Origin of the sequence: Frankia sp. ACN1ag (assembly GCF_001414035.1) — a bacterium.
Lineage (GTDB): Bacteria > Actinomycetota > Actinomycetes > Frankiales > Frankiaceae > Frankia > Frankia torreyi.
In genome coordinates this window covers 1-57,671 of the sequence record NZ_LJPA01000005.1, presented here as the reverse complement: position 1 = coordinate 57,671, position 57,671 = coordinate 1, and the positions used below count along the sequence as shown (strand labels likewise).

Annotated in this window: 44 protein-coding genes and 8 pseudogenes (1 of these 52 running past the window's edge); 16 read left to right on the top strand and 36 right to left on the bottom strand. The window is 73.5% G+C overall.

The window, feature by feature from the left end:
• A protein-coding gene (gene hemG / locus UK82_RS05610; protein WP_044883665.1) for a protoporphyrinogen oxidase crosses the window boundary here: on the bottom strand, positions 1 to 599 show its 5' portion. It extends 853 nt beyond the left edge of the window; 599 of the gene's 1,452 nt are visible here — the first part of the coding sequence; the start codon lies at positions 597 to 599; the stop codon falls past the left edge of the window.
• Between the two features lie 163 nt (positions 600 to 762).
• The gene (gene hemE, locus UK82_RS05605; RefSeq protein ID WP_396230467.1) at positions 763 to 1,758 is read right to left on the bottom strand and encodes a uroporphyrinogen decarboxylase; all 996 of its coding nucleotides are present in this window, start codon (positions 1,756 to 1,758) and stop codon (positions 763 to 765) included.
• A gap of 697 nt (positions 1,759 to 2,455) precedes the next feature.
• Here hemE and UK82_RS05600 point away from each other — a divergent pair.
• Positions 2,456 to 2,842: a DUF3817 domain-containing protein gene (locus UK82_RS05600; protein ID WP_044883539.1), complete on the top strand. Its 387-nt coding sequence runs from the start codon at positions 2,456 to 2,458 to the stop codon at positions 2,840 to 2,842.
• A 22-nt stretch (positions 2,843 to 2,864) separates the two neighbouring features.
• On the opposite strand, the gene UK82_RS41345 is transcribed toward UK82_RS05600, so the two are convergent.
• On the bottom strand, positions 2,865 to 2,999 hold the full coding sequence (locus UK82_RS41345) for a hypothetical protein (RefSeq protein WP_255354248.1): 135 nt from the start codon (positions 2,997 to 2,999) through the stop codon (positions 2,865 to 2,867).
• A gap of 224 nt (positions 3,000 to 3,223) precedes the next feature.
• Between UK82_RS41345 and UK82_RS35985 the strand changes: the two genes are divergently transcribed.
• The 6 genes and pseudogenes from UK82_RS35985 to UK82_RS05575 all read left to right on the top strand — a co-directional run bounded on the left by UK82_RS35985 (position 3,224) and on the right by UK82_RS05575 (position 9,878).
• Positions 3,224 to 3,514: a hypothetical protein gene (locus tag UK82_RS35985; RefSeq protein WP_044883538.1), complete on the top strand. Its 291-nt coding sequence runs from the start codon at positions 3,224 to 3,226 to the stop codon at positions 3,512 to 3,514.
• 242 nt (positions 3,515 to 3,756) lie between these two features.
• The gene (locus UK82_RS05590) at positions 3,757 to 4,416 is read left to right on the top strand and encodes a DUF3000 domain-containing protein (RefSeq protein ID WP_044883537.1); all 660 of its coding nucleotides are present in this window, start codon (positions 3,757 to 3,759) and stop codon (positions 4,414 to 4,416) included.
• Positions 4,417 to 4,645: 229 nt separating this feature from the next.
• The gene (locus tag UK82_RS05585) at positions 4,646 to 6,238 is read left to right on the top strand and encodes a ribonuclease D (protein WP_055406543.1); all 1,593 of its coding nucleotides are present in this window, start codon (positions 4,646 to 4,648) and stop codon (positions 6,236 to 6,238) included.
• A gap of 192 nt (positions 6,239 to 6,430) precedes the next feature.
• A pseudogene (locus UK82_RS35980) lies at positions 6,431 to 7,040 on the top strand (acetyl-CoA C-acyltransferase); the annotation flags it as partial.
• A gap of 1 nt (position 7,041) precedes the next feature.
• Positions 7,042 to 7,594: pseudogene (locus tag UK82_RS35975) on the top strand (acetyl-CoA C-acyltransferase); the annotation flags it as partial.
• Positions 7,595 to 7,691: 97 nt separating this feature from the next.
• Positions 7,692 to 9,878 carry a 3-hydroxyacyl-CoA dehydrogenase NAD-binding domain-containing protein gene (locus UK82_RS05575; protein WP_044883534.1) on the top strand — a complete coding sequence of 729 codons (2,187 nt, stop codon included), beginning with the start codon at positions 7,692 to 7,694 and terminating at the stop codon, positions 9,876 to 9,878.
• Positions 9,879 to 9,887: 9 nt separating this feature from the next.
• Here UK82_RS05575 and UK82_RS05570 read toward each other — a convergent pair whose 3' ends face one another.
• Genes UK82_RS05570 through UK82_RS05565 form a run of 3 tightly spaced genes read right to left on the bottom strand, consistent with a single transcriptional unit; the run spans position 9,888 to position 12,805 of the window.
• Complete coding sequence (locus UK82_RS05570) at positions 9,888 to 11,150, bottom strand: type II toxin-antitoxin system HipA family toxin (RefSeq protein ID WP_055406541.1); 1,263 nt, start codon at positions 11,148 to 11,150, stop codon at positions 9,888 to 9,890.
• A gap of 4 nt (positions 11,151 to 11,154) precedes the next feature.
• The gene (locus UK82_RS32420) at positions 11,155 to 11,355 is read right to left on the bottom strand and encodes a hypothetical protein (RefSeq protein WP_152989806.1); all 201 of its coding nucleotides are present in this window, start codon (positions 11,353 to 11,355) and stop codon (positions 11,155 to 11,157) included.
• Position 11,356: 1 nt separating this feature from the next.
• The gene (locus UK82_RS05565) at positions 11,357 to 12,805 is read right to left on the bottom strand and encodes a DUF262 domain-containing protein (protein WP_236705578.1); all 1,449 of its coding nucleotides are present in this window, start codon (positions 12,803 to 12,805) and stop codon (positions 11,357 to 11,359) included.
• Between the two features lie 281 nt (positions 12,806 to 13,086).
• On the opposite strand from UK82_RS05565, the gene UK82_RS05560 reads away from it, so the two are divergent.
• The 3 genes and pseudogenes from UK82_RS05560 to UK82_RS05555 form a co-directional block, all read left to right on the top strand.
• Complete coding sequence (locus UK82_RS05560; protein ID WP_313949787.1) at positions 13,087 to 13,710, top strand: TetR/AcrR family transcriptional regulator; 624 nt, start codon at positions 13,087 to 13,089, stop codon at positions 13,708 to 13,710.
• A 124-nt stretch (positions 13,711 to 13,834) separates the two neighbouring features.
• Positions 13,835 to 13,934, top strand: a pseudogene (locus UK82_RS35970) (hypothetical protein); the annotation flags it as partial.
• 1 nt (position 13,935) lies between these two features.
• Positions 13,936 to 15,403: DHA2 family efflux MFS transporter permease subunit (locus UK82_RS05555; RefSeq protein WP_236705550.1), on the top strand; the 1,468-nt coding region annotated here is incomplete at its 5' end.
• Here UK82_RS05555 and UK82_RS05550 read toward each other — a convergent pair.
• The 5 genes from UK82_RS05550 to UK82_RS05530 form a co-directional block, all read right to left on the bottom strand.
• Complete coding sequence (locus UK82_RS05550; protein ID WP_152989804.1) at positions 15,326 to 16,138, bottom strand: hypothetical protein; 813 nt, start codon at positions 16,136 to 16,138, stop codon at positions 15,326 to 15,328. The genes UK82_RS05555 and UK82_RS05550 overlap by 78 nt on opposite strands.
• A gap of 551 nt (positions 16,139 to 16,689) precedes the next feature.
• The gene (locus tag UK82_RS05545) at positions 16,690 to 17,757 is read right to left on the bottom strand and encodes a lysylphosphatidylglycerol synthase transmembrane domain-containing protein (RefSeq protein WP_055406537.1); all 1,068 of its coding nucleotides are present in this window, start codon (positions 17,755 to 17,757) and stop codon (positions 16,690 to 16,692) included.
• Positions 17,758 to 17,903: 146 nt separating this feature from the next.
• Positions 17,904 to 19,874 (bottom strand): 1-deoxy-D-xylulose-5-phosphate synthase, encoded by a 1,971-nt coding sequence (gene dxs, locus UK82_RS05540; RefSeq protein ID WP_044887497.1) that lies wholly within the window; start codon positions 19,872 to 19,874, stop codon positions 17,904 to 17,906.
• A 157-nt stretch (positions 19,875 to 20,031) separates the two neighbouring features.
• The gene (locus UK82_RS05535) at positions 20,032 to 21,708 is read right to left on the bottom strand and encodes a TRAM domain-containing protein (RefSeq protein ID WP_083507070.1); all 1,677 of its coding nucleotides are present in this window, start codon (positions 21,706 to 21,708) and stop codon (positions 20,032 to 20,034) included.
• The gene (locus tag UK82_RS05530; protein WP_044887496.1) at positions 21,705 to 23,804 is read right to left on the bottom strand and encodes an APC family permease; all 2,100 of its coding nucleotides are present in this window, start codon (positions 23,802 to 23,804) and stop codon (positions 21,705 to 21,707) included. Before UK82_RS05530 ends, UK82_RS05535 begins: the two co-directional genes overlap by 4 nt.
• Positions 23,805 to 23,923: 119 nt before the next feature.
• Here UK82_RS05530 and UK82_RS05525 point away from each other — a divergent pair, with 119 nt between their 5' ends.
• Together UK82_RS05525 and UK82_RS05520 are read left to right on the top strand one after the other, a co-directional pair.
• The gene (locus UK82_RS05525; RefSeq protein WP_082122193.1) at positions 23,924 to 24,631 is read left to right on the top strand and encodes a TrkA family potassium uptake protein; all 708 of its coding nucleotides are present in this window, start codon (positions 23,924 to 23,926) and stop codon (positions 24,629 to 24,631) included.
• A 2-nt stretch (positions 24,632 to 24,633) separates the two neighbouring features.
• Positions 24,634 to 25,329 (top strand): TrkA family potassium uptake protein, encoded by a 696-nt coding sequence (locus UK82_RS05520; RefSeq protein ID WP_044887507.1) that lies wholly within the window; start codon positions 24,634 to 24,636, stop codon positions 25,327 to 25,329.
• Between the two features lie 21 nt (positions 25,330 to 25,350).
• On the opposite strand, the gene UK82_RS05515 is transcribed toward UK82_RS05520, so the two are convergent.
• The 4 genes from UK82_RS05515 to dut form a co-directional block, all read right to left on the bottom strand.
• Entirely contained in the window at positions 25,351 to 26,088 is a 738-nt protein-coding gene (locus UK82_RS05515; protein ID WP_044887495.1) for a DUF3159 domain-containing protein, read from the bottom strand.
• A 46-nt stretch (positions 26,089 to 26,134) separates the two neighbouring features.
• The gene (locus tag UK82_RS05510; RefSeq protein WP_044887494.1) at positions 26,135 to 26,521 is read right to left on the bottom strand and encodes an OB-fold nucleic acid binding domain-containing protein; all 387 of its coding nucleotides are present in this window, start codon (positions 26,519 to 26,521) and stop codon (positions 26,135 to 26,137) included.
• Between the two features lie 163 nt (positions 26,522 to 26,684).
• A complete protein-coding gene (locus UK82_RS05505; RefSeq protein WP_044887506.1) occupies positions 26,685 to 27,398 on the bottom strand; it encodes a DUF3710 domain-containing protein in 714 nt (237 codons plus the stop codon).
• Positions 27,379 to 28,044: a dUTP diphosphatase gene (dut, locus tag UK82_RS05500; RefSeq protein WP_044887493.1), complete on the bottom strand. Its 666-nt coding sequence runs from the start codon at positions 28,042 to 28,044 to the stop codon at positions 27,379 to 27,381. The genes UK82_RS05505 and dut overlap by 20 nt, the downstream gene beginning before the upstream one ends.
• 295 nt (positions 28,045 to 28,339) lie before the next feature.
• Here dut and UK82_RS05495 point away from each other — a divergent pair, with 295 nt between their 5' ends.
• Both UK82_RS05495 and UK82_RS41820 read left to right on the top strand, forming a co-directional pair.
• Entirely contained in the window at positions 28,340 to 28,648 is a 309-nt protein-coding gene (locus UK82_RS05495; RefSeq protein ID WP_044887492.1) for a DUF4235 domain-containing protein, read from the top strand.
• Positions 28,649 to 28,720: 72 nt separating this feature from the next.
• The gene (locus tag UK82_RS41820; RefSeq protein ID WP_055406536.1) at positions 28,721 to 29,239 is read left to right on the top strand and encodes a gamma carbonic anhydrase family protein; all 519 of its coding nucleotides are present in this window, start codon (positions 28,721 to 28,723) and stop codon (positions 29,237 to 29,239) included.
• On the opposite strand, the gene UK82_RS05485 is transcribed toward UK82_RS41820, so the two are convergent.
• On the bottom strand, positions 29,222 to 30,352 hold the full coding sequence (locus UK82_RS05485) for a sigma-70 family RNA polymerase sigma factor (protein ID WP_083507069.1): 1,131 nt from the start codon (positions 30,350 to 30,352) through the stop codon (positions 29,222 to 29,224). The two genes, UK82_RS41820 and UK82_RS05485, sit on opposite strands and share 18 nt — an antisense overlap.
• Before the next feature lie 411 nt (positions 30,353 to 30,763).
• Here UK82_RS05485 and UK82_RS05480 point away from each other — a divergent pair, with 411 nt between their 5' ends.
• Positions 30,764 to 32,146, top strand: a complete 1,383-nt coding sequence (locus UK82_RS05480; protein ID WP_044887490.1) for a NarK/NasA family nitrate transporter — start codon at positions 30,764 to 30,766, stop codon at positions 32,144 to 32,146.
• A 28-nt stretch (positions 32,147 to 32,174) separates the two neighbouring features.
• Here the strand turns inward: UK82_RS05480 and valS are convergent, their stop codons facing one another.
• Positions 32,175 to 34,829 carry a valine--tRNA ligase gene (valS, locus tag UK82_RS05475; RefSeq protein ID WP_055406535.1) on the bottom strand — a complete coding sequence of 885 codons (2,655 nt, stop codon included), beginning with the start codon at positions 34,827 to 34,829 and terminating at the stop codon, positions 32,175 to 32,177.
• A 190-nt stretch (positions 34,830 to 35,019) separates the two neighbouring features.
• Between valS and UK82_RS05470 the strand changes: the two genes are divergently transcribed.
• A complete protein-coding gene (locus UK82_RS05470) occupies positions 35,020 to 35,826 on the top strand; it encodes an inositol monophosphatase family protein (protein ID WP_044887488.1) in 807 nt (268 codons plus the stop codon).
• A 63-nt stretch (positions 35,827 to 35,889) separates the two neighbouring features.
• Here UK82_RS05470 and UK82_RS42350 read toward each other — a convergent pair.
• From UK82_RS42350 to UK82_RS35920, 19 genes and pseudogenes are all read right to left on the bottom strand, one after another.
• A pseudogene (locus tag UK82_RS42350) lies at positions 35,890 to 35,971 on the bottom strand (hypothetical protein); the annotation flags it as partial.
• A gap of 1 nt (position 35,972) precedes the next feature.
• Positions 35,973 to 38,419: pseudogene (locus UK82_RS42345) on the bottom strand (LuxR C-terminal-related transcriptional regulator); the annotation flags it as partial.
• Between the two features lies 1 nt (position 38,420).
• Positions 38,421 to 38,528: pseudogene (locus tag UK82_RS42340) on the bottom strand (hypothetical protein); the annotation flags it as partial.
• Position 38,529: 1 nt separating this feature from the next.
• Positions 38,530 to 38,838: AAA family ATPase (locus tag UK82_RS35950; RefSeq protein ID WP_236705549.1), on the bottom strand; the 309-nt coding region annotated here is incomplete at its 3' end.
• An 809-nt stretch (positions 38,839 to 39,647) separates the two neighbouring features.
• Positions 39,648 to 40,055, bottom strand: a complete 408-nt coding sequence (locus UK82_RS05460) for a hypothetical protein (protein WP_044887486.1) — start codon at positions 40,053 to 40,055, stop codon at positions 39,648 to 39,650.
• Positions 40,056 to 40,172: 117 nt separating this feature from the next.
• Positions 40,173 to 41,396 (bottom strand): non-hydrolyzing UDP-N-acetylglucosamine 2-epimerase, encoded by a 1,224-nt coding sequence (gene wecB, locus UK82_RS05455; protein WP_044887485.1) that lies wholly within the window; start codon positions 41,394 to 41,396, stop codon positions 40,173 to 40,175.
• A gap of 330 nt (positions 41,397 to 41,726) precedes the next feature.
• The gene (locus tag UK82_RS05450) at positions 41,727 to 41,906 is read right to left on the bottom strand and encodes a hypothetical protein (RefSeq protein WP_044887484.1); all 180 of its coding nucleotides are present in this window, start codon (positions 41,904 to 41,906) and stop codon (positions 41,727 to 41,729) included.
• 32 nt (positions 41,907 to 41,938) lie between these two features.
• Positions 41,939 to 42,145: a hypothetical protein gene (locus UK82_RS05445; protein ID WP_055406533.1), complete on the bottom strand. Its 207-nt coding sequence runs from the start codon at positions 42,143 to 42,145 to the stop codon at positions 41,939 to 41,941.
• Between the two features lie 213 nt (positions 42,146 to 42,358).
• Positions 42,359 to 42,590: pseudogene (locus UK82_RS35945) on the bottom strand (hypothetical protein); the annotation flags it as partial.
• Between the two features lies 1 nt (position 42,591).
• A pseudogene (gene acnA, locus UK82_RS35940) lies at positions 42,592 to 44,292 on the bottom strand (aconitate hydratase AcnA); the annotation flags it as partial.
• 1 nt (position 44,293) lies between these two features.
• Positions 44,294 to 45,142, bottom strand: an 849-nt coding sequence (locus tag UK82_RS35935) for an aconitase family protein (protein ID WP_236705547.1), incomplete at its 3' end; no start/stop codon positions are given.
• 308 nt (positions 45,143 to 45,450) lie between these two features.
• Positions 45,451 to 47,379, bottom strand: coding sequence for a glycosyltransferase (locus UK82_RS05435; RefSeq protein ID WP_055406623.1), 1,929 nt, complete (start codon positions 47,377 to 47,379; stop codon positions 45,451 to 45,453).
• Positions 47,376 to 48,314: a bifunctional 2-polyprenyl-6-hydroxyphenol methylase/3-demethylubiquinol 3-O-methyltransferase UbiG gene (locus UK82_RS05430; protein WP_055406531.1), complete on the bottom strand. Its 939-nt coding sequence runs from the start codon at positions 48,312 to 48,314 to the stop codon at positions 47,376 to 47,378. The genes UK82_RS05435 and UK82_RS05430 overlap by 4 nt, the downstream gene beginning before the upstream one ends.
• Entirely contained in the window at positions 48,314 to 51,298 is a 2,985-nt protein-coding gene (gene wzy, locus UK82_RS41815; RefSeq protein WP_161849093.1) for an O-antigen polysaccharide polymerase Wzy, read from the bottom strand. Before wzy ends, UK82_RS05430 begins: the two co-directional genes overlap by 1 nt.
• A 171-nt stretch (positions 51,299 to 51,469) precedes the next feature.
• On the bottom strand, positions 51,470 to 52,768 hold the full coding sequence (locus UK82_RS05420; protein WP_055406529.1) for a glycosyltransferase: 1,299 nt from the start codon (positions 52,766 to 52,768) through the stop codon (positions 51,470 to 51,472).
• The gene (locus UK82_RS05415) at positions 52,765 to 54,198 is read right to left on the bottom strand and encodes a glycosyltransferase (protein WP_055406528.1); all 1,434 of its coding nucleotides are present in this window, start codon (positions 54,196 to 54,198) and stop codon (positions 52,765 to 52,767) included. The genes UK82_RS05420 and UK82_RS05415 overlap by 4 nt, the downstream gene beginning before the upstream one ends.
• Before the next feature lie 274 nt (positions 54,199 to 54,472).
• Positions 54,473 to 55,834 carry a nucleotide sugar dehydrogenase gene (locus UK82_RS05410; RefSeq protein ID WP_055406527.1) on the bottom strand — a complete coding sequence of 454 codons (1,362 nt, stop codon included), beginning with the start codon at positions 55,832 to 55,834 and terminating at the stop codon, positions 54,473 to 54,475.
• Between the two features lie 81 nt (positions 55,835 to 55,915).
• Positions 55,916 to 57,026 (bottom strand): non-hydrolyzing UDP-N-acetylglucosamine 2-epimerase (gene wecB / locus UK82_RS05405; RefSeq protein ID WP_236705546.1); only part of this gene is annotated, 1,111 nt, incomplete at its 3' end.
• Between the two features lie 86 nt (positions 57,027 to 57,112).
• On the bottom strand, positions 57,113 to 57,671 hold a 559-nt coding region (locus UK82_RS35920), incomplete at its 5' end, for a GDP-mannose 4,6-dehydratase (RefSeq protein WP_236705545.1).

Below are 57,671 nucleotides of genomic sequence, written 5' to 3'. Positions count from 1 at the left end.
GCCCGCACCCGGTGGGCGCCGAGCAGCAGCGACCGGTCCTCGGTCAGGATCGGGACGAGCTGCGGCACGGTGGCCCGCAGCGACAGCGCGTCGGCCCGCCCGGCGTACACCCCGCCGAGCAGCGGGTCGACCAGCAGGTCGACGACCTCGCGCCCGACCCGGGCGCCGACGAAGCCACCCACGGTCGGGTCGTCGGGGAAGCGGGTGCGCGGCAGGGCCAGGTCGGCGGCGGCCCGCAGCAGCCCCCAGGGGGACAGCACCCCGGAGCGGACCAGGCCGAACGCGTCGGTCGGCACGCCGAGCATGGTGTTCGGCGGGATCGGCCGCAGCCGGCCCCGGATCCACAGCGACGCCGAGGTCGTCGCCGGATGCACGATGTCGTGGCCGAGGCCGATCTGCCTGGCCAGCCGCAGCCCGTCGGGGACGCGGGCGAGGAACGACTCGGCGCCCTCCTCGACGTCCATCCCCTCGATCGGGGTCGTGCGCAGCTTGCCGCCGACGCGCTCTCCCGCCTCCAGGACGGTCACCTCGGCGTGGCCGGACAGGGCATGGGCCGCGGCAAGCCCGGCGACTCCCCCACCGACGATGACAACCCGCACGTTCCTGCCGCCCTTCACGATGAGTGGTGCCGTCCAACCAGGATTCACCATCGCGTCGCGCCCGCCCGGAGGTGGGCCGCGCCCCGGCGGCGGATCACGCTGTGGTGGTGGACCGGGCCCCGATGGTGGTGGATCGGTAACCGGCCGTCGGTCGCCGGCCGGTTCACCCGGCGTGGACGAGGTCGACGATGTGCGCGAGCACTCCCGGATCGGTCTCCGGCAGGACGCCGTGGCCGAGGTTGAACACGTGCCCCTCCGCCTTGGCACCGCGGGCGAGGACGTCGCCGACCTTGGCGGCGAGCACGGGCTCGGGCGCGAACACCGCCGCCGGGTCGAGGTTGCCCTGCACGGCCCGGCCCGGCCCGATCCGGCGCGCAGCCTCGTCGAGGGGAACCCGCCAGTCGACCCCGACGACGTCGGCGCCCGCCTGGCCCATGGCGGTGAGCAGCTCGCCGGTGTTGACACCGAAGTGGATGCGCGGCACCTCCTCGGCGAAGGCGTCCAGCACCCGCGCGCTGTGCGGCGCGACGTAGCGCCGGTAGTCGTCCTCGCTGAGCGCACCGGCCCAGGAGTCGAACAGCTGCACCGCGTCGACGCCGGCGTCGACCTGGACCCGCAGGAAGGCCGTGGTGATGGTGGCCAGCCGGTCGAGCAGGTCGTGCCAGAGCTTCGGCTCCCCGTACATCATCGCCTTGGTGCGCAGGTGGTTGCGACTCGGGCCGCCCTCGACGAGGTAGCTGGCCAGAGTGAACGGCGCGCCCGCGAACCCGATCAGCGGGGTGCCGCCGAGCTCGCCGAGCAGGCTGCGGACCGCCTGGGTGACGTAGGGGACGTCGTCCGGTTCCAGCGCGCGCAGCGCCGCGAGCCCGGCGGCGTCGCGCACCGGCTCCGCGACGACCGGCCCCACCCCGGCGACGATGTCGATGTTCAGACCGATCGCCACCAGCGGCACGACGATGTCGGAGAAGAAGATCGCCGCATCCGGCCGGAAGCGGCGCACCGGCTGCAGGGTGATCTCGGTGATCATCGCGGGGTCGCGGCACGAGTCGAGCATCGGGACGTCGGCGCGCAGAGCCCGATACTCGGGCAGGACGCGACCGGCCTGGCGCATGAACCAGACGGGGGTGGTCTCGGGCTGGTCCCGCCGGCAGGCCCGCAGGAACGGGGCGGTGGTGGCGAGGCCGGGCCGGCGAGCGGCGGCGGAACGGGCGGCGGCGGCACCGGCACGGAAGGCGGCGTCGGCGGGNGGGAGGCCGGTCGACGCGGCGGGCCGGCCGGGACGATGGAGGGTGTCGCCGTCCCGCGAGGGCGCGACCCGCGCCGAGGCGACCGCGACGCCGCTCGGCGCGGTCTGGACGCTGGCCGACCCGGACCCGGGGCCGGCGTCGATGTGGACGACAGACATGCCTCGATCGTTGCATGCCCGCCGCACCTGTGCCGGTGCGACCGGGGTCACTCCGATCGGCACGGGCGGGTGATGACCGGCGTCGGCGTGGTCACGGTCCGGGCTGATCAGGTCCTCCGGCGTCAGCTATCTTCTACTTTCAGTAGAAGAAGTTGCTGGTCCAGCCGGTGCCCGCCGGTCCGGACCAGCCCGACCGGCCGGGCCGACCGGGCCGACCGCAGGCCGCTGGGATGTGACGAAATCCGCTGTCCGCCCAGGTGAGCGGCCGGCGTGTCCGGGCGGCACACCGGTCCGGCCGGGCGGTCCGGCCGGGCTGTACGAACCTCCGACCGCCACACGAACCTCCGACCGCCACACGAACCTCCGACCGCCACACGAGCCTCCGACGGCCACCGCGAACCTCCGACGGCCACCACCGACGTCCGACAGCCACGACGATTGAGGACTTGAGATGATCGATCAGGCCCCGCACGGCGGATCCCGCGTCCTGACCGCGGCCCGCGCCGTCTCGTTCGCCGAGGCGACGTCGTTCCTCCTGCTGCTCATCGCCACGGGGATCAAGTACGGCGCCGACCATCCCCAGGGAGTGAAGATCCTCGGCCCGATCCACGGCACACTCTTCCTCGCCTACTGCGCGCTCATCGGCTACCTGGCCTTCGCCGGGCGCTGGCCCCGCCGGCGCACCGTGCTGGCCCTGATCGCCTCCGTGCTGCCGGTGGCCCCGTTCTTCGTGGAGCGGCACTGGTTGCGGGGCGACGCCGGCGCTCCGGGCCACGAGACCACGCCGGCCGGTCCGGGCACGCGGCCGGTCTCCCAGGCCGCCGCCCGCCGGAACTGACGCCCCGCTCAACGCCCCAGACTCACCTCGCGCGCACCCGCACCGCCGCGCGCACCCGCACCGCCGCGCGCACCCGCACCTCCGCGTGCACCCGCACCCCGCCGCACCTGCGCTCCGCACCCAAGCGGGGCGAGTCCCGCGACAGGGGATCTCCCACCCACACCGCATCGAGACGGGCGCACGCGACACGCCGGAGAGAATGCGCGGTCATCTGTCCGTCCCATGGCACCGTCAGTCCGGTCGGAATGAGGGCAGAGGGTGCGCGTCGTCCGCGTTCCCCCTCGGCCGGCAGTCGCGGGGGCGCAGGATCCGTGGTGCAGGCGCCCATCGCACCCGAGGGGACGCAACACGCAGCAGCCGTGCGCGGGGAGTGGTGTTCGAGTGGAACTGGTCCGGGTGGGCTCCGACGATCACATCGTTCTGACCTGCGCAGAATGCGGCGAGGAGCGGCCGTTCGAGCAGCCGCCGTGCGCCGACGGGCACGGGGCGGACTGTCCGGAGTGGGCCTGCACCGAGTGCGGTGCGGCGGTGCTCGTGGGGCCGGTCCAGCCCGGGGGGGAGGTCCCCCCGGTGGCCAGGTCGGCGGCGCACCCGCGAGCGGGCCGGGAGACCGGCGCCGGGGCGCGGGACCATCGCGGCCGCGAACGCGCCGCCGCCCGGATCCCGGCGTGAGCCTGCACAATCCCGCCGCGCGTCCCGATTACGGCGCCGCTGCGGGCCGTCCCCCCGGAAGCTACGGCGAGCCAGCCGCGACGGAGGCGGCCCCCGGGCCCCGGGAGGTTCCGGTCCTGCGGGACACGGCACACCGTTCCAGCCATCGCCTCATCGGCGCCCGTCCGCACGCAACGGGGTCGAAGCCATACGCTCCGGCGTCCACCCAGCGCGATCAAGGTCGACGCCCTAACGTTGCCGTCATGGGGGCGGCGCAGTCGTACGAGGCCAGCCCGCCGATCTTCCTCGCCAGCACCGACGCCCTGCGCGACGGAATGGCGCGGCTGCGCCCGGAGATCAGCATGCACGAGGTCGCGGCCCCGACCCGGCTCGCGCCCTACGCCTTCGCGCTCGCCGGCGGCCTGACCGGCGACGCCGCCGACCTCGCCGCCGGCCGACTGATCGTCCTGATGGATCCGGAAGGACAGCCGGCCTGGCAGGGCAGCGCCCGCATCGTCTGCTACGCCCGGGCGAGCGTCGACCCGGAGATCGCCACCGATCCCCTGCTGGCCGACGTGGCCTGGTCGTGGTTGCGAGAGTCTCTCGACGCGCACGGCGCGCAGGTCCGTGCGCTCGGCGGCGCGGTGACGACGACCTCGTCGCGGCGATTCGGTCTGCTGCGGGCGGAAGGGGACAGCTTCGATGTCGAACTGCGCTGCTCCTGGTCGCCCGACTGGGCCGAGACCGCGCTCGGTGCCGACATGGGCGCCGCGAGCCCGACCGGCCCGGAGCCGACGCGACCCGCCTGGAGTCCCGACGGGGCGGCGGCCCACGTGCTGGCCTTCGGTGACCTCCTGGCCGCCATGGCCGGCCTACCACCGGCACTGTCCGGCGTCGTGTCGCTGCCCCAGCGCCGGAGCTGAATCCGCCGGCCGCGGCCCCGCCGTGGGACCACATCCAGGGGATTTGCGGTACCCCGTTCGGATCGGGAGCCGGCCACCTTACCCGGCGATGGTGTCACGATGCGTATAATCAGCGTGATTCGCTGAACAGCGCGGCTGCCTCCGCGAGGATTCAGACGTACGATCGCCGATCGTGACGTCGACGGTTCCTGAACCAACACAGCAGGTCAGCGGGGGTGTAAGCGCAAAGGTGGAGGGAGAGCCCAGCACCAGCGCCCGTGAGCCCATCCCGCTGCTCGCTCCTGTGGACGGCGTCCCACCCGTCATCGTCGACGCCGCAGCGCTCACCGCCGCAGCCGAACGGCTCGCGGCCGGGACGGGCCCGGTCGCCTTCGATGCCGAGCGGGCGTCCGGGTACCGCTACAGCCAGCGCGCCTACCTGGTCCAGATCCGCCGCCGGGGGGCCGGTTCACTGCTGATCGACCCGGTCCCGCTGGGTGACCTCACCGTCATCCAGGAGGCGGTGGGCGACGCCGAATGGGTGTTGCACGCCGCCAGCCAGGATCTGCCCTGTCTGGCCGAGCTCGGGCTGCGGCCGGCCCTGCTGTTCGACACCGAGCTCGCCGGCCGGCTGCTGGGCTACGAGCGAGTCGGCCTCGGCATGATGGTCGAGCGGGTGCTCGGATACGGCTTGGAGAAGGGCCACTCGGCGGCGGACTGGTCGACCCGGCCGCTACCCGAGCCCTGGCTGCGCTACGCGGCGCTCGACGTCGAGCTGCTGGTCGAGCTGCGCGACGCGCTCGAGGCCGAACTCATCGAGCAGAACAAGATCGAGTTCGCCCGGCAGGAGTTCGCCGCGATCGTCGCGGCGCCGCCCCGGGAACCCCGCGCCGAACCGTGGCGGCGGACCAGCGGCATCCACCGGGCGCGGTCCCGCCGCCAGCTCGCGGCGGTGCGGGCCATGTGGACCGCCCGGGACCGGATGGCCCGGACCCGCGACGTCGCCCCCGGCCGGGTCCTGCCCGACAGCGCCATCATGGACGCGGTCCTCAACGCCCCCGCCGACACCGCGGCGCTGATCCGCCTGCCCATCTTCTCGGGTCCACGGATCCGGCGGACCGCGAGTACCTGGTTGGATGCGCTGCGCAGCGCCGCGGCGCTGCCCGACGACGAACTGCCGGCGCCGGCCGGCCCCAGCGGCGACGGCCTGCCCCCGCCGAACCGGTGGGCCGAGCGCGATCCGGTGGCCGCCGCCCGGCTGGCCCGGGTGCGGGCGAAGCTGTCCGCTCTCGCCGCCACGCACACCATGCCGGTGGAGAACCTGCTGGAACCCGCGCTGTCCCGACGGATCGCCTGGTCCCCGCCCGATCCGCTGACCGAGTCGGCGGTGGAGGAGACGCTGCGCGCCAGCGGCGCCCGCGCCTGGCAGCGGGAGCTGACCCGGGCGGCCCTGAGCTCCGCGCTCGTCGACCCGGAACCCGACCCCGCCGACGACGCCGACGACGCCACCCCGCCCGCGCCCGAGCGCGCCGGCGGACGGCGGGCGGGCCGCGGCGGCGGGGCCGGCGGGGCCGGCGGGGCGGATCGCACCCGCTCCCGCGGTGGGCGCGCCGGCGCCGGCCGGTCGGTGCGCGGGGCGGCCGGGCGGGCCACCGCCGGTTCTCCGGTCGGCGCGACGTCGTCGGACGGCGGTGGCGCCTCCTCGGTCGGCGCGGCTCCGGCCGGCGGCGGCTCCACCGACCCGGCCGCGTCGGGCGGCAGCGCGGCAAAGCCGTCCGCAGCGTCGGGCCCGGCCTCCGGCCCGACGAGTGGGGCCCCGACCGCCCCCGCCCACGACCGGTAACCAGCTCAGCGCGACACCAAGGGCAGACGGGACGAGTGTCCTACCGGCCGGTAACCGCTGCCGTAGGCTAGCCGGTGCCGGCGATGTCCGCGCCGGTGCTGACCGCCCGCGCGGTCCCGTCGGGTCGGCGCGGGCAGTCGGTGTCCCACGGCGAGGTGCCGGCGGCCGCGAGCCGCCGGTGGGGAGGCCACCGTGTTCGGTTCAGCCCGCGGTTCGGTCCGCGACGTGGTCTTCGTCGACGGCGTGCGCACGCCGTTCGGCAAGGCCAAGGGCGTGTACGCCGAGACCCGGGCCGACGACCTGATCGTCCGGGTGATCCGGGAGCTGCTGCGCCGCAACCCGTCCCTGCCGCCCGAGCGCATCGACGAGGTGGCGGTCGCGGCCACCACCCAGATCGGCGACCAGGGCCTGACGATCGGCCGGATCGCGGGCGTGCTGGCGGGACTGCCGGAATCGGTGCCCGGCTACGCCGTCGACCGGATGTGCGCCGGAGCCGTGACCGCGGTGACCACGACGGCGTCGTCGATCGCCGTGGGCGCCTACGACGTCGCCGTCGCCGGCGGGGTGGAGCACATGGGCCGCCATCCGATGGGCGAGGGCGCCGACCTCAACCCGCGGTTCGTCGCCGAGCGGCTGGTCGACCCGTCCGCGCTGGTCATGGGTTCGACGGCGGAGAACGTGCACGACCGGTTCCCGGCGATCACCCGGGAGCGGGCGGACGCCTACGCCCTGGCCTCCCAGGAGAAGGTCGCCAAGGCCTACGCGAACGGCCAGATCCAGCCCGACCTGGTCCCGATGGCCGNCCGCCACGCCGACAGCGGCTGGGAGCTGGTCACCGCCGACGAGCCGCCGCGCCCGACGACGACCCTCGACGGGCTGGCGGGACTGCGCACCCCGTTCCGGCCGCACGGCCGGGTCACGGCGGGCAACTCCGCCGGGATCAACGACGGCGCCACCGGGTGCCTGCTCGCGGCCGCGGAGGTGGCCGCCGAGCTGGGCCTGCCGGCGCGGATGACGCTGGTTGGCTACGGGTTCGCCGGGGTCGCGCCGCAGGTGATGGGCATCGGCCCCATCCCGTCGACGGAGAAGGCGCTCGCCCGTACCGGCCTGACGATCGACGACATCGGGTTGTTCGAGCTGAACGAGGCGTTCGCCGTGCAGGTCCTGGCCTTCCTCGACCATTTCGGCATCGCCGACGACGATCCCCGGGTCAACCAGTACGGCGGGGCGATCGCGCTGGGCCATCCGCTGGCCTCCAGCGGGGTGCGGCTGATGACCCAGCTCGCCCGGCAGTTCGCCGAACATCCCGAGGTGCGCTACGGCATGACGGCGATGTGCGTGGGCCTCGGCATGGGGNCCACCACGATCTGGGAGAACCCCCACCACAGCGCCGCGACCACGGCGACGAGCTGACCGGGCCCCGCGCGAGAACCCAGTCCCAGGAGAGGGCGGCATGACGATCGACGAGGTGACCCTGGACTACCCGGACGAGGTCGTCACGGCCGCGCACGTCCGGTACGTGACGCTGCCCGGGGTGGCCGGCCCGGTCGCCCTCGTCACCCTCGACAACGGCCACGATCACACCCGGCCGAGCACCTTCGGCCCGGCCGGGCTGCGCCGGCTGCTCGCCGCCGTCGACGAGATCGAGGCGCACGACCCCCCGGTCGCCGCGATCGCCGTGACCGGCAAGCCGTTCATCTTCAGCGTCGGGGCGGACCTGGGCTTCCGGTCGTCGATCACCGAGGCGGACCGGCTGCGCCCGTCGCTGGACGCGCTCGGCCGGCTCGGGCACGACGCCTTCGCCCGGCTCGGCTCCGGTCGCCTCGGCGGGCGCAACCTCGAGTCCGGGCGCAAGGTACCCACCTTCGCGCTGGTCAACGGGGCGGCGCTGGGCGGCGGCCTGGAGCTGGCGCTGCACTGCGACTACCGGGCGCTGTCCACCGGGATTCCCGCGCTCGCCTTCCCGGAGGTGTTCCTCGGCCTGGTGCCGGCCTGGGGCGGCACCCAGTTGCTGCCGAACCTGATCGGCGCCGACCGGGCGGTGTCCGTCATCGTCGACAACGCGCTCAGCCAGAACCGCACCCTGCGTGGGTCCACCGCGTTCGAGCTGGGCATCGGGGACGTGCTGCTGGCGCCGGCCGACTTCCTGGAGGAGGCGCTGGCCTGGGTGGGCCGGGTGCTGCGCGGGGAGATCGACCCGGTTGCCGAGCGTCGCCCGGTGCAGCGGGGCGACGCCTGGGCCGAGGCCGTCGCCCGCGGCCGGGCGCTCGCCGACGCCAGGCTGCACGGCGCCGCGCCGGCCGCCTACCGGGCCCTCGATCTGATCGCGCTCGCCGAGACCGCCGATCGCGACAGTGGCTTCGCCGCCGAGACGCAGGCGCTGGCCGATCTGTCGGTCAGCGGCGAACTCGCCGCCGGGCTGTATGCCTTCGACCTGGTCCAGAAGCGGGCGAAGCGGCCGGCCGGCGGCCCGGATCCGGCGCTGGCCCGCCCGGTCACCAAGGTCGGGGTCGTCGGTGCCGGGCTGATGGCCGCCCAGCTCGCGCTCGTGTTCGCGCACCGGCTGGAGGTGCCGGTGGTGCTCACCGACATCGACGCCGACCGCCTCGACGCCGGGGTCGCGAACGTCCACCGGGAGATCGACAACCTGCTGCTGCGCCACCGGATCTCCCCCGACCAGGCCAACCGCTACAAGGCGAACGTGACCGGCTCGCGCACCGTGGACGCCTTCGCCGATGCCGACCTGGTCATCGAGGCGGTCTTCGAGGACCTGGCGGTCAAGCAGGCGGTGTTCGCCGAGCTGGAGGCCGTCGTGGCGCCCACCACGGTGCTGCTGACGAACACCTCGGCGCTGTCGGTCACCGAGATGGCGGCGCGGCTGGAGCATCCCGAACGGGTCGCCGGCCTGCACTTCTTCAACCCGGTGTCCGTGCTGCCGCTCGTCGAGGTGGTCCGCGCCGCCCGCACCGACGACGCGACGGTCGCCACGACCCTGGCGGTCGCCCGGACCCTGAAGAAGGACGCCGTGCTCGTCGCGGACGCGCCGGCGTTCGTCGTGAACCGGCTGCTTACCCGCTTCCTCGGCGAGGTGCTCGGCGCCGCGGAGCAGGGCACGCCGATCGAACAGGTCGACCACGCCCTGGATCCCCTGGGGCTGCCGATGTCGCCGCTCGTCCTGCTGTCGCTGGTCGGCCCGGCGGTGGCGCTGCACGTCGCGCAGAACCTGCACGCCACCTTCCCGGACCGGTTCCGGGCGCCGACGAGCCTCGCCCGGCTGGTCGAGGCGGGCCGGGGCTCGGTCTACACCACCGGCCCGGACGGCGCCCAGATCGTCGACCCCGAGGCCGCCGCGGCGCTGCGTTCGGCCACAGGGGCGCCGCGTTCGGCCACGGGGGCGCAGCCGCCCACGGCCGCCGAGGTGCGCGAGGCCGCCCTGCGGGCGCTCGCCGAGGAGATCCACCTCATGCTCGCGGAGAAGGTCGTCGCCGAGGCCGCCGACATCGACCTGTGCATGATCCTCGGCGCCGGCTGGCCGTTCCACCTCGGCGGGATCACCCCCTACCTGGACCGCACCGGCATCAGCGAGGCCGTCACCGGCGAACGCTTCGCCCCACCCGGCATCGCCACCCCGCCCCGCTGACTCCAGCGGCTACCGCGCCGAGGTCAGCGCCGTTCGCATCCGGCTGATCCATTCCCCGATGTCAGCGCCGAGCCCGGTACTGCGGGCGAAGGCGCCCCGGTGGCGCTCCCACGCCGCCGGGAGCTTCTCGCATACCTCGGACGCGACTGCGCGCAGATCCGCCCCGGTCACCCCGAAACGGCGATCGAGCCGCGCTTCGAGCCGCGCGAAAGAGGAGAGTCGGACAGAGTCGAACCGCTTGCTGCCCCCAAGTTTGAGACCGAGATCGTCGAGGTGCCCGCCCTGCCTGCCATACACGACGGTCGAGACCAGATCGTAGGCCGGTGAGAGAGTCGGTCGGCGTTCGTCGAGGTAGATCAGCGACCAGTTTTTCAGGTGCGCGTCCCCGTTACCGATCAGCACGTTCAAGGCCAGCCGGCGACCAAATTCTTGCAGTGCCAGCAGATCGCGGCCGCGGTAGGCCAGCGCCGCCACCGTCTCGAACGTCCCCTCGTACTTCGCGTCCGGATACTTGTCTCGGACCTGGGCGAAGTCCTCAATGTGAATCGCTGTCCGATTCCCTTCGCCGCGCCGGTCGAAACGACGGACCGCGTACGCCCATTCCTCGGAGTTCAGCCACATCCGGGACGGCAGGCCTTGAAGCTCGTCCCGGTGGACGAGCCGGACCTCGGGTACGTCGAGCCCCACCTCGGCCGCGAGCGACATCATCACGAACTCGTTCAGCGGGACCTCGCCGAACCGCTGATCAGGAAACTTGACCAACCAGTCACCGTGCTCACCCAGGGCGGGAGCGGTAAGACGATCACCAGCGGCCAGCATCGAGAACTTCAGCGCAACCCCAGCCAGCGAGAATCGCCACGGCGACGCTGTGGCCTCGGAAGAGGCTCCGATCGATCTGTCCAGGCGCTCAGCAGGCCACTCCAAGGCCTCCGCGGCGACCTCCATCGGGAGAACCTGGACGGCGCCGGGGAGATCATGCCCGACCTGGGCGAGCAGTTCCATCTCCCGGTCGAGCGCGACATCCCGGTCCGCCGCGATCCACTCGCGTAGCGGCCCCTCAGGCAGCAGGTTCGAGAACCACCGTGGTAGGCGCAGTGCAGCCGAATACCGACCGCGAAGATCCTCCTCGAATCGCAGACCGAGGACGGGACGGGACTCGTCGTTCAGATACTCCTCGGTGAAGGTGAACATCGTGTGGTCCCCGCGCTGCCGCAGAACCCCGACGTGCCGTCCGTGCAGCAGTACCGCATAGTGATGCTCAGGCGGAGTCACCGCACTACTCGCCCGACTCAGTCAACTCGTCCATATCGAAAGAGTCAAGCGGCGCGGTGTCCTCAAACTTCCACTCCGTCATTCGATTAAGAAATACATCAAGATTATTCTCTATGATTTCCTGCCGAGCGCGCAGAAAATCGTCGCGCTGGCCAAGGTCGAGAAGGGAGACGACGTTTGCGTCAAGACAGTAGGAAGTGAGCACGTCAGCCCAGTCCTGACCGTTCAGGTAAACGGATGGACGGGTCACCGCCTCTAGGAAGCTTTCGAGGGACTCCGTCGGGCTCGGAATGAAGAGCCGGGCCGCAGCCCATAGCTGCTGGACGTTCCGGGCTCCGCGCGGGAAAAGACGGTGCACCGCGAGCGCCGCCGTCGACTGTTCGACGAGCAGCTCCGAAAGATCGTTTTTTTGTACCGTTTACCAGTAAAAGCGGAGATCTGGGCTGTAGCCACCACCAGGAGCATAGAATGATCTTCCCGACCGCCTCGTTCGTGCGGAATCGCACGGCGCTCGGAATCTCCCTCACCGATCGATCCATCGACTTGACAAGTTCCTGCACCGACGTTTCTTCATGACCCGGCCGGACCAGAGCACAGAGAATGCGGCTCACCTGGGTGAAGCTGCCCTTGAACACCGTTGGACCACCCACAGCCGCACGCCAGTAGAAACGGCGGAGCAGGATCCGATTCCGTTCGGTAGGTTCGGGAAAGTGCGCAAAGAATCGAACAAGTACGACGAGCAGGGCCTTGTATGTCAGCAGGGAGAGATGCGGCACACCGGCGTCCCGCTGCAGAAATGCGACAGCTCGCACAAGCGCCGCCTCGCTCTCGGCATAAGCCGATTCCTGCGACTCGCCGGGGAAATCCGATGTAACCCGCCGGTCACCATCAGCAAACTCGCCACGTATATCACGCATAGGATCAGGGCCACGCCTGGCGCGTATCGAGTGCAGTACCGTGTTTGCATCAATTAGGCCGAACCCGGTCTGCGCGTCAACGCGCTCAGCGATCCGCGACAGCGAGAGGCGTTGGGCCGAGCCCTCTTCTGGACCGGCAAACAGAGCGGAGAATATCTCGGCCCGACTCAACCTTTTGCCGAAGTTGTTCATTCGGTCAAAGATGTCGGTAAGGACTTCCTCGTCGTCCTGGCGGACCAGGTAGGCTGGGATCTTGTACTGGCGAAGCATCGTTGCAATACGTTGCGCCACAGGAAAATACTCTCGGGCACCCCGACCCGAATCAGAGAACCAGCCAATCAGCTCTACGAGATCAAACAAAATCGGTAGGGGTATGTAATAATCGTCCATCACCCTGGGGCGATCAACAAATTTCTGAGCCTTGAGGTCGTAGTGCACAGAGAACGGGCTGTGCCTGTTCCCCTCGGGATGCAGCGCGTTGGCAATACTCGTGATGCGCTGCTGACCATCGACGACCCAGAAGGTGTTTTCACCTTCTGGGGCTGCAATCCGCAACTCCCCCAGCGTGACAGACTCGACACCAGAATGCCGAACCCAAAGCAGCAAGCTGCCGATTGGATATCCCTTGATGATGCTGTCGAAAAGCCGGACGACATCCTGGCTTCCCCAGCGGAAGTCACGCTGGAAATGAGGGACCCGGACCCGACCCTGCCAGGCCTGGGCGACGAGATCCTCCAACTCGTACGTCGTAGCACTGGGTTGGGTGCCGAGTCCGTNGGTCGACATGGCAACCATCCTTCACGTTACGAGCGAACGGCCGCCCCGCGCCCGACACTGCCCTACGAGGACTCGTCTCGACCCAACGACGCAGCGAGTGATGATCACCTTACTGGCCTGCCGAGACGCCGAGGCCCGGGCCGATGCTGTGGGCCAACGACGAGTGGCTCATGCTAGACAAAGTAGTGAGTGGCCACTACCTTGCCAGTGTGAGGACACGGACTGAGGGTGGCAGTGGGCGGATGAGCGCCGAGCAGCGGCGGGCGAGCGTGCTCGCCGCGGCCGTCGTGGAGTTCGCCCACGGCGGGCTGACCGGCACCTCGACGGAGTCGATCGCGGCGCGGGCCGGCATCTCCCAGCCGTACCTGTTCCGGCTGTACCCGACGAAGAAGGCGCTGTTCCTCGCCGTCATCGAGGACACCTTTCGCCGGACCGCCACCCACTTCGAGCGGGCCGCCGGCGAGCTGACCGGCGAGGCCGCGCTGGACGCCATGAAGGAGTCCTACCAGGAACTGCTGGCGGACCCGACGTATCTGCTGAACCAGTTGCAGGCCTACTCCGGCTGCTACGACCCGGACGTCCAGGTCGCGACCCGCACCGGCTTCCACCGGCTGTGGGACGACGTCGTCCGCATCACCGGCCTGCCGACCGACGAGATCCGGCTGTTCTTCGCCTACGGCATGCTGTTCAACATCATCGCGGCGATGGACCTCGCCGTCCTCGACGAACAGTGGGCGCAGATGATCTGCATGGTGGCACCGCCGGGCTCGACCGCCGCCAGCGCCCTGAGACCCGACGCGCCGGGCCCCGACCTTCCGGGCCCCGACCTTCCGGGGCCCGGCGCCCTGGAGCCCCACCCCACCTGATCCGGATCGACCGCGGCACGCCGGCTCCCGGCGGGCCATAGCCCGGCGCGCAGGTCCAAGGTAGTGACTGGTTACTACCTGACAAAGATAGTGAGTGCTCACAAGAAACGGAAGGAGAACCGCCATGCCCCGACGCCCCAGCACCGCTTGGACCCTCGTCGTGACGTCGCTGGCCGCGTTCATGGTGTCCCTGGACAACCTGGTGGTCACCACGGCGCTCCCGCNGATCCGCGAGGATCTCGATGCTGGTCTGGAAGGCCTGGAATGGACGGTGAACGCCTACACCCTGCCGTTTGCCGTCCTGCTGCTCACCGGGGCGGCCCTGGGTGACCGACTCGGGCGCCGGCGGGTGTTCCTCGCCGGTCTCGCCGTGTTCACCCTGGGCAGCGCGGGTGCCGCGCTCGCCCCGTCGATCGGCGTCCTCATCACCGCCCGCGCCGTACAGGGTGTCGGCGCCGCCTTCGTGCTGCCGCTGACCCTCACGCTGCTCGCCGCGGCCGTGCCCGAGGAGCGCCGGGGCGCCGCCCTCGGCATCTGGGGGGCGATGACGGGGCTGGCCGTGGCGGTCGGCCCGCTCATCGGCGGCGCGGTCACCGAGGGCGCGAGCTGGCAGTGGATCTTCTGGGTCAACGTGCCGATCGGCCTCGTCGCGCTGCCCGTCGGGCTGCGCGCGCTCGCCGAGTCGCGGGTCCGCTCGTCCCGGCTCGACCTCACGGGCGCCGCGCTGATCAGCGCCGGGCTGTCGGGCGTCACCTTCGGCCTCGTCCGCGGGGAGGGGCACGGCTGGACGAGCACCCCGGTGCTCGGCGCGCTGGTACTCGGCGGCCTCGGCATCGCCGCGTTCGTCGCCTGGGAGCTTCGGGTCGCCCGCCGGGGCGGGACGCCGATGCTGCCGATGGGGTTGTTCCGCGTCCGCGGCTTCGCGGCCGTGAACGCCACCGCGCTGCTGTTCTCGATGGGTATGTTCGGCTCGATCTTCCTGCTGGCCCAGGCGCTGCAGAACGTCTACGGCTACTCGCCGCTGCAGGCCGGCGTGCGGACCCTGCCGTGGACGGCGATGCCGCTGCTCATCGCGCCGCTCGCCGGGCCGGTGTCGGACCGCATCGGTGGCCGGCCGCTGCTGGTCGGCGGGCTGGCGCTCAACGCCGCCGGACTCGCCTGGATCGCGCTGGTGCTCAACTCGGCACTGATCGGGCCGTTCATCCTCTCCGGTGTCGGCATGGCACTGTTCTTCGTGCCGATCGCGACCGTCGCGCTCGGGGTCGTGCCCGCCCGGATGCAGGGCATCGCGTCGGGCACCAACAACGCCCTGCGCGAGCTCGGTGGAGTGCTCGGCATCGCGGTGCTGTCGTCGGTCTTCACCGCCCGCGGCGGCTATGACACGCCGGCGGCGTTCGTCGACGGGACGCGGCCCGCGCTGTGGCTGGGCGTGATCGCCGTCGCCCTCGCCCTGCTCTGCGCCCTGTCCATCCCCAGGCGTGGCGGCCTCGCCGCCGGGACCGCCGACGAGGCGTCCGAGGACGCAGGGCCGGCCGAGACGGCGCAGCCGGCCGCGGGAGTAGGCAGCGGCGCGGCGATCGGTGCCACCGACCTCCCCGCGTCGGCGGACGGCGGATCAGGCGGCGCGGGCCGGCGGGTTCCCGTCGCCCAGGCCACCGCGGCCGGAGCCACCACCCGAGTCACCACCGCCTGAACCATCGCCGCCCGAACCGCCACCCAGGCCACCGCTCGAGCCACCGCTCCCAGGGATGTCCGGCAACCCACCGAACGGTCCCGGCGGCTGCCCGTCCGCGGTGCCGCCGCCGGCACCGGCGGTGAAGGGCGCGCCCGGGGTGAGCAGACAGTAGCCGCCGGACTCCCTGCCCACCTGGTAGGACTCCCGGCTGGCCGGGTCGTCACCGCGCCGGATGTCGACCTGAACCTCCCGGATCGTCTGGGCGGCGGCGGGATGGCGGGTCTGCACGCCCCGCACGGCGAACGACGCGATGCCCCCGCTGATCCCGTCGAGCGCCCGCATGAGGATCGTGTACTCGACGGCCGACCGGTTGCCCCGGACCGAGCTGCACAGCCGGTCGTAGGCGGCGTCGTAGTGGCCGGCGCGGACGTCGCCGAGATAGGACCGCACGGCCTCGGCGGGGCCGTTGTCGGACCGGGTGAGCAGAACGATGCCGGTGCCGCCCGCGCCGACGGCCACGGCGAGCACGAGGACGAGCGGGATCAGCCAGCGGGCCGGCCCGCGGCGCGGCGGTGCCCCCGGTGGCCTGGCCGGTGGCCCGGCCGGCCCGCCCGGCCAGACCGGGCCGCCCCAGCCGTGGGGCGGGGACGCGGGCCCGCCGGGTCCGGGCCCGCCGGGTCCGAACCCGCTGGGTGGTCCGGCGGGAGCCACCATGTTCGGTGGCCCGCCCACGCCGACGGGGATCGGCCGCATGGGCGGTCCGACGCCGGCGGGACCGACGGGGACCGGGCCCACCGGAGCGGGACCTGTGGGGGCTGGGCCATGGGGCACCGCGCCAGGAGGGGCCGCGCCCACGGGGGCGGAGGGGGGCGAGGACCAGGCGGTCCCGGTGCCGCGTTCGGTGCCCGACCGCCGCGGTGCCGGCTGCGGGCGGGGGATCTGCGCAGCCAGGAGCGGGTGTGGGCCGGCAGGCCGATCCGCGGGCGCCGGGCTCCAGCCCGGTCCGGATGCGGTCGCGGCGAAGGGAGCGGCGGGCGGCGCGGGCGGGGCCCAGGGGCCCAGGGGCCCGGTCGTGTCCGCCGGGTCAGCGTCCTCGGCGCCCGGCTCCCGCCGACCGGACGGGTTCTCGCTGCCCTGGCCGTTCATACGTCTCCCTCGTGGCCGGTCGAACCGTCGGTTCTCGATCCGGTCGCCCCGCCGCCCATCACATCATCCTGCCCGTATGGGCAGCGTGGGCGGGGGCGAGGAGATCCCACGGGGGCGGACGGGGCACCGGCGGCTCGACGCAGGCGCCGCCTGCTCGGCTAGCGGCGCGTCGCCGGGTCCGGCAGAGGGTCGGCGGCACGCTCCCCCGGCGGCGCCCCGGGCCCGGGCCCGGCATCCGGACCAGGTTCCGGGGACGTGGCGGGAATCGGCGCGCCCCGCCCGCGCAGGGCCACGCCGACGCCGGCCCACACCAGGTCGGCCACGGTGGCCAACAGCCGGGCAACCAGGGCGACGAGCGTGGCGGGACCGCCCGCGACGGCGGGCGCGAGCGCGAGCACGAGCACCGCCTCGCGGACCCCCGCGCCGGCCGGAACCACCAGCACCAGGAAGCCGGCGGTCCAGGCCAGGGCGTAGGCGCCGACCGAGAGCAGCAGCAGCCGCCCTCCGCCGACCTCGGGATCGAGATCGCGCACGAGCAGCCAGGTCGCCAGGCCGTACCAGCAGAAGCTGACCAGCAGCCAGCCGGCGCCGGCGGCGATGGGGCGCAGCGTCAGCGGCTCGTCGAGCGGCGCGCGGCGCAGCAGCCGGAATCCCAGCGCCAGCAGCCGGGACAGCACCGACGGGTAGAGCACGACGGCGAACACCGGGACGGCGGCCAGCGCCCACCAGTAGCGCGCGAGCGCGTCGGCGGAGACGAACGGGAGGGTGACCGCGGCGGCGAGACCCCCGCTGGGAACGGCGAGGGCCAGCACGACCAGGCTCGCCGAGGCCGCCTTCGGCCGGGAGATGCCGTAGTCGCGGGAAAGCTCCATCTGAGCGAGGACCGGCCACACGCTGCCCGGGATGTACTTCCCGATCTGACCCACGAAGAAGATCCGTACCGCCGCCCGCAGCGGCAGTTCGGCGCCGAGCCCGGCCAGCAACGCCCGCCAGGACAGCACCGTCGTCCCGACGGCGAGGACGGTCGCGACCCCCGAGGCGACGACGCTGCCGACGGTGAGCAGGCGGAACGAGTCCCGCACGTCGTTCCACTGGCTGACCAGGGCCACCGCCAGCAGGCCGAGGGCCACCAGCAGCGCGCCGCGCACGAGCCACCAGCGCGGGCCGCGCCCGGACCGGCGCGCGGAGACGGCCGCCGGCTCGGCCGACGCGGTGTGCTGACCCACCGGGCCAGCCTAGGCCGGGATCCCGGCCGTCGGTGCGCCGACCCCCGGGACCGGCCCCGTCGGGCGGCGCGCAGACGGCGGCGCCCCACCGCCGGGGGTGCCGGTGGTGGGGCGCCGAATCCGCGAGACGCGGTGGGCAGCGACGATCAGTGCTGGTCGGCGACCTGCTCGCCGGTACGCTGCGCGCCCGGGGAGGCCTGGTCGGCGTCCGCGGCCGGGTCGCCCTCCAGCGCGGGCTGACGCTTCGCGATGGCCTCGACGACCTTGCGGGCGAGGTCCTGGGGGGCGAGGCCGACCTCGGCGATGATCTCGTCGCGCTTGGCGTGGTCGAGGAAGCGCTGGGCGATGCCGAAGTCACGCAGTGGGACGTCGACGTCGGCGTCGCGCAGGAGCTGGGCCAGCGACGACCCGACCCCGCCGACCCGGCCGTTGTCCTCGACGGTGACGACCAGGTCGTGGTCCCGGGCCAGGTCCACCAGCACGGTGGGCAGCGGCTTGACCCACCGGGGGTCGACGACGGTGATGCCGATGCCCTGGCTGGCGACCAGCCGCGCCACCTCCAGGCAGGTGGCGGCCATCGCGCCCACCGAGACGAGCAGCACCTCGCGGCGCTGGGCCACCGCCGGCGAGCGGAACAGCACGTCCACCCCGCCGATGGTGTCGATCGCCGGCACGTCCGCGGCCACCTTGCCCTTGGGGAAGCGGACCACGGTCGGCTTGTCGGTGGTCTCGACGGCCTCCCGCAGCTCGGCGCGCAGGGTCGGCGCGTCCCGGGGGGCGGCGATCGCGAGGCCGGGGACGACCTGCAGGAACGACATGTCCCACATGCCGTTGTGCGACGCGCCGTCCTCACCGGTCACCCCGGCCCGGTCGAGCACGAACGTCACCGGCTGGTTGTGCAGGGCGACGTCCATCAGGACCTGGTCGAAGGCACGGTTGAGGAACGTCGCGTACAGACACACGACCGGCTTGAGCCCGCCCATGGCGAGCCCGGCGGCCGAGGTGACGGCGTGCTGCTCGGCGATGCCGACGTCGAACACCCGGTCCGGGTACGCCTTGGCGAACGGGCCGAGGCCGACCGGCTGGAGCATCGCGGCCGTCAGGGTGACCACGTCGGGCCGCTCGGCGCCGAGCTGAACGATCTCCTCGGAGAAGATGTTCGTCCAGCTCGTGGTCTTCGACGTGGACACCGGCTTGCCGGTGACCGGGTCGATGACGCCGACGCCGTGGAAGTTGTCGGCGTCGTCCTGCTCGGCCGGCGGGTAGCCGAAGCCCTTGCGGGTGACGCAGTGGACGATGACCGGCCCGCCGAAGTCGCGGGCGCGGCGCAGGGCGGACTCGACCGCGACGACGTCATGACCGTCGACCGGGCCGACGTACTTCAGCCCGAGGTCCTCGAACATCCCCTGCGGCTGGACGACGTCCTTGATGCCCTTCTTGATGCCGTGCAGCGCGTCGAACAGCGGCGCGCCGACCAGCGGCGTGCGGCCGAGGACCTGCTTGACGACGTCGAGGACCTGCTCGTACTCGGGGGCCAAGCGCAGGGCGGCCAGATGGTCGGCGAGGCCGCCGATCGTCGGCGCGTAGGACCGGCCGTTGTCGTTGACGACGACGACGACGGGGCGGTCATCCGCCGCGATGTTGTTCAGGGCCTCCCAGCACATGCCGCCGGTCAGCGCGCCGTCACCGACGACCGCGACGACGGCCCGGTCCTCCCCGCGCAGCGCGTAGGCGCGCGAGAGCCCGTCGGCGTAGGACAGGGCGGTCGAGGCGTGCGAGTTCTCGATGATGTCGTGCTCGGACTCGGCCCGGCTGGGGTAGCCCGAAAGGCCGCCCCGCTGGCGCAGCCCGTCGAAATCACCCGACCGACCGGTGAGAATCTTGTGGACATACGACTGGTGGCCGGTGTCCCAGAGGATGCGGTCAAACGGCGAATCAAACACTCGGTGTATCGCCAGCGTCAGCTCGACGGCACCGAGATTGGGTCCGAGGTGGCCTCCGGTACGCGCGACGGCGTGAATGAGGAAATCACGGATCTCGGCCGCCAGGGTGCCGAGCTCCTCATGGTCGAGGCGCTTGACGTCCTGGGGACAGCTGATCGTGGACAGAAGCGACACGGCGTGAACTCCCTCTCCCGAAAGGGGATCGGTCCGGGTCCGGCAAAGTCTACGCAGCTCCCCTGCGCGCTCGCAGACGGGCTGACGACATGTGAGTTCCTCGTGGATGAGGAGGCAATAGACCTGCTCGGGGTAAAATGCACCCCCGACTCGCACACTATTGGTCGGGATGCGGGTACGCAGACGTACCGCGCGCCCCGGCGTGGCGCGCGGACGACACGCCGGGGCGACCGGGCGGCGGCGGAGCCGAGCGATCGGTCCCGGTGGCGGCGATGCGTCCCACCTGCCGTACGGTTTCGGTTACAGCGGGTTCGGTGACGCGCGGCTTCAGCAGGGCCACGCATTCGACGTGCGCGGTCATCGGAAACAGGTCGAACGCACGCAGCGAGACCAGCTCGTAACCAAGCTCGGATGCGGCGGCCAGGTCCCGGCCCAAGGCCACCGGGTCGCATGCGACGTACGCGACGGCACGCGGGTGGTGGGCGAGCAGCGCGGCCATCACGGCGGGCCCCGCCCCCGTGCGCGGCGGGTCCAGCACGGCGATGTCCACGCGGCCGGCCGTCGGTCCGCTGCCGATCACCCCGCGCACCGTCGCCGGGGTGACCCGCACCGAGCGCAGCGAGACCTCGGGCAGGTCGGCGAGGCTGCGGGCGGCGGCGGCGACCGCCGCGGCGTCGGACTCCATCGCGACGACGCGGCCGCCGGGGCCGACGTCGACGGCGAGGAACGCGGCGAACAGGCCCGCCCCCGAATACAGGTCGAGCGCGGTCTCGCCAGGACCGGGCCGCAACGCGTCGCGCACGGCGGCGACCAGCACCCGCGGGGCCCCCGGGTGGACCTGCCAGAACACGTCCGGCCCGAGCTGGAACCGCCGCTGCTCCACCGTCTCGACGACCTCGCCCGGCGCCGGCGCCGCCCCGGCCGGATGTACCGCGACGGCCACCTGACCGGTGGAGGGACTCGCGGCGACCTCGACCGCGTCGGCGCCGGGGAACCGGCGCCCGGCCAGCGCCGCGGCCACGAGCGGGTGGGCGATGCGGCAGTCCGGGGTGGCGACCACCTCGTGGGAACGGCTGGCCCGCAGTCCGATCTCGCCCTGCGCGGTGACGGCGAAGCGCATCCGGGTCCGCCAGCCCAGGCCGTCGTCCGCACCGCTCCCCGCCTGGTCACTCCCCCCCTGGTCGCTCCCCGCCTGGTCACTCCCGCCGTCAACGGACACCGTCTCGACGATCACTCGCACGGGCCCGCGTCGGGTACTGGCCTCCCCCGGTCGGTCCGCAGGCACAGCGGCCGCACGAGGCGCGGCGGGCGGGACGGGTGCGGCGGGCGAGCCGGGTGCGGCGGGCGAGCCGGGTGCGGCGGGCGAGCCGGGTGCGGGGTGGGCCTCGGGGTCTGCCTCGGCGTCCAGGCCGCCGAACCGGCGCAGGGCCTCCGCGATCACCTCGGCCTTGCCCCGGCGCTGCGCCGCGAGGTCGGCATGCTGCCAGTCGCAGCCCCCGCAGGCGCCGGGACCGGCATGCGGGCAGGGAGCCGCCACCCGCTGCGGAGCAGGGGTGAGGACGTCGACGGCGTCGGCGCGCCAGTAGCGGTCGTGGGAGTCGTCGGTGACCCGGGCCCGGACCCGCTCCCCGGGCAGCGCGTGCCGCACGAACACGACCCGCCCGCCCGCGCGCGCCACGCAGAACCCGCCGTGGGCCACCTGCCCCACCACCAGCTCGATGATCGACCCCACCGCGGTCGCAGCCTCGGCGACGCCCCTCGTCGAGCCGGCGGACTTCCCCGCCGAGCCGGCGGCGGGGGCGGCGACGGCCGGCCGGCGGCGAGCGGGGCTCACTCCCGCTCCGCCGGCGGCGACCCGACATCGGCGGGGCCGACCGCGCCGGTGGAGCCCGCCGCGCCCGTCGACCCGCGGGTCGGCTCCAGGGTGGGCGGGCCGCCAACGGGTCCAGGCAGGGCGGCCCGGCCGCGGCGCACGGCGCCCGCGCCGGTCCGCTCCACCCGCCGCTCCGCGCCGCTGGACGAGGCGAGCTGCCACGGCACGCTGGTGACCATCACACCGGGCTGGAACAGCAGCCGGGCCTTGAGCCGCAGCGCGCTCTGGTTGTGCAGCAGGTGCTCCCACCAGTGACCGACGACGTACTCCGGGACGTAGACGGCCACGACGTCGCGGGGGCTTTCCCGCCGGATCCGAGCGACGTAGTCCAGCACCGGCCGGGTGACCTCCCGGTAGGGGGAGGCGAGCACCACCAGATCGATGCTGATGCCGCGTTCCGCCCACGCGTCGCGCAGCCGGTCGGCGTCGGCCTGGTCCACGGCGACGGTGAGCGCGACGAGGCTGTGCGGCCGGGACGCCTTGGCGTAGGCCAGCGCCCGCAGCGTCGGTGCGTGGATCTTGCTGACGAGGACCACGGCCCGGATCCTCGAGGGCAGGGTCGGGGGGCCCGGCTCCGGGGTGAGCTCGACGGCGACCCGGTCGTAGTGGCCCCGGATCCCCCGCATGCCGAGAAAGATGATCGGGATGGCCAGGCAGACGATCCAGGCGCCGTGGGTGAACTTCGTGACGAGCACGAGAACCAGCACGGTGCCGGTGAGGCAGGCGCCGATGAAGTTGATCGTCTGGGAACGGCGGATCCGTCGGCGGCCGGCGGGGTCGGGTGCCGACGGGCCGGTCGAGCGCAGGATGCGCGCCCAGTGCCGCACCATCCCCGTCTGGCTCAGGGTGAACGAGATGAACACCCCGAGGATGTAGAGCTGGATCAGGGCGGTGACCTGCGCGTGGTACGTGACGATCAGCACGACCGCGAAGCCGGCCAGCAGGACGATCCCGTTGGAATAGGCCAGCCGGTCGCCGCGGGTGTGGAGCTGGCGAGGCAGGTAGCCGTCACGCGCGAGGATCGAGCCCAGCACCGGGAAGCCGTTGAAGGCGGTGTTCGCGGCGAGCATGAGGATGAGCGTGGTGACCGTGGCGATGTAGACGAAGCCGGGCGAGCCGTCGCCGAAGACGGCGGCGGCGACCTGGGCGATGACCGTCGGCTGCTCGCCGCTGGCCCCGACGAGGTCCTTGGTGTGCTCGGCGACGTGCACGTCCGAGATCAGGGCCAGGGCGGTGACGCCGGCGAACATGGCGACCGCGATGACGCCCATGAGCAGCAGGGTGGTCGCGGCGTTGCGGCTCTTGGGCTTCCGGAACGCGGGCACGCCGTTGCTGATCGCCTCGACCCCGGTCAGCGCCGTGCAGCCCGAGGCGAACGCCCGCAGCACCAGGAACGCCAGGGCGAACCCGGCGTAGTCGTGCTCGGCGACCACGTGGTAGCCCGCGCTCTCGGCCCGCGGGGTGTGGCCGAAGGCCGTCTTGATCAGGCCGGTTACGATCATCACGGCGATGCCGGCCACGAAGCCGTAGGTCGGGATGGCGAAGGCGGTCCCGGACTCGCGCACGCCCCGCAGGTTCATCATCGTCAGCACGATGACGATGACGACGGCGATGATGACCTTGTGCGGAGCCAGCCCGGTGACCGCCGATGTCAGGTTCGCGACACCCGCCGACACCGACACGGCGACCGTCAGGACGTAGTCGACGAGCAGGGCGCTGCCGACGAGCAGGCCGGCGCGGGGGCCGAGGTTGGTCGAGACGACCTCGTAGTCGCCGCCGCCGCTCGGGTAGGCGTGCACGTTCTGCCGATAGGAGGCGACCACCGTCAGCATGAGCACGATGACGGCGCCGGCCAGCCAGGGCGAGAGGTGGTAGAAGGCCAACCCGCCCAGCGACAGGACGAGCAGGATCTCCTCTGTTGCGTAGGAGACCGACGACAGGGCGTCACTCGCGAAAACGGGCAACGCGACGCGTTTGGAGAGCAATGTCTCCCCGAGCCGGTCGCTCCCGATCGGTCGACCGACGAAACCGCGCTTCAGGCGGTCCGTGAGCGCCACGCGGCGATGCTACCGATGTCGGCTACCGCTACACGCAACTGTGATGTGGCGCACACAAACCCGTGCCGGTCGGGGTCACGCGCCCGGGGGTGGCGGATCTCCGTATACAGAGCACTCCGGTGACGATCCGCGCCGCGCGGGCCGGATCCGACTACGCTCCCCTCGTGCATGTCGTGATCCTCGGTTGTGGCCGGGTCGGCTCCGCCCTCGCCCGCGGTGTCGAGCGGCTCGGCCACTCGGTAGCGATCATCGACCAGAACGCGGCCGCGTTCGGCCGGCTGGACGCGACCTTCGCCGGCCAGCGCGTCACCGGGATGGGCTTCGACCGCGACACCCTCGTCGAGGCGGGCATCGAGCGGGCCGCCGCGTTCGCCGCCGTGTCCAGCGGGGACAACTCGAACATCATCGCTGCCCGGGTCGCCCGGGAGATGTTCGGGGTCGAGCGGGTCGTGGCGCGGATCTACGACCCCCGCCGCGCCGAGGTCTACGAGCGGCTCGGCATCCCCACCGTCGCGACCGTGCGCTGGACCCGCGACCAGATCCTCGGCCGGCTGCTCCCGGATGCCGTCACCGCGCAGTGGTCCGATCCGTCCGGTTCGGTGCTGCTGACCGCGATCCCGCCCGGGGCCGCCTGGGTGGGCCGCAAGCTGCGCGAGCTGGAGGAGGCTGCGGGGGTACGGGTCGTCTGCGTCACCCGGTTCGGCGAGGGCGTGCTGCCCGACGCCCGCACCCTCGTTCAGGACGGCGACGTGCTGCACGTGGCCGTGACGAAGGCCCGTGCCACCGAGGCCGACACGGTGCTGCGCACTGGTCCGGAGGAGAAGTGACGGTGAACGTGCGCCGGGTGGTGATCGCGGGTGCGGGCAAGGTGGGCCGCTCCATCGCCGCCGAACTGCTGGAGAACGGCTCCGAGGTGCTCATCATCGAGCGGGACCCGCAGAAGATCCGCACCGACGCGCTGCCCGACGCCAGGTGGCTGCTCGCCGACGCCTGCGAGCTGTCCCAGCTCGACGCCGCGGGGCTGAACGAATGCACCGTCCTCGTGGCGGCGACCGGGGACGACAAGGTCAACCTGGTTGTGTCGCTGCTGGCGAAGACCGAGTTCGGTGTGCCGCGGGTGGTCGCCCGGGTCAACCATCCCAAGAACGAGTGGCTGTTCACCGAGTCGTGGGGGGTCGACGTCGCCGTCTCCGCCCCGCGGCTGCTCACCGCGCTGGTCGAGGAGGCCGTCAGCGTCGGCGACCTGGTGCGGCTCATGCGTTTCCGGCAGAGCGACGCCTCCCTCGTCGAGCTCACCCTCGCCGAGGACGCGCCCGTGGTCGGTCGGCGCATCGGCGAGATCACCCTGCCGCCGGACACCGCCCTCGTGGTGATCCTGCGCAACGGGCGGGCGGTCATCCCGTCCCCGGACGCGACGTTGGAGCACGGCGACGAGGTGCTCGCGGTCGCGACCAGCTCGGAGGCCGAGGAGCAGCTCGCCGCCCTGCTCGGCCCGGTGCCCGAGCAGACTCTCACCGGAGGCTGATCCGTCCGGACGACCCCGGGCTCAACGCGGCGGGCGGAGCGGATCGACGACCGGCGCCTCGGGGGACGGCGGGTCGGCCCGCACCACCTCGCCCTCGACCACCTCGCCCTCGACCACGGCCGCGCCCGACGCGGCGGGCGGCTCGGGCGGCAGCGGGGCGAGCCGGCGCACGATGGCGAAGCTGGCGAGGACGGCGAGGCCGAACAGCGGCAGGCCGAGCGCGATGTTCGCCGCCGCCAACCAGCCGGACTCGTCGGCGAGGTAGAGCACGCCCTGCACGCCGAAGCGCAGGGCGAACACGGCGCCCCAGACCAGGGTCGCCCACACCGCGGCCCGCCGCTGGCGGGGATCGTCCTTCCAGCCCACGTAGCGGGCGTCCAGGCCGGCCATGAGATAGCCGGCGATCGGCCGGCGCAGCACCACGGACAGCAGCGCCACGACGACGCCGAGGGCGTTCTTCGCGATGCCGGGGAGGAAGAACCCCTTCGCGTCGCCGGTGCGCGAGGCGACGAACGCGGCGACCGCGACGGCGAACAGGCCGGAGAACGTCTGCTGCGTCGGCTCGCGCCGCACGATGCGCAGGACGAGCAGGCCAAGCGCGGCGGCGATGGCGACGGCGATGCCGGCGGTCAGCCCGGCCTCGGCGTTCACCGTCACGAACGCCACGGTCGGGATGGAGCTGTCGATGATTCCCCGGGGCCCGCCGATGGCCTCGGACATCGTCATCGGCGGCGCGTCGGGGGTGGGCAGTCGTGGCATCGTCGGTGGGGATCCTGTCGGTGAGGGGCCGGTTCCCCGCCCGAACCTAGGCGCTCGCGGAGGGGACCGGCAGGAGTTCGTACCGCGGGTTGAAGATGCTCGGGCGACCCTCCTGCACAGTGACGCGACCGGACGCCTTCACCGAGGCACCGGCCCGCAGGCCCGGGATGTCCCGGCGGCCCAGGAACACCAGCGTCACGGTGCCGCTGCCGTCGTAGATGTCGACCTCCAGGGTCGGCGCGCCGGCCCGCGCGCGCACCGTCACCGCCTGGATGGTACCCGCGACGCAGGTCTCGTCCCGGTCACGACAACCGCTCATCGGAACGGCGCCCGCCGCCGCGGAGGCGGCCTGGAGATCCTCGGCGTCGAGCTCGTTCGTTCCCGCCGTCAGCCTGTGGAGCTTGCGCCCCCACCAACCGTGTGGCTCGCCCACGGCTCCTCCGTTCCCGCGCGAGCAACCCTGCCCGAACACGTCTGATGCAACGAATGACCGAGGCTCAGTGTGCCCGCGGCAAGCCGCACGATCGAGCGATCCACGTGCGGATACGTACCGTGTGCGGTACAGGGCGGCGCGTTGCGAACCGCTGCGCCCCGGGTCAGCGGAGCTCGGCGGTGCGGACGCCGGGCGCCGGCATCTCGGGCCGCCCGCTCGTCGCCGCGGTCGCCGAGCCGCCGGGGCCGTCAGGATGGTCGGCGACCTCCCGGGGCAGGGTCAGCGGCAGGGGATCCCGCACCGGCATCGCGCCGTCCCCGCGGGACACCACAAGCTGACGCAGCGTCTCGTCGAGCAGCGGGGCGGCCCCCGGCTCGCCCCCGGCCACGCCGGTCACCACAGCACGCAGGAACCAGCGCGGGCCGTCGACGCCCATCATCCGGCCGGGAACGGTCTCGCCCGGGCGGCCGGTGGGCAGCAGCATCCGCAGCTCGGGCCCGAACGCGCCGTTCGTCTCGCGACCGCCGGCCGCCTCGATCGTCGTCAGGATCTCGGCGCGCACCTCGTCCCACAGGCCGCGGCTCTTGGGCGCGGCGAAGACCGACAGCTCCATCGCGCTGCGCCCGTCGGTGACGAGCACCGTCAACGGCTGGCCGGTCGCCTCCTCCACCTGGAACTGCACCTGCACGCCCGGCAGCGCCGGGATCCGCAACGAACCGAGGTCGAGCCGGTGAAGATCGTCCTCCGGCACCTCGGTGACGTCGTAGGGACCGTCCAACACCACCGATGCCGCCTTGGCGACCGGCGCGCGCCGCTCGGGCGCCTGGGGCCGGGACGCCTCGTGCTGATCGGATTCCCTACGCCCGCGGCCGAACACCACCGGACTCCCTTCCCGCCCCCCCGGGCGTCCCCGCGCCGACCCCGGCGCCGGGACCCTCCGTCGAGCCGAAGCCACCCGTCGAACCGAACCCACCGCTGCCGCGCACCGAGGCGGGCAGCTCGTCCACGTCGCGGAAGACGGCATGCTCCACACGCTGCACCACGAGCTGGGCGATCCGGTCGCCCCTACGCAACGTGATCGGATCGGATCGATCGGTATTGATGAGAACTACTTTGATTTCACCACGGTAACCGGCGTCGACCGTGCCGGGCGCGTTGACCACCGTCACGCCGTGCCGGGCGGCCAGGCCACTGCGCGGATGCACGAACGCCGCGTAGCCCACCGGCAGCGCGATCGCCAGGCCCGTGCCGACGACGGCGCGCTCGCCCGGCGCGAGGGTCACATCCTGCGTGGTCACCAGATCCGCGCCCGCGTCGGACGGCTGGGCGTACGCCGGCGGCACCGACTCGCGGTCCAGCCGCCGCACGAGGACCTCTACCCGACCCGCCGCCGCGGCCCCGGTGTCCGACGCCACAGCCCCGGCCACCGTTTCGGGCGCGGCCGGTCCGGGCGGTGCCGCGGGAGCCTCTGGGGCAACGGAAGCCACGGGGGCAGCGGGGATCGTCTGATCGGGGGCGGTCATGGGTCTGCTCTCCTGCCTGGACGGGCCGAACGGGGAGGTGGATGGTCGCCGCCGACGGCCGTCGCCGGCGCCCGCTGCGCCGCGCCGGATGTCCGCGATCCGCGAGATGAACCTTAGGCCATCCCCAGCGCGGCACCGGCGGTGCGCCCCGCGTGGCGGCGGGACCGCCCGGCCGTGATCGGATAGGGACCACCGGCGGCCCACCCAGGCCAGCTGGGGGTAAGCGGTGCCACCGGGGTAGGGACAACACACGGGCGGGCCAATGCGGCCCGCGGCGCAGAACGAGAGGTGCGGGGTGGCGAAAGCGGCATCGAAGCTGGGATGGAAGGTCGTCGGCGGGGCGGCGACGGCGCTCGCGGGCACGGCGGCCAGCCGCGGGGTCACGGCCGTGTACCGCAAGGTGCGCAAGTCCGACCCGCCGGTCAACCCGGCCGACCCGGACACCGCCTGGGCGGAGGCGATCGCCTGGGCGGCGATCTCCGGGCTGGCGATCGGGCTCGGCCGGCTCGCGGCGGAGCGGACGGTTGCCCGCGGCTGGGCCAGGGCGACGGGCTCCCCGCCGCCCGGCATGGTCCGTCCGGAGGTCTCCACCTCGACGGACTGATCCGCACACCCGGCGGTCTCGGCGGGGCACGATGGAGGCCACAGTCGCGCACGACGACCCGCGGGAGGCCGGATGGCCGTGTACGCCCTGGGAGACGCCGTCCCCGTCATCGACCCGACGGCCTACGTCCACCCGGACGCCACCGTCATCGGCACGGTGACGATCGGCCCCGAGTCGACCGTGTGGCCGGGGGCGGTGCTGCGCGGCGACTACGGGTCGATCGTGATCGGCGCCCGCACCTCCGTCCAGGACGGCACGGTGATCCACGCGACCGAAGAGCTGGCGACCGTCGTCGGCGACGACTGCACGATCGGGCACCTCGCGCACCTGGAGGGCTGCGTGGTCGAGGACGGCTCGCTGATCGGGTCCGGCTCGGTGGTCCTGCACCGAGTCCGGGTCGGGCGCGGCGGGCTGGTCGGGGCCGGGGCCGTCGTCGTGGGCGGCACGGTCGTGCCGCCGGGCGGGCGGGCGCTCGGGATCCCGGCCAAGGTGCTGCCCGGCGGCGCGGACCAGGCAGATCTCGCCGCCGGCGCCGCCGTCTACGTGGCGAACGGCAAGCGCTACCGCGAGCAGCTACGCCGGATCGACTGAACCCGCCCCGGCCCCGTCACCCGGCCCCACCGTGCGCCCCGGCAAGGCTGGGACCCCCGGTGGGGCCGCGGCCTTGGATTGGGCCGCGGCCTTGGATGGGGCCGCGGCCGGTAGGTGCCGCATCTTCTCCGGGTTCGCCATGATGTTGATCTCGACGATCCGGCCGCCCGCGACGTGCAGGCCGGCGATGTAGCGCAGGACGTCGCCCTCGAAGTTCGCGAAGCCGGGTTCGCCGTTGACCTCGATCGGCTGGATCCGCACCCGCCCGTCGGCGCGCCGGGCCGCCTTCGCGAGGATGCCGAGCACAAACCGGGCGACCCGGTCGGCGCCCACCACCGGCCGGCGGGCGGCCTGCGCGAGTCCCCCACCGTCGGAGCGCAGGACGGCGTCCGGATCGAGCAGGGACAGCAGCCCGTCGAGCTCGCCGCCGGCCGCCGCGGCGAAGAAGGCCTCGGCCACGCGGCGACGCGACGCCGGATCCGGGTCGAAGCGGACCGACCGGTCACGGACGTGGCGCCGCGCCCGGCTGGCGAGCTGGCGGGCCGCGGCCGGGGTGCGCCCGGTGGCCGCGGCGATCTCGATGAAGTCGTAGCCGAACACGTCGTGGAGGATGAAGGCGGTGCGTTCGGCCGGGCTGAGCGTTTCGAGCACGACCATCATCGCCATGCTCACCGACTCGGCGAGCGTCACCCGGTCGGCCGGGTCCGGCGCCCGGCCCCCGCTGGCGGGGTCAGGACCGACCGGCACCGCCGCACCGGCGACGAACGCGGCGTCCAGCACAGGCGAGCCGGCATCGGCGCCGCCCCCGGCGCCGTCGCCGCCGGCGAGCCCGGCGACGAACGGTTCGGGCAGCCAGGGCCCGACGTACCCCTCCCGGCGCCCGCGGGCCGAGCGGAGCTGGTCCAGGCACAGCCGGCTGACCACCACGGTCAGCCAGGCGCGCAGGTCGGAGATCCGGTCGGCGTCGACCCGGCCGAGGCGCAGCCAGGCCTCCTGCACCGCGTCCTCGGCGTCGGCGAAGGAGCCGAGCAGGCGGTAGGCCACCCCCCGCAGGTGGGGACGCTCGGCCTCGAACGCCGCGGCCAGCGCCGCGGGACCGGCCGCGCCGGACACGCCGCCCGGCACAGACTCCCCGTCAGGACGCGGTGCCTCGGCAGGGACGGCGTCGGGGGTCTCCGCGACGCGGTGCGGGACTGTCCTCATCGGCTCCTCCGCAAGCTTCCGGGCGCCACGGACCGGACGTCACCGGCCCCGACCGTCGGGCGTGGCACGCCCCCTCCCCCACCTGGACGGGATATCCGGCATCGGGGTGACATCCTCCGGCGGCCGGGTGGCCGGGTGGCCGGGTGGCCGGGTGGCCGGGCGACGATCTCACGGGCGGCCGGCGGCCCGCGACCGCATGTCTCACCGCGCGGCTCCCGGCCGGGTGAGCGGATGTCTCAGAGAGTGTCACAGCTCGCGCGTCGCCGCGTAACGGTGCGTTCCTACGGTCGTGGCATCACCCGCACCCCGGAGGATCATCACATGAGTGCCACGCTGGAAGGCGTCCCGACCACCGACCTCGCGCCGGCCGCGTCCCGCCGGGGCCGGTGGATCGACGACTGGCGGCCCGACGACCCGACCTTCTGGGACGGCGGCGGGTCCCGCATCGCCCGCCGCAACCTGATCTTCTCGATCCTGGCCGAGCATGTCGGCTTCTCGATCTGGTCGCTGTGGTCGGTGATGGTCCTGTTCCTCGGGCCGAAGTACCACATCGATCCCGCCGGAAAGTTCCTGCTGACGTCGTTGCCGACGCTGGTCGGCAGCGTGCTGCGCATCCCGTACACGTTCGCCGTCGCCCGCTTCGGCGGGCGCAACTGGACGATCTTCAGCGCGCTGCTGCTGCTCGTCCCCACGATCCTCGCCGCGATCGTCCTCGAACCCGGCGTCTCGTACACCACCCTGCTGATCGTCGCCGCGGTCGCGGGCGTCGGCGGCGGCAACTTCGCCTCGTCGATGACGAACATCAACGCCTACTACCCGGACCGGCTCAAGGGCCGGGCGCTCGGGCTCAACGCCGGCGGCGGGAACCTGGGCGTGGCCGCGATCCAGCTCGTCGCCCTGCTCGTGCTCGCCACGGCGGGCAAGGGCCACCCGCGGGTCGTCCTGGCGATCTACATTCCGCTGATCGTGCTGGTCTCGCTCGGCGCGGCGCTGTTCATGGACAACCTCTCCACGGCGCGCAACGACCGGGGCGCGATGCGCGAGGTCGCCCGCGACGGCCACACGTGGGTGATGTCGCTGCTCTACATCGGCACGTTCGGCTCGTTCATCGGCTTCGGCTTCGCCTTCGGGCAGGTGCTGCAGGTGCAGTTCGCCGACCGGTTCGACACCCCGATCAAGGCCGCCTACCTGACGTTCCTCGGGCCGCTGCTCGGCTCGCTGATCCGCCCGCTCGGCGGCCTCATGGCCGACCGGTTCGGCGGCGCCCGCATCACGTTCGCGAACTTCGTGGCGATGGCCGCAGCGGCTGCGGTCGTGCTCGTCGCCTCTCTGACGGACTCGCTGGCCCTGTTCCTCGTCGGGTTCATCGCCCTGTTCGTCTTCAGCGGCGTCGGCAACGGGTCGACGTACAAGATGATCCCTGCGATCTTCCGGGCGAAGTCGCGCCTCGCCGTCGACGCCGGCGCCGATCCGCTGGCGGCCCAGCACCTCGCCCGGCGCCGCTCCGGCGCGCTGATCGGCCTGGCCGGCGCGATCGGCGCGTTCGGCGGGGTGCTGGTGAACCTGGCCTTCCGGCAGTCGTTCCTGAGCTACAAGTCCGGCGACGCGGCGTACATCTCCTTCATCGCCTACTACGCGCTGTGCTTCGTCGTCACCTGGTTCGTCTACCTGCGGCCCTCAGCCCAGCGGCTGCGCGGCATCTGAGCTCCGCCGCCGATCTCCGCACCCGGGATCAGGCGAGGTCGACGGCGACGGCGATCTCGCCGCCGGAGGGGCCGAACGCAAGCTCGCGGATGCTGCCGGCGCTGCGCAGGTCGGCGGCCGCCGCTTCGACGAGGGCGACGAGGTCGGCCTCCCCACTGATCCGGGCGCTCGCGACCTCGGCCTTCATCGACGCCTTCGCCGCGGACTTGGCGCGGCGCACGCCGGTCAGCGCCGCGCCGACGGCGTCGAGCAGTTCGGGACGCCCGCCGTCGGCGAGCTTGCGGATCTCCGCCGGGTCCGGCCAGCTCGCCCGGTGCACCGAGCCCGGCCGCCACCAGGACCAGACCTCCTCGGTGACGAACGGCAGGACCGGGGCGAACAGCCGCAGCAGCACGGACAGGGCCACCGCGAGGGTGGTGTGCGCGGAGGCGGCGCCGGCGGCCCCGAACGAGCCGTAGGCACGGCCCTTGACCAGCTCGACGTAGTCGTCGCAGAACCGCCAGAAGAACGACTCGGTGACCTCCAGGGCCCGCGCGTAGTCGTAGGTGTCGAGCGCGGCGGTCGCGGCGTCGACGACGTCGGCGAGCGCGGCGAGCAGCGCCCGGTCCAGCGGCTCGCCGACCGGCACGGCACCACCGACCGGCACGGCACCACCGACCGGCACCGGGGTGCCCGCGGGCGTCTCCTCGGCGCCGAGGCCCAGCGCGAAGCGGCTGGCATTGAGGATCTTGATGGCAAGCCGGCGGCCGTTCTTCATCTGGCCGACGTCGAAGGCCGTGTCGGTGCCCGGCCGCCCGGACGCCGCCCAGTAGCGGACCGCGTCCGAACCGTGCTCCTCCAGCAGGCCCATCGGGGTGACGACGTTGCCCTTGGACTTCGACATCTTCTTGCGGTCCGGATCGAGGATCCAGCCGGAGATCGCCGCGTTCGACCAGGGCAGCACGCCGAACTCGGCATGGGTGCGGACCACGGTGGAAAACAGCCAGGTCCGGATGATCTCGTGGGCCTGGGGCCGCAGGTCCATCGGGAACACCCGGGCGAACAGGTCGGCGTCGCTCTCCCAGCCGCTGGCGATCAGCGGGGTGAGCGAGGACGTCGCCCAGGTGTCCATCACGTCCGGATCGGCGGCGAACCCGCCGGGCACCCCGCGCTGGGAGTCGGTGTAGCCCGGCGGCACGTCGCTGGACGGGTCGACGGGCAGGGCCGCCTCGGCCGGCACGATCGGCGCGTCGTAACGCGGCGCGCCGGCGTCGTCGAGGGGGTACCACACCGGGAACGGCACACCGAAGAACCGCTGCCGGCTGATCAACCAGTCCCCGTTGAGGCCGTCGACCCAGTTCTCGTAGCGGACCTTCATGTACTCCGGGTGCCAGCGCAGCTCCTGGCCGCGGGCCCGCAGCGCGGCGCGCAGCGGCTCGTCCCGCCCACCGTTGCGGAGGTACCACTGGCGGGTGGTGACGATCTCCAGCGGCCGGTCGCCCTTCTCGTAGAACTTGACCGGGTGGGCGATCGGCCGCGGCTCGCCGAGCAGGGCACCGGCCCCGGTGAGCAGCTCCACGATGCGCGTGCGGGCACTGTGCACGGTCTTGCCGGCGAGCTCGGCGTAGTGCGCGCGGCCCGCCGGCGAGGTGATCGCGGCCGGCGGCTCCGGGACGAGCCGGCCGTCGCGACCGATCACGGCGCGGGCCGGCAGGCGCAGTTCCCGCCACCAGATGACGTCGGTCAGATCACCGAAGGTGCAGATCATCGCGATGCCGGATCCCTTGTCGGGATCGGCGAGCCGGTGGGCGACGACCGGGACCTCGACGTCGAACAGCGGGGTGCGCACGGTGGACCCGAACAGCGGCTGGTAGCGCGGGTCGTCGGGGTGGGCGACCAGGGCCACGCAGGCGGGCAGCAGTTCCGGACGGGTCGTCTCGATCACCACCGGCTCCGCTGCGGCCGAGCCGGCCGGGTCGGTACCACCGTGGGAGTCGGCGCCGCGGGAGAAGGCGAGGGTGTGGAAGGCGCCGGGACGCTCCCGGTCCTCCAGCTCCGCCTGGGCGACCGCGGTGCGGAAGGTGACGTCCCACAGCGTCGGTGCCTCGGCCAGGTAGGCCTCGCCGCGGGCGAGGTTGCGCAGGAATGCCCGCTGGGCGACGGCGCGCGAGCGGGTGTCGATGGTGGCGTAGGTGTGCGACCAGTCGACGGACAGCCCCAGCCGGCGCCAGAGCTCCTCGAAGCCCTTCTCGTCCTCCAGCGTCAGCCGCTCGCACAGGTCGACGAAGTTGCGCCGCGAGATCGGCACCTGCTCCTTGCCCGGCTTCGCCGGCGGGGCGAAGTCCGGGTCGTAGGGCAGCGACGGGTCGCAGCGCACCCCGAAGTAGTTCTGCACCCGGCGCTCGGTGGGCAGCCCGTTGTCGTCGAAGCCCATCGGGTAGAACACCTCACGGCCGCGCATCCGCTGGTAGCGGGCGATGAGGTCGGTGTGCGTGTACGAGAACACGTGGCCGACATGCAGCGAGCCGCTTACGGTCGGTGGCGGGGTGTCGATGGAGTACACCCGCCCCCGGTCGACCGTGCGGTCGAAGGTGTAGGTGCCCTCGTCCTGCCATGCCGCCGACCACCGCGCCTCGATGCCATCGAGGCTGGGCTTCGCGGGAACCGCGCGAGCGGAGCGATCAGTGCCGTCTGTGCCAACCACAGCGACGATCCTACGGGCGCGCCGATCGTGACCGCCGTGCCCGGCCCCCCGAGACCCCCCGAGACCCCCCGAGACCCCGCGCGTCCGCCTGGCGTGACCGCTTTCACCGGCCGGGACGCTCGCGTGCGAGGCCACCTTGGCAGGATGAGCCCGAAGCCGAACCAGAGCCCGAGCCCCGGAGCGCCGACCGATGAGCGACCTGCCAGACCCGGACATCCTGCTCGACGTCGCGCTGACGATCGCCCGCGAGGCCGGCGAGCTGCTCGCTCGGGGCCGCGAGGGCGCGGTCGCCGCGGAGACGACGAAGTCCTCCCCCACCGACGTGGTCACCGCCCTGGACCGCGCCTCCGAGGCCCTGGTGGCCCGCCGGCTCGGCGAGCTGCGTCCGGGCGACGGCCTGCTCGGCGAGGAGGGATCCGACTCCGCCGGGTCGACCGGCGTGCGCTGGATCGTCGATCCGCTCGACGGCACGGTGAACTTCCTCTATCGGCTGCCGAACTGGGCGGTGTCGATCGCCGCGGAGGTCGACGGCGAGGTCGTCGCCGGGGTGGTGCACGCCCCGGCGATGGGCGCGACCTACACGGCCGTCCGCGGCGGCGGCGCCTTCCGTGACGGCACGGCGCTGACCGGGTCGACGGTGACGACCCTGGCCGGCGCCCTCGTCGCGACCGGTTTCGGCTACCTGGAGTCCCGCCGCGCCGCCCAGGCCGCGGTGCTCACCAGGGTGGTGCCCCGGGTCCGCGACATCCGCCGGATGGGCGCGGCGTCGCTGGATCTGTGCGCCGCCGCCGGCGGCCTCGTCGACGCCTACTACGAGCGCGGCCTCAAGCCCTGGGACCATGCCGCCGGCGGGCTGGTCGCGGCCGAGGCGGGCCTGCGGGTCGGCGGGCTGCACGGCCGGCCGGCGACCGAGGACCTCACCGTCGCCGCCCCGCCGGCGCTGTTCGGCCCGCTCACGGACCTGCTCGCCGAGGACCCCCCGGCCGACCGCGACTGATCCGGTTCGCGGGCCGCCGACCGGCCGCCTCGCCCGCGCCGCGGGCGGCCCGGGGCGAGCTGGTCACTGCTGCGGCAGTCCGTCGTCGATGCCCGCGTCGAGCAGCGCTCGGGCCAGCTCGCTGCGGGAACGGATCCCGAGCTTGNGATACACCCGGGTCAGGTGGGTCTCGACCGTCTTACGGGAGACGAACAGAGCGGCGGCGGCCTCCAGGTTGTTCATCCCCGCGCCGACCAGCCGGGCGATCTGCAGCTCGGCCGGGGTCAGCTCCGCCAGCCGGGCGGGCGCCGCCCGGCTGGCCCGGCTGGCCCGGTTGGCCCGGTCCCCGGTCGCGATGAGCTCGGCGCTCGCGCGCCGGGCCCAGGGGCGCGCCCCCAGCGACTCGAAGGCCACTTGCGCCTCCCGCAACGGCACCCGGGCCGCGGAGGGGCGGCGCAGGCGGCGCAGTACCTCGCCGTGACACAGCCGGGTACGGGCCTCCTCGAAGGGCATCCACCGGCGGCGGTGCGCCTGCTCGGCGTCGGCGAACGCCGCCTCGGCCGCTGCCAGTCCCTCGGCCATCAGCCCCTGGCAGCGGGCCGCGACTGCGGCCGGCCAGGCGAGCCCGGTCGCTCGCGCCCGGTCGACGAGCCAGGCCACGACCGCGGCGGCCCGCTCATGCTCCCCGGCGCGGATGTGGGCCTCGGCGAGGTCGCCGGCGATCGGGATCGCGTTGGGGTTGCCGAGCCCCCGCTCGCGCGCCCGGTCCCAGGCCTCGGCGAGGGTCAGCGTGGCCACGTCGTACTCGCCGTGACCGACCGCGTCGAGGCCGAGTGCCCCGTCGGCGTGCATGTCGAGCATGCCGATCCCGTACGGCCCGATCTCCGTGCGCAGCCGGTCGATGCGCTGCTCGCACCGCGCGCGATCCCCCCGGGCGGCGTCGATGCGGGCGAGCATGACCAGGCTGAAGCCCAGCGCGCCCACCTGGCCGAACTCCTCCGCCCACCGCACGGCCTCGACGCCGTCGGCGTAGCCGGCCGCCCACAGTCCGCGCCAGCCCTCCAGCTCGCAGCGCACCGCGAGGGCGTAGGGCAGCATCGCCGGGGCCTCCGCGCGCCGGGCGGCGTCCACCACCGCGGACAGCAGCCGCACGGCGTCCCGGTCCTCCTCGACGTCGAGCAGCGTCTGTCCCGCGAGGGTCAACGCCTGCTGATCGGCCACGTCGTCGGCGGCGCCCAGCGGGCCGGCGGCGGACTGAAGGCAGGCGTTCGCCTCGCCGATCATGCCGGCGAGGGCGAAGGCGCGGCCGCGGTGCACCGCCTGGGGCAGGGCGTGCCCGGACCGGCCAGCGCCGAGCCGCCGGCTGCGCTGGGCGGCCCGCAACGCGATCGTGATGCGACCGTCCATCAGGGCGGGCAGGACGGCCTCGGCCAGCAGCGCGCCGGCCCGGTCGGGGGCGACGTCGATCACCGACTCGGCCGCGCGGACGAGCTGTTCGTGCGCCCGGGTGGGGTGGCCGGACCAGGTCAGGACCCGGCCGCGCAGCAGCTCCACATCGGCCCGCAGGGCGGCGTCACCGGCGAGCCGGGCCGCCTCCTCGGCCCAGGAACCGGCCTCGAGTGCCAGGCCGCCGAGGTGCGCGTCGGCGGCGGCGCGCAGAAGCCGGTCGACGCGGACCTCGCGGGGGCGGGTCAGCTCAGCGGCGCGGTGCCAGGCCCGGGCCGCCGCTCCGTAGCCGACGTGTCGACGGGTGCGGACCGCGACGTCGGCGAGCGCGGTGGCGACCCGGTCGTCCGGGCCCTCGGCCCCCGCGGCGGCGTACCACACGGCCGCGTCGCCGTCGCAGACCTCGGCGAGCGCCCGGTAGGCCCGCAGCCGGGCGGCGGGGGTGGCCCGGCGCAGCACGACCGCACGCAGCAGCGGATGGGCGAACGCCAGCCCCGACCCGCCTTCGGCGGGCGGGGTGTCCACCGCTGCCCGCGCAGGCCGGCACTCCGGGTCGCCGGCCACAGTGGTCGCGGGGATCGCGGGGATCGCGGGGATCGCGGGGATCGCGGGGATCGCGGGGATCGCGGGGATCGTTGTGCGGACCAGGCCGGCGTCGTGCGCCGCGTCCAGGTCGGCCAGCGAGCCGCACGCCGCGGTCAGGGCGCGTTCCAGCGTCACGACCGGCACCGCGTTGCCCGCCGCGAGGACCACCAGGGCGGCGCGGGTGGCCTCGGGCAGGGCGTCGAGTCGCTGCGACCAGCCCCGTTCCCAGCTTCGGCCGGGCAGGGGCAGCTCGTCGACGGGCACCTGCCCGCTGAGCTGGGCCGCCCGCAGGGACGCCACCGCGTCGAGCAGCGCGGACGGGTTCCCGCCGACTCGACCAACCAGGTCGGCGAGCACGTGCCGGGCAATCCGCACGCCATGGGCGGCAAGCAGGTCGACGCAGTCCGGGATCGACAGCCCGGTGACCTCCACCGCGGGCAATCCGCTCTCCTCTCCCACCGAGGCGGGCTGCGAGCAGACGGTCAGCAGCATCGCCACCCGCTCCGAGGCGAGCCGGCGGGCGACGAACAGCAACGCCTGTCGCGACGCCGGGTCGACCCACTGCAGGTCGTCGACGAGCAGCNCCAGCGGGCGGTCCTCCCCCGCCGCGGCCAGCAGGCTCAGTGTCCCCGCGCAGGCGGCGTATGGGCCGGCCGGCGAACCCTCGCTGAGCGCGACGCAGATCTCCAATGNGGCCCGCTGCGCGTCGGGGAGCTCCCGCAGGTTCTCCCGCAGGGGCAACACGAGATCGGCCAACGCGGCGAACGGGAGCGCGGACTCCGACTCGACCCCGCGCAGCCACAGCACGCGAGCGGCGGATCGCCACTCGGCGTACCGCAGCAGAGTGCTCCTGCCGACCCCGGGCTCGCCTCGCAGAAGGAGGGCACCACCGCGCTGCGTCACCGCCGCCAGCAGTCCGTCGATGAGGCGGCGTTCCCGCTGCCGACCGACCAGCAGGCGTCGGCCGGAGGCATCCCCGGCCGCGGTCTCCACGACCTCCATCACGGCCGTCCTCCCCCCGCGACGTCCTGTCCGCAGCCACCATCCTGCCGTGCCCGGGAATGCCGGAAAGGGCTTTTCGGATAGCCGGTGACGGCCATCCGGATGCCATTTCGGAAACTCCCCGACACGCGCCCGGAAATCCGGGTGTTGACCTGGGAGGAAGGGGTAGCAGCGTTAGGGCATGCCCGCCGACTCGGCCGTCGTGGGAGCGCGGAGTTCCTCTCCTGTGTTGCCCGCGGATGACCGCGGTCGACGAACACGGCCGACAACCCGTCGAGAGCAGTGATGGATCCTCGCCACCACCTGGACTGCGTCCAGGCCAAGGTGCCCCTGACAGGGTCCCGAGCCGCCGCCCGGCGGGCGCTGATCCTGCCCACCACCTCGGGCGCGCGGCGCCACGTTTTCTTCTGCGTGGATCCCGTCGCCACCGAGGAATGCGACGGAATAGCACCGTTCGACGACGGCATCATCCTACGAATACGTCAGTATGGCGGATTTGAGCGGGACCGCGACGATTCGACTGTCAAACTGCGGCCAGCGCGCCGGTCCCGGTTGAGTCCGGAATGGCTCGGCACGCACCGCCGCGGCGGGGAGACGTTCCGCCTGGAAGCCGACTGGGCGGGGGAACGGCGGGCGTGCGCGGCCTGGCCATCGAGACGGAGGCCGACACGAAGACGCATCGGGTGCTCGCCCGCCTGCTGGAGAGGTCCTGACACACGGCGGTGGCCCCGACGGGATCACCCGCCGGGGCCACCAGGCAGTGCCGGCCGTGTCCCCGGGCCGGTTCGAGCCCGGGGACACGGCCGCGGTCAGGACGTGGTGAGGAACGCCGAACCCGTGACCGTCGTGATGTTGACGAAGTTCCCCGAGGTGACCTTGAAGGTCGCGAGGACGTCGAGCACGTCCCCGTCGTCGGCGTTCCACGGGCCCGGGACCTGCAGCCGCAGTTGCTCATTGACCGTCTGCGAGGTCTGCCCCTTCGTGATCGGCAGGTGAGCCCCTGTGCTGGCGGTGAAGACCACCGAGAACGTGCTCTGGTTGCGGATGACCACGCTCAGCAGGTAGTCGGCCCCGCCGAACGAGATGATGCCGCCGCCGACCTCGACATCGGCGACGACGTCGAACGCCTTACCGATGTCGATGACATTGATGGTGTCGTTGGTGCCGCTGTCGGCCGCGTAGACGGCCTTGATGGTGGCGTCCCAGAATCCGGGCATGCCGGTCGACCTCCCCGATCGGTTCCAGTAGCTGCGCTCGCAGTCTGCGAACCGAAGGCCGGTCGGCGCGTCGGGGAGATCCCTGACGGTGATCCCTGATCTGTGTCTGAGCTGTGGTCAGCGGCTGTCCGCGGTCGCGGCGGGGGCGGCGGGGTTCGGCCCGGCGCTGGAGCCGGTGTCGCCGTACCAGACGGTCCGCCGGACGTGGTCGACGTAGCTGACGATGATGTGCACCACCCGGCGGGAGACGTCGTCGGCGTCGTAGTCGGGGACGACCCGCGGACGGCGGTCGCTCTCGGCCTCCCGCACGATCAGCTCGACGGCATCGAGGATCCGCTCCGGGCGCAGCACACTGGCGACGAGCACCCCGCGGTCCATGCCCTCCGGCCGCTCGTGCGCCTCGCGGACGAGCACGGCGGGGAAGCCGACGAGGGAGGCCTCCTCCGTCAGGGTGGCGCTGTCGGAGAGCACGCACAGGGCGGCCCGCTGCAGCGCGATGTAGTCGCAGAAGCCGAAGGGCCGGCAGAAGCGGACCCGCTCGTCGAGCAGGGGCGCCCGCCCGGAGCGGCGCAGCGACCCGAGCCGGTCGCGGGTCCGGGGATGGGTCGACACGATCACCGGCAGCCGGTAGCGGGCCGCCAGCCGGTTGAGGGTCTCCAGCAGGGCCGACAGCGCCTCGGGTCGGTCGACGTTCTCCTCGCGGTGGACGCTGGCGAGCAGATAGCGCCCCGCCTGCACGCCGAGGGTGGTCAGCACCGCCGAGGTGTCGATGAGCGGGGCGTAGTGGGTGAGCACCTCCTTGACCGGGGAGCCGACGACGAAGATCCGCTGGACGGGCAGTCCCTCGGCGAGCAGGTGCCCGCGGGCCCGTTCGGTCAGGGCCAGGTGGACGTCGCTGAGCTGGTCGGCGACCCGCCGGTTGATCTCCTCCGGGACCCGCTGGTCGAAGCAGCGGTTGCCGGCCTCCAGGTGGAACACGGGGATCCGGCGACGCTTGGCGGCGATCGCGGCGTAGCAGGTGTTCGTGTCGCCGTAGAGGAGCACGGCGTCGGGGGCCTCGGCGGCGAGGATCGGGTCCAGCCGGGAGATCAGCCGGCTGATCGTCTCGGCGGGGGTGGGCCCGGCGGCGTCGAGGACGTGGTCCGGCCGGCGGATGCCGAGCTCGTCGAAGAAGACCTGGTTGAGGTCGTGGTCGTAGTTCTGCCCGGTGTGGACCAGGCGCAGGTCGACGGCCCGGTCGAGGGCGGCGACGACCCGGCTGAGCTTGACCACCTCCGGTCGGGTGCCCACCACCACCAGCACCCGCAGGCGGCGCTCGGTCGGGCCGGCCGCCCGCGACACGGCGGACGCCGGCCGGGAGGCAGTCAGCGACGGGCGGCGGGGCTGCGGCCCGCTGGGCTGTGGCACCAGCGGTGTGACCCGCTCGCCTGGCAACCCCGACGGAACCGTCGGTACGGAGGGCCCGCTCTGCTCCGGAGTACCACGCGGCATCGGATTCCCCCTGGCGCAACGCGTCGTCACCAGCGGCCGGGGGCCCGCCCGGACGATCGCCGGGCGGCCCGGGGCTGCCTCACAAGGGGAAGGTATCACCGTCTGTAGTTTTCAGGTAACCGAGAACGCATCACGATCCGGGCCCGACCCAAGGGGACAGCCCGTACCGTACGCAGCCCGTCAGCCAGACCGGGTGCTCTGGCCTGGCAGCTTTGCGGCGAGGATGTCGGCGGGTTCGATCGTCGGAGCGGCGACGCAGAGCTCCGCCGCGGCGGCCTGGAGCGCGCCGAGGTTTCTCGACAGGTGAGCCTGCCGCGCGGCGTCATCCGGAAAGGCGCCACCCACGCCGAACTCGATCACGTCGTCACCGCCGCGCTGGCGGCGTGGCCCGGCTAGTTTCTTGGGATCCCTTTGGGCGCGGTCGCAGCTTGGCGCAGCGCCGGCGCGAGCTCGCGCCGCTGCTGGTCAGGCAGTGCGGTCGGGTCGGTGGTGAGGACCTGGATGCAGACGTGGTCCGCGCCTGCCTCGAAGTGCCGACGTACCCGATCATGGATCGTCTCGACGTCGCCGTACGCGACGATGGCCTGCTGGATCAGCACCGCCCAGGACCACCGGCGCGCTGAAGGAGCAGAAGGTACGACGTAGCAGAACCCCGGCGCGCACTGCCGCGACGACGCGGGATGAGCCTCGCGGTCCCGGCCGGAGCACGCTGGCCGGGACCGCGAGGCCCCGGCCGGCACATGCTCCGACCGGGGCCGGACGCTCGTCGACTCGAACTCGTCGACTCGAGCAGGTCGACTCGAGCAGGTCGACTAGAGCAGCGAGCGCAGGACGTAGAGCAGGATGCCGCCGTGGCGGTAGTACTCCGCCTCGCCGGGGGTGTCGATGCGCACGACCGCCTCGAACGTCTTGTCGCCCGCGCGCACGGTGATCGACGGCGTCTTCTCGTCGACGTCGGCGAGACCGGTGATGGTGAACGACTCCTCGCCGGTCAGGCCGAGCGACTCCACCGACTCACCCGCCGGGAACTGCAGGGGCAGCACGNCCATGCCGATCAGGTTCGAGCGGTGGATCCGCTCGTACGACTGAGCGATCACCGCGCGCACGCCCAGCAGCGAGGTGCCCTTGGCCGCCCAGTCACGCGACGAGCCCGAGCCGTACTCCTTGCCGGCGAGCACGACCAGCGGCACGCCCTCGGCGGCGTACTTCTGCGCCGCGTCGTAGATCGCCAGCTGCTCGCCGTCGGGCAGGTGCCGGGTGACGCCGCCCTCGGTGCCGGGCGCCAGCCGGTTACGCAGCCGGATGTTGGCGAACGTGCCGCGGATCATCACCTCGTGGTTACCGCGCCGCGACCCGTAGGAGTTGAAGTCACCGGGCGCGACGCCGTGCTCGGCGAGGTAGCGGCCGGCCGGCGAGTCCTTCTTGATCGAACCGGCCGGGGAGATGTGGTCGGTGGTGACCGAGTCCCCCAGCACCGCGAGCACGCGGGCGTCGATGATGTCCGTGCGCGCCTCGGGCTTGGTCGCCATGCCCTCGAAGTACGGAGGGTGACGGACGTAGGTGGAGTCGTCGGCCCAGGCGAACGTCCGCGACACCTCGCCGCCGTCGCCGACCGGCAGCGAGCGCCAGCGCTCGTCACCGGACAGGTCGGCGTAGTCCGACTCGAACATCTCCGACTGGATCGCGTCGGCGACGACCGCGGACACCTCGGCCTCGGTCGGCCAGATGTCGCGCAGGTACACCGGCTGGCCGTCGCTGCCGTGGCCGAGCGGGTCGGTGTCGAGGTTGATGTCCATCGTCCCGGCCAGCGCGTAGGCGACGACCAGCGGCGGGGATGCCAGGTAGTTCATCTTGATGTCCGGGCTGATCCGGCCCTCGAAGTTGCGGTTGCCGGACAGCACGCTGACGACCGCGAGGTCGGCGTCGTTCACCGCGGTGCTGATCTCCTCCGGCAGCGGGCCGGAGTTGCCGATGCAGGTCATGCAGCCGAAGCCGGTCAGGTTGAAGCCGACCTTGTCCAGATACGGCACGAGCCCGGCCCGCTCGTAGTAGTCCATGACGACCTTGGAGCCCGGGGACAGTGTCGTCTTGACCCAGGGCTTGCGGGTCAGCCCCTTCTCCACGGCGTTGCGGGCGAGCAGCGCCGCGCCGATCATGACCTGCGGGTTCGAGGTGTTGGTGCAGGAGGTGATCGCGGCGACCGCGACGGCCCCGTGGTCGATCTCCACCGAGGTGCCGTCCGCGAGGGTGACCGAGGTCGGCCTGGCCGGGCGGCTCGTGATGTCGCCGGCGACGGCGTTCACCGAGATCGGCGCGTCCGACGGCTTGTCCTCGAACGCCGCCGCCGAATCGGAGGCGGGGAACGACTCGGCGTCGGCCTCGTCCGCGCCACCGTTGGTGAACGCCGAGGGCTGGGCGTAGTCGGCCAGCGCGGCGCGGAACGCCTGCTTCGCGTTCGACAGCGGCACCCGGTCCTGCGGCCGCTTCGGGCCGGCCAGCGACGGCACGACCGTCGACAGGTCCAGCTCCAGGGTGGTGGTGTAGGCGGCCTCGCGGCTCGGGTCGTGCCAGAGACCCTGCTCCTTGGCGTAGGCCTCGACCAGCGCCACCTGCTCCGCCGGGCGGCCGGTCAGGCGCAGGTAGTTCAGCGTCTCGCCGTCGATCGGGAAGATCGCGCAGGTGGAGCCGTACTCGGGGCTCATGTTGCCCAGCGTCGCCCGGTTGGCCAGCGGCACGTTGCCGACACNCTCGCCGTAGAACTCGACGAACCGGCCGACGACGCCGTGCCGGCGCAGCTGCTCGGTGATCACGAGAACCATGTCGGTGGCCGTCGTGCCGGCGGGCAGCTCACCGGTCAGCTTGAAGCCGACGACGGTCGGGATGAGCATGCTCACGGGCTGGCCGAGCATCGCGGCCTCGGCCTCGATGCCGCCGACGCCCCAGCCGAGCACACCCAGACCGTTGATCATGGTGGTGTGGCTGTCCGTACCCACCAGGGTGTCCGGGTAGGCCAGCGTGCCCTCGGGGGTGTCCTTGGTGAACACGACCCGGGCCAGGTGCTCCAGGTTGACCTGGTGCACGATGCCGGTGTTCGGCGGGACGACGGTGAAGTTGTCGAACGCCGCCTGGCCCCAGCGCAGGAACTGGTAGCGCTCCCGGTTCCGGCTGAACTCCAGCGCGGCGTTGAGCTCGAAGGCGTCCGGCCGGCCGAAGTTGTCGGCGATGATCGAGTGGTCGATCACGAGCTCGGCCGGTGCCAGCGGGTTGATCTTCGCCGGGTCGCCCCCGAGGGCGGCCATCGCCTCGCGCATGGCGGCGAGGTCGACCACACAGGGAACGCCGGTGAAGTCCTGCATGATCACGCGGGCGGGGGTGAACTGGATCTCCTGGCTCGGTGCCGCTGCCGGGTCCCAGTTCGCCAGCGCCCGGACGTGGTCCGCGGTGATGTTGGCGCCGTCCTCGGTGCGCAGAAGGTTCTCCAGCAGCACCTTCAGGCTGTAGGGGAGTCGATCGGCCCCGGGCACCGCGTCCAGCCGCCTGATCGTGTAGGTGCGATCACCCACCGCGAGCGATCCGGTACTGCCGAAGCTGTCCATCGTTCTCCTCCTCGTGACCCGCCGTCCGTCACCCGCGGACGGCGGGGCTTGCCACCATGGTCGCGCCCCTGCGGCTACGCCATGGCGACGCCGCCGACGGCGGCTGGCGTAGGCGCAGGGCCGCCCGCGGCGTCGGCCATCCTCGACCGGCTCGTGTCCATCCTGGCATTTCCCGCCTTGCGGGACCGCGCCCGAGGGGTTGTGACACAGCCGACGCGACTGCGCCCACCGAGGCTCGAGCGGTCCCACCCGCCGCGGCGGGGACGCCGGATCCCACCGTACGGCGCCCCGGGGGGACGTGCGGCCATTTAATTAGCAGTGCTAACGATATTAGCAGTGCTAACGATATCAGACGGATCCGCCGCGAGCTCCGCCGCGAACCGGTCGAGGAACACCTCCCGCTTACGCTGCGGACTCATCGCGCCGGTGCCCACCGACCGGGCGAGCATCCGCCGCTCCCACTGCTCGACGTCGGTCACCACCCGGGCCGGCGCCCCGGCGACCAGGGACCGCGCCGGAACGTCGCGCATCACCACGGAGCCGGCGGCGATCACCACGTCGGAACCGATCGTGACGCCCGGCATGATGATCGCGTTCAGTCCGATCGCCGTGTCGTTGCCGACCCTGATGGGCGCGACCACGTCGATGTCGGGATGCTGCCGGCGCATCCGGGTGACCGCACCGTCGTGCGTGACGAACCGGACGCCGCCGGCGATCGCGACCCGGTCGCCCAGCCTGATCAGGTAGGGCTCGGTGCCGAAGGTGGCGGCGGTGACCTCGATAAGCCGGCAGTCCACGCCGAGCCGCACTCCGATGCTGCGGGCGTAGCCCACCGGGTCGGTGCGCAGCAGGTAGGTGCGGAAGGCCGCCCGCAACGCCCGGCCGGGCAATGCCGCCAGCGGCGCCAGGCGGACCCGGCCGACCAGCGCCCCCGCGCCCGGCCGATCCGGCCCGGACCGGCGGGCCGACGGGCCGACGGGAAGCGACGAGGACGACGAGGACGGCTGGACCGCGGAGGGCTTCGGGGACGACGGGGACGAAGCCCGGTGCAGCCCCCGACGCGGCAGGTGCCGCACGCGGGCGGCGTGGTGCAGCGCCGCCACCACATCGTGGCTGAGCGCCCGGCGGTCGAGCAGCTTCTCCGCCCGCAACCGGGCCGCCTCACCGCGGCGGCGGGCCGCGGGCGTGCGTCGGCCGGCCGCCGCCTCCTGCAGGGCGGCGGCCATCGCCACGGCGTCGCCGAGCCCGACGAGCCAGCCGGTCTCCTCGTCGACCAGTTCCGGCAGCCCGCCGGCCGCGGTGGCGACGGAGGGAACCCCGCACGCGGACGCCTCGCCCCCGGCGCCGTAGCTCTCCGACCACGACGACACGACGTTGACGTCCGCGGCGGCGTAGAACGGCCGGACGTCGGTGACGCTGTCGACCCAGCGGACCCGGTCGGCGCCGGGCAGCCGGGCGGCCCACGCCCGGACCTGCTCGCGGTAGCTCTCGCCGGCCTCGCCGTAGCCCCCACCGAGCAGGATCAGCGTCCCGCGGCCGCCCCGCTCGGCGAAGCGGGCCCACGCCGCGAGGAGCACCTCGTGGCCCTTGACGCCCTGGCCCGGATGGACCAGCCGCTTCGGTGGGTAGAAGTAGGCGACGCAGACCGCGACGAACTCGTCCTCACCGAGGCCGAGCTCCGCCCGCGCCGCCCGCCGCCGCTCGTCGTCGGCCGGGCTGAAGCGCTCCAGGTCGACGCCGTAGGACAGCGTGCGCATCCGGTGCGCTGGCAGGCCGAGCGCGGCGTATCGCCGGCGAATGTCCGCGCTGGACGCGATGAGCAGGTGGTCGAGCCGGCACAGCACCCGCTCGGCCCGCCGGATCAGCGTGTTGTCCAGGTAGAGAGGGCCCGCGACCATGTACACCCGGGTGATCCGGGTACCCAGGGTGGCGAGCCGGACCGCCAGCGCCGACGCGTACAGGTGGTAGTGCACGATGTCGACGCCGAGCTCGCGCAGCCTCGCCCGCAGCCGGAGGATCCCGACGAGCTGCGCGGCCGGCGACGCGCCGCGCCGGGGAGCCGGGCTCTCGACAACCTCGATCCCCAGCGCCGTCAGCTCCCGCGCCACCCGGCTGTCGATGTGGTCGGGCGCGGGCAGCAGCACGACCACCTGGTCGCCGGACTCCCGCGCGGCGAGCACGTGCGGGATGATCCACAACGGCCCGTCCCCGGTCTTGACCAATGTGGCGATCTTCATGCGGAGCGGTCCTTCCGGGTCGTGGACGGGCGGGCGACGGGCACCGCCGCGGGTCGCGGAACGCGAGGCGTGGCCGGCCGGCGGGCCACCCACAGGCAGGCCCGGCCGGACAGGTGGGCCGCGCCGAGCAGGTCGAGGGCGGCCTCCAGCGGCCGCAGGTGCGGGCGGGGAACGCGGGCGGACACGGCCCGACCGGCCGCGGTGAACTCCAGCGCCGTGGCGAGCGCGCCGTAGGGATGCGCCCGTACCTGCTCGAAGCCGACGGCGCGCAGCACCGTGGACAGCTCCGCCGGGGTGAAGGCGTACTGGTAGAACGCCCCCGCCCCCGCCCCCGGCAGCGGCAGCCAGACCGGCCCCCCGCCGGAGCCCGCGCCACCGACCCCGGCGCGGCCGACCCGGCCGCCACGGCCCAGGGTGCGCAGCAGCGGGCTGAAGCATGGTGTGGAGACCAGCGCGATCCCGCCCGGTCGCAGCACGCGCAGGGTCTCGCGCAGCACCTCCTGCGGGCCGTCCTCGAAGTGCTCGCACACGCCGGGCGAGTAGACGGCGTCGTACCAGCCGTCGGGCACGTCGAGCCGGCGGACGTCGCCCTGCCAGACGCGGATCTCGGGCGCGGCCGCGCGCAGCCGCTCCACGGTGCGCGGCGCCCAGTCCACCGCCTCGGCGGCGAATCCCCGCGCCGCCATCGCGACGCTGAACTGCCCCGGCCCGCACCCGGCCTCCAGGACCCGGCCGCCCGGCCGCAGGTGGCGACGGACCGCCCGGCGCAGATGGAGCGGGAGATGGCCCGCGCGGGCTCGGCGGTAGTCCGCGGGCTGGGCGTCCCACAGCTCGTCCCAGTAGGCGGCGTCGGCCGCCTGGCGGTAGAACACCAGCCGCCCGCCGTGGACGGTCGGCTCGACGACGAGGGTGTCGCACGCCGGGTGTGGTGCCATCAGGGCATCCCCTTTCCGAGGACGGGCAGCGGCTCGGCGCCGCCCGGCTCGCGCGGATCGTCTGGTCCGAACGGGCGGGATGCGGTCAGCGGCACGGTCGGCGGCGGGGAGGGGAGAGCGAGCGGGGCGTCGAGCTCCCCCCGCAACGCGCGGCGGGCCAGCGCCGTCATGAGCGCATAGGCGAGCATGCTGCCGATCGCGGCGCCGGCGGGTCCCCGCCAGGGCACGAGCACCGGGTAGGTCGCCAGCGACACGGCCAGGCCGAGCAGCCCGGCGCCACCGGCCGCGCCGGTGCGGCCGAGGCCGGTCAGCGCCCGACATTCGACCAGGAACGGGGCCAGCAGGAGCTCGGCGACCAGCAGCAGGCGCATCGGGGTGATCGCCGCGGCATAGCCCGGCCCGAACAGGGTCCGCACCAGCCACGGCGCGGCGAGCGCGAGGGCGGCCGCGGCGACCAGCAGGATGGCGAGCAGGCTGCGGGTCACCGCCCGCAGCGCCGCACGGGACAGAACGCCCCGCGCGGTGCGGTGAAAGACCACCTGGCCGACCGAACCGGGCAGCAGGCGCAGTGCCTCGCAGGTGGCGGCGGCGATCGAGTACACGGCGGCGGCGGCGGCGCCGCCGAAGGCCGCGACCAGCAGGCGGTCGAACCGGAACGCCATCGTCGCGCCCACGTTGAGGCCGAGCGCGGGCACACCCTTGACGACCAGCAGCCGCCAGGCCCGCGGGTCGGCCTGCGGCCGCACGGACAGCCCCCTCCGGGCCAGCGCCGCCACCCCCGTCACCGCCTGCGCGGCCCAGCACAGCGCGAGGATCACCAGGATGTGTGACAGGGACGGATGGCGCGGGCCGGCCAGCAGCAGCCCGAGCTGGGCGAGCCCGGTGGCGGCGACGAGCTCGGCGGCGAGGACGATCAAACCGGCGGCGTTGAGCGCGTCGAGCACCTGCACGGCGAGCAGGTTCGCGGCGGCGAGGACGGCGATCGCGAGCACCAGACCGGCGTCCACCCGCGCCCCGCCGGACAGGTGGATCACCTGCAGCGACGCCGCGGTGATCAGGACGGTGGCGGATGGGGTCGCGGCAAGGGACAGCCCCAGGTAGTCACCGAGGGACACCCGGGGGTCGCCGCGGCCGAAGTAGTGCCGGAACGCGACGTTGGTGCCGAGCCCGCCGACGAGCGAGCCCAGCGCGGAGACCGTCAGCAGGACCACCAGCGCCCCGCGACCGCCCAGGGGCAGCATCCGCGCGGTGACCACCGCCTGGCCCAGGCTGGCGACGGCGGACAGCCCCAGCCACCCGGTGACCACCGCACCGACCCGGCCGATCCCGCGGTAGGGATGCGTCACGCCCACCCTCCGCCCCGGCGGGGGCAGTGCGGGGTCCACCCTCGTCCACGATCCCCCGGCCGGCGGACCCGGCGCCATCGCCGCCTCGGCCCACGCCGGCAGGGACTGCTGCCCTGCCCGCCCGGGCCGTCGCACCGCCTGCGCCGGCGTCTGCCCGAGCTGACGCGGCGGGTGCGGGTGGACCGGACTGGGCCGCGACGGATCCCGCTGCGGACGTGCGGGGACGGTGCGGGGGGCCACGGTCTCGGCGGCCCGGATCAGGCCGAGCACGCCCAGTCCGAGTATCACCTGAACCGGCACCGCCGCGAAGGCGTTGCGCACCTCGGTGATCAACGGGACGAGCAGGACGAGGCAGGCCGTGTCCGTCCCGCGCACGGACCGGCCATGGTCCATCCAGGCCACGACGAGACCGGTCAGCAGCAGGAAGCCGACGACGCCGCGAGCGCCGAAGTTGTAATAGGCCTCGGCGATCGGCGACCCCCCGATCGGACCCTCCCGGTCGAGCATCAGCACGTTGAACAGCCGTTCATCGCTGAACTGGGAGGGCTGGGGATGGCCGAGCAGCCGCCCGGACACCAGCCGGTCGATCTGGCCGTAGAAGGTCGAGCCGGCGGGCGGGCGCTCGCCGAACTCGTCGCGCCATTCGAGCACCGAGCCGATCGGGCGGATCGAGGCCCCGAGCTCGGCGATCCCGTCGACGGGGCTGAAGGTGACGGCGCTGAGCCGGGTGGCGGCGAGACCGGACTGGCGGATCTCCCGCAGCCCACCGATCAATGCCAACAGGATGACCGCGCCGAGCAGAACGACGACCCCGCGCACCACGATGCGCCGGCGGGCGGCCACCGCCGCCGCCGCGACGGCCGGGAACATCACCTCGCCCCGCAGTCCGAGCGGCAGCGCCACGACCGCGAACAGGGCGAAGACCACCAGAGTCGCCGTACGCCACCGGCTCGGCCCGCCGATGACCGCGAGCACGAGGCCCAGGCCCGTCCCGAGCAGCACGTAGGGCACCAGCGGGCCACGCAACGCCGTCTCGCCGACCGCGGCGTACGACCCGAACAGCAGCCCGGTCCCGCCGGCGGCGAGCACGATCGTGACGAGCCCGAGGACCGACACCGCGAGCAGGACGAAGCCGACGGGCGCGCGCAGGTCCGGCCGCTCCGCGACGACCGGCCGCTCCGCGACGGCAGCCGGCCGGTTGGTCGCGGCGGGCTCGGGCCTCTCGCTTCCGGCGCGCATGGCCCGCAGGCACGTCATCGCCGCCACGCCCACCGCGGCGCTGACGACCCCCAGCGTGGCCACGGCGAACAGCCGGCTCATCGGGTAGACGCCCAGCCAGCGGAAGTCGTACTGACCGCGGATCCGGTCGAAGGAGGTGCTGGTGGCGAACAGCGCCGCCACCCCGAAGTGGAACACCGACAGGGTGATCAGGTAGACCGACGAGCAGGCCCACACCCCACGCGGCTGGGCCCGGACGCACAGCAGCACGCAGCCGGCGACCACCGCGACGCTGAGCCGGGCGGCGGAGTGCTCCGTCAGCTCGGCGAACGACGACGACCAGGCCGCTACCGCGAACAGGGCCAGCAGGCAGCCGGCGAGCGCCACCCCGCTCGCCCGGCGGGACGGCGCCGCGCCCACCCGACGCCGTCGATCGGTTTGAGTGGGCTGGGCGGTCCGAGTGGACTGGGCGGTCCGAGTGGACTGAGCGGTCCGAGTGGGCTGGGCGGTCAGGACGGGGGCCACGGCGATGGATGGGTACGGCCACCGGGACTGGCACGGTCCGGCGCCGCGGCTGGGGACGGCCATCGCCTAGGACCACACCGCCGTGATGTCGCGCTGCCAGGTGTCCATCGTGAACGGGGAGCGGCGCAGCAGCCGCATCGCCTCGCGACGCTGATCGATGGTCGGTGGGAGGGCGGTGAGCATGTCGGCGGTGTCCGCCCAGACGGCGTCCGACGTGGCCAGCGGCAGCGTCGCCACCCCGGGCAGCAGGCGGCCGATCTCGACGACCCCCGGCAGGTCCGCCGAGAGCACCGGGGTGCCCACCGCGAGCGCCTCCAGCACGACCGTGGGCATCCCCTCGTGCAGCGAGGTGACCAGCAGCAGCGAGGACGCCACGAGCAGCCGGGGGATCTCGCGGACCTCGCCGGTGAACTCCACGTGCTCGGCGACGCCGAGCCGGTCGGCGAGCGCGCTCAGGCTGGCGGTCTCGGCGTCGTCCTGGCGGCCGACGATGCGCAGTCGCGCATGGACCGAGCGGGCCCGCAGCGCGGCGAGGATCTCGATGGCGCGGGCCCGGTTCTTCAGCGGGTCCGGGCGGGCGATGTGGACGAGGGTGACCACGTCGTGGTCGTCCTCGGCCAGGTCCTCGGCGCGGCGCCGCGCGGCGATGGCGACCCCGGACGGCTCCAGTTCGACGCCGTTGTAGACGACGCGGCAGCGCGGATCGAGCCGCCAGTCCTCCCGCCACAACCCCCGCATCGCCGCCTCGCTCACCGCGACGAGGTCGGTGGCGAACCGGTCGAGCAGCAGGCGCCCGAACGCCCGCTGCACCCGGCCGCGCAGGCTGTCGCCGTGCCGGTCGGCGCTGCTGACGAAGTAGGCCACCCGCCGGCGCACCCCGCCGAGGCGGGCCAGCGCGAGCACCACCCCGGAGAAGGTCGCCACGGCGGAATGGACCACGTCGGGGCGGACCTGGCGCAGCAGTCGCAGGAACCGCCAGCCGAACCGCCAGTCGGTCCGGCAGTAGTACACCTCGCTACCGAGGTCGCGGATCTCGGCGTCCAGCGAACCCGAGGCACCGGAGGTGACGGCGAACTCCAGGCGGAACTCCTCCGGATCCAGCCGACGCAGCAGGTTCACCGCGCGCAGCTCCACCCCGGCGCGATCCATCCGGCCCAGCACCTCCAGCACCCGCACCGGGCGGCGGGGCCGGCCGGCGTCGCCGGGCCCCGGCCGGGTGGCCATGGTGGCCTCGCCGGCCGCCGGGGCGACGGGGCGAGATTCGATCACGGGCCCGGTCGGGGCCTGCGGCCGCCGATCGACGCGGGTGTCCCCGGGCGCCGTCCGTCCGGTGGTCTCCAGGGCGGACGTGGGGTCCGGGGTCATGATCGTCGCCCCGTCGGCTGGGGGGTCCGCACGGGTGGCGATGCGGCCGGCGTCGCGACCGCCGGCACCGCCCGCTCGGGGGGCGGCGCCGCAGCGCCGTCCGCCGGCGGGTTCCCGGCGAGGGCCGCGTAGAAGGCCGACGCCCGCGCGGCCAGCCGGTCGCCGCGGTAGTCCTCGGCGGCGGCGCGGTTCCGCGCGGACATGGCGGCGAGCATGCCGGGTGAGGCGAGGACCTCGGCGATCCGCAGGGCGAGCCGTTCGGGATCCTCGGGCGGGACGAGGTCCTGCGGCGCGAGCAGCTCGACGTTCCCGCCGACCGCGGTGGCGATCGAGGGCACCCCACGGGCCATCGCCTCGATGAGCACCCGGGGCAGGCCCTCCGTCCGGGACGGCAGGACGAACAGGTCGGCGGCGTCGAGCACGGCGCGCACGCCGGCACGGTCGAGCGCCGGCACGAACTCGACGACGTCGGTGAGCCCCGCACGCCCGGCGGCGCGGACGAGGGCGGGGTGATGGCGGCCGGTGCCGACGATGACGACGCGCAGCCGGTACCCCCACGCGTCGAGCAGGCCGACGGCGGCCAGCAGGATGTCGTGGCCCTTGTACCGGCGGTCCTGCGAGCCGATCGTCACCAGTGTCGCCGGCACCGGGGGCCGGGCGGCCCGCGGCCGGGCCGCGGTGAAGTCCTGGGCGCTCAGGCGACCGTAGGCATAGTGGGCCGTCAACGCTCCGGCCGCCGGTGGGTAGCGGCGTTGCAGCGTCTCGCGGGTGACGTAGCCGACCGCCTGGGCTCCCGCGGCCCGCCGGGCCAACCAGCGCCGCGCCGGCCTGCGCGCCCAGCGGCCGAACATCCCGCCGGCCACCGCTTCGGCGTCGCCGATGATCTCCATGGCGTAGGGCAGCCCGCGGGCGCTCAGCTCGGTGATGAGCGCCGCCCCGACCATGCCGGGCATCACCGCCAGGTAGCGGGTGTCCACAACGTGGGACGGGCGGGCGGGCAGCGCCCCGGGACGGGGGGTGGCGGGCGACCGGGGCGCCGGGATCGGCCCGGGCGGCGACGATCGGCGCGCCGCACCCGCGGCCGCGGCGCGCTGCCAGGAGGTGGGAGCAAGCTGGCCGCCCGGGTCGAGCCCCATGGCGATCACGGAGCGTAGCGATCGCACGGCGCGCAGATAGCCGGCCGGCCCCTGGTAGGACGGCAGCGCGACGACCCGGACCCGCTTGCCCTCGACCGGGAAGGATGCCCTCGCGGCCGGGCCGAGGGACGCCGGGTCGGGGGACGCCGGGCCGACCCGGGCGAGCACCACGACCTCGTCGAAGACGCCGAGGTAACCGCACCAGTGTGGGTGGGCCTCAGCGGGCGTGGGGGCCAGCACCCTGTCGTCGCCTCCCCGATGGAACCGTGCCTCCGTCGCGACGACAACTCGCATGGCGCCCGCCCTTCGCCGGTACTCCCTCCACGACGTGCTCAACCTACAGCCATGACTTGACTACAGAGAGATACAGCACTCACGGAGAGTTCGGGCGCCAGCGCGCGACATCCGGCGCCGGACGCACGAGCGGGCGGGTGGGGCAAAGCGCCCCACCCGCCCGCTTCCCCTGGTCCCCAGGCCCGCCTGGATGGTGCAGGAGATCCCGGTCAGGAACGTCGGCCCCGACGTCACCGTGCTGCCCAGCGCGACCTGTCCCGTAGGCGCACTGCGCTCAGAGGGACTCCACGGCGAGTCCGGCGTCTTCGTGCCGGGTCGCCTGGGCCGGTATCCGTACGACGGCGGGGCCCGATCGCCGGGCGTCGGCGGGGCCCGATCGCCGGGCGTCGGCGGGGCCGGGCAGCCAGCGGCGGGTGTCGAGCACGAGCCGGGCGTGCCGGGCCACCTCGTCGCGGTCGAAGGCGTCGTGGTCGACGAGCACGACGACGAGATCCGCCGCCGCGAGCTCCGCCGCGCCCGCCTCGACGAGGGTCACCCGAGCCGGCAGCCGGGCCGGATCGACGTGCGGGTCCGCGGCGCGCACCTCGGCGCCGAGATCGGCCAGCAGGCCGGCGATGCGAGTCGCCGGTGCCTCGCGGGCGTCGCCGGTGTTGCGCTTGTACGCCAGCCCCAGCAGCAGGATGCGGCTGCCCGCGACGGGCAGGTGACGGGCGTTGAGCATCTCGGTCACCCGGCGTACGACATGGTCGGGCATGTGGTCGTTGACGTCGTTGGCCAGTTCGACGAACCGGAAGCTGCGCCCCAGGCTGCGGCGCACCCGCCACGACAGGTACGACGGGTCGATGGGCAGGCAGTGGCCGCCGACGCCGGGACCGGGGGTGAAGCGCAGGTAGCCGAACGGCTTCGTCGACGCGGCGTCGATCGCCTCCCAGACGTCGACGCCGAGCTCGTGGGCGAACATCGCCAGCTCGTTCACCAGCGCGATGTTGACGTGGCGGAAGGTGTTCTCCAGCAGCTTGGTCAGCTCCGCGGTGCGGGTCGAGGCGACCGGGACCGTCCGCTCGATCAGACTGTCGTAGAAGGCGGTGACGGCGGCCAGCGACGCCGGACCCGTGCCGGAGACCACCTTGGGCGTGTTCACCAGGTTCCACGTCCGGTTCCCCGGGTCGATGCGCTCCGGGGAGTAGCCGAGGTGGAAGTCCACCCCGGGACGCAGCCCGGAGCCCTCGGCGAGCAGCGGGGCGAGCAGCTCCTCGGTCGTCCCGGGATAGGTGGTCGACTCCAGGATCACCGTGGCTCCCGCGGTGACCAGCGACGCCAGGCTGCGGGCCGAGTCGACGATGTAGGACAGGTCGGGGGCGCCCTCGCGCAGCGGGGTCGGCACCGTGATCACCGCGACATCGAACCCCCCGGCCCGCGCGTAGTCTCCGGTCGGCTCGTACCGGCCGCTGCGCAGGGCCGCGGCGAGCTCGAGGTCCGGGATGTCCTCGACGTAGGAGCGCCCGGCCGCGAGCCGCGCGGCTCGGTCGGGATCCACCTCCACCCCGACGACGTGCCAGCCCATGGCGACGGCCCGCATCGCCACCGGGAGACCGACATAGCCCTGCCCGACCACCACCAGCTTGTTCGATGACATGAGCAGAGTGTTGCCTATTAATCACATAGAGAGACGCAACCGATTCATCGTGTCCTCATCGCGCGGCGGCCACCGGGCCGNCGGACACGCCGCCGGCCGACGGATGCGCCACCGCCTGCGCCAGCACCTGGGCGATCCGCCGGCCGGCCTGCCCGTCCCACAGCGCCGGACGGCGCGGAGGCGGCGGATGTTCCAGGGTGTCGAGCGCCGCGGTGACGACCACCCGGCGGTCGCGCCCGACCACCCGGTTTGTGCCCTCGGTGACCGTCAGTGGGCGCTCGGTGGACTCCCGCAACGTCAGGCACGGCACGCCGAGCACCGTCGACTCCTCCTGGATCCCGCCCGAGTCGGTGAGGACGATCCGGGCGCCGGCCTGCAGGGCCACCGAGTCGAGGTACCCGACCGGCCCGAGCAGGCGGACCCCCGCGGGCAGTCGGCCGCCCACCCGGGCCGCGGTGCGCGGGTGCGCCGGGAAGACCAGCGGGCAGCGCGTCGCGATCTCACCAAGTGCCCCGAGCAGGCCGTCGAGCGCCGCGGCGTCGTCGACGTTGGCCGGCCGGTGCAGGGTGACCAGCCCGTAGCCGCCGGGACGCAGCCCGAGCTCGGCGAGGGTCGGCCGAGCGAGCGCCTCGTCGCGGCGGGCCAGCAGGGTGTCCACCATGACGTTGCCGACAAGGTGCACCGACCGCGGCGCGGCGCCCTCCCGCAGCAGGTTCTCCACCGCGTCCGGCGAGGTGGCGAACAGGTCGGCGCAGAGATGGTCCGCGACGATCCGATTGATCTCCTCGGGCATCGACCGGTCACCGCTGCGCAGGCCCGCCTCGACGTGCGCCGCCCGCACCCCCGCCTTCGCCGCCACCAGCGCGCAGGCCAGCGTCGAGTTCACATCCCCGAACACGACGACGACGTCGGGGGCCAGCCGCTCCAGCAGCGGCTCGAAGGCGGTCATCACCGCGGCCGTCTGCACGGCGTGGGAACCCGAGCCCGCCGCCAGGTGATGGTCGGGGCGGCGCAGGTCGAGCTCGGCGAAGAACACCCCGCTCATCGCCTCGTCGTAGTGCTGGCCCGTATGCACGAGCGTGGTGCGGAACCCACCGGCTGCCAGGGCGTCCAGGACCGGCTTGGCCTTGACGAAGTTGGGCCGGGCACCCGCGACGACCACCGCGTGTGGCCCCGGGGCCACCTGCGGCATCGGCCGTGCCGGTCTGGGAATCCGCTGGCCGGGCGGCCGCGCCACCCGACCCCCGCCCGACCCGGCTGACCCGGCTGACCCTTCGGTCATGGCCTGACCTCGGGTGACGCCCCTTGGACCGGCAGGCCCGCGGATGGTGCGCGGGCGGCCGGCGGAGTAGGGCGGGATGGCGGGGTGGTACGAGGCGGCGGAGCAGGGCGGGGCGACGAGGTCGGGCGGGGCGACGCGACGGACAGGGGCGACGCGCCGGACAGAGGCGACGCGCCGGACAGAGGCGACGCGACGGGCGGCGGTGGCGCGGTGGCGGTCAGGCGCTCGCGGGCGGCCACCTCGGCCTCGATGACGAGGTCGGCGTCGACCATCATCGCGATCAACTCCTCGAACCCGACCCGCGGCGTCCACCCCAACACCTCGCGCGCCTTCGACGGATCACCCACCAGCACATCCACCTCCGCCGGCCGGAAAAACCGCGGATCCTGCTGCACCAACCCCGACCAGTCCGAAATCCCCACCCGCCCGAACGCCACATCCAACAACTCCCGAATACTATGCGTCACCCCCGTCGCCACCACATAGTCATCCGGAGTGTCCTGCTGCAACATCCGCCACATCGCCTCCACATAATCCCCCGCAAAACCCCAGTCC

Coding starts and splice junctions, on each gene's coding strand:
- UK82_RS05600 (WP_044883539.1), top strand. CDS start 2,456: ATGATCGATCAGGCCCCGCACGGCGGATCCCGCGTCCTGACCGCGGCC.
- UK82_RS05590 (WP_044883537.1), top strand. CDS start 3,757: ATGGGGGCGGCGCAGTCGTACGAGGCCAGCCCGCCGATCTTCCTCGCC.
- UK82_RS05575 (WP_044883534.1), top strand. CDS start 7,692: ATGACGATCGACGAGGTGACCCTGGACTACCCGGACGAGGTCGTCACG.
- UK82_RS05560 (WP_313949787.1), top strand. CDS start 13,087: ATGAGCGCCGAGCAGCGGCGGGCGAGCGTGCTCGCCGCGGCCGTCGTG.
- UK82_RS05550 (WP_152989804.1), bottom strand. CDS start 16,138: ATGCGGCCGATCCCCGTCGGCGTGGGCGGGCCACCGAACATGGTGGCT.
- UK82_RS05515 (WP_044887495.1), bottom strand. CDS start 26,088: ATGCCACGACTGCCCACCCCCGACGCGCCGCCGATGACGATGTCCGAG.
- dut (WP_044887493.1), bottom strand. CDS start 28,044: ATGACCGCCCCCGATCAGACGATCCCCGCTGCCCCCGTGGCTTCCGTT.
- UK82_RS41820 (WP_055406536.1), top strand. CDS start 28,721: ATGGCCGTGTACGCCCTGGGAGACGCCGTCCCCGTCATCGACCCGACG.
- UK82_RS05480 (WP_044887490.1), top strand. CDS start 30,764: ATGAGTGCCACGCTGGAAGGCGTCCCGACCACCGACCTCGCGCCGGCC.
- UK82_RS05470 (WP_044887488.1), top strand. CDS start 35,020: ATGAGCGACCTGCCAGACCCGGACATCCTGCTCGACGTCGCGCTGACG.
- UK82_RS05460 (WP_044887486.1), bottom strand. CDS start 40,055: ATGCCCGGATTCTGGGACGCCACCATCAAGGCCGTCTACGCGGCCGAC.
- UK82_RS05435 (WP_055406623.1), bottom strand. CDS start 47,379: ATGAAGATCGCCACATTGGTCAAGACCGGGGACGGGCCGTTGTGGATC.
- UK82_RS05430 (WP_055406531.1), bottom strand. CDS start 48,314: ATGGCACCACACCCGGCGTGCGACACCCTCGTCGTCGAGCCGACCGTC.
- UK82_RS05420 (WP_055406529.1), bottom strand. CDS start 52,768: ATGACCCCGGACCCCACGTCCGCCCTGGAGACCACCGGACGGACGGCG.
- UK82_RS05415 (WP_055406528.1), bottom strand. CDS start 54,198: ATGCGAGTTGTCGTCGCGACGGAGGCACGGTTCCATCGGGGAGGCGAC.
- UK82_RS05410 (WP_055406527.1), bottom strand. CDS start 55,834: ATGTCATCGAACAAGCTGGTGGTGGTCGGGCAGGGCTATGTCGGTCTC.